41 protein-coding genes (1 of these 41 running past the window's edge) are annotated in these 57671 nt (G+C 50.1%); 26 read left to right on the top strand and 15 right to left on the bottom strand.

All coding sequences use genetic code 11. The features are described 5' to 3' along the window. From BMW71_RS09715 to BMW71_RS09690, 6 genes are all read left to right on the top strand, one after another. Positions 1-877, top strand: the 3' portion of a protein-coding gene (locus tag BMW71_RS09715; protein ID WP_092172959.1) for a PQQ-dependent sugar dehydrogenase. 893 nt of this gene lie to the left of the window's left edge; only the last 877 of its 1770 coding nucleotides appear in the window; the start codon falls outside the window, past its left edge; its stop codon occupies positions 875-877. 39 nt (positions 878-916) lie between these two features. Beyond that, a complete protein-coding gene (locus BMW71_RS09710) occupies positions 917-1666 on the top strand; it encodes a carbohydrate-binding family 9-like protein (RefSeq protein WP_244891138.1) in 750 nt (249 codons plus the stop codon). 3 nt (positions 1667-1669) lie between these two features. Next, positions 1670-2920 (top strand): amidohydrolase/deacetylase family metallohydrolase, encoded by a 1251-nt coding sequence (locus BMW71_RS09705; protein ID WP_092172956.1) that lies wholly within the window; start codon positions 1670-1672, stop codon positions 2918-2920. A gap of 99 nt (positions 2921-3019) precedes the next feature. Beyond that, the gene (locus tag BMW71_RS09700; RefSeq protein ID WP_394333693.1) at positions 3020-3511 is read left to right on the top strand and encodes a RidA family protein; all 492 of its coding nucleotides are present in this window, start codon (positions 3020-3022) and stop codon (positions 3509-3511) included. A 56-nt stretch (positions 3512-3567) separates the two neighbouring features. Next, positions 3568-4791 carry an aminotransferase class V-fold PLP-dependent enzyme gene (locus BMW71_RS09695; RefSeq protein ID WP_092172950.1) on the top strand — a complete coding sequence of 408 codons (1224 nt, stop codon included), beginning with the start codon at positions 3568-3570 and terminating at the stop codon, positions 4789-4791. A 3-nt stretch (positions 4792-4794) separates the two neighbouring features. Continuing rightward, positions 4795-6048: an amidohydrolase/deacetylase family metallohydrolase gene (locus BMW71_RS09690; protein WP_092172947.1), complete on the top strand. Its 1254-nt coding sequence runs from the start codon at positions 4795-4797 to the stop codon at positions 6046-6048. 220 nt (positions 6049-6268) lie between these two features. Here the strand turns inward: BMW71_RS09690 and BMW71_RS09685 are convergent, their stop codons facing one another. The 3 genes from BMW71_RS09685 to BMW71_RS09675 all read right to left on the bottom strand — a co-directional run bounded on the left by BMW71_RS09685 (position 6269) and on the right by BMW71_RS09675 (position 10752). Beyond that, the gene (locus BMW71_RS09685) at positions 6269-7294 is read right to left on the bottom strand and encodes a PAS domain-containing response regulator (RefSeq protein ID WP_092172944.1); all 1026 of its coding nucleotides are present in this window, start codon (positions 7292-7294) and stop codon (positions 6269-6271) included. A gap of 221 nt (positions 7295-7515) precedes the next feature. Next, positions 7516-9777: a PAS domain S-box protein gene (locus BMW71_RS09680; protein WP_092172941.1), complete on the bottom strand. Its 2262-nt coding sequence runs from the start codon at positions 9775-9777 to the stop codon at positions 7516-7518. A gap of 36 nt (positions 9778-9813) precedes the next feature. Next, entirely contained in the window at positions 9814-10752 is a 939-nt protein-coding gene (locus BMW71_RS09675) for an SMP-30/gluconolactonase/LRE family protein (RefSeq protein WP_092174763.1), read from the bottom strand. A 293-nt stretch (positions 10753-11045) separates the two neighbouring features. Between BMW71_RS09675 and BMW71_RS09670 the strand changes: the two genes are divergently transcribed. The 3 genes from BMW71_RS09670 to BMW71_RS09660 all read left to right on the top strand — a co-directional run bounded on the left by BMW71_RS09670 (position 11046) and on the right by BMW71_RS09660 (position 13776). Next, positions 11046-11507 carry a RidA family protein gene (locus BMW71_RS09670; RefSeq protein WP_092172938.1) on the top strand — a complete coding sequence of 154 codons (462 nt, stop codon included), beginning with the start codon at positions 11046-11048 and terminating at the stop codon, positions 11505-11507. 43 nt (positions 11508-11550) lie between these two features. Further along, positions 11551-12645, top strand: a complete 1095-nt coding sequence (locus BMW71_RS09665) for a bile acid:sodium symporter family protein (protein ID WP_092172935.1) — start codon at positions 11551-11553, stop codon at positions 12643-12645. 75 nt (positions 12646-12720) lie between these two features. Next, entirely contained in the window at positions 12721-13776 is a 1056-nt protein-coding gene (locus BMW71_RS09660; protein WP_092172932.1) for a bile acid:sodium symporter family protein, read from the top strand. Here the strand turns inward: BMW71_RS09660 and BMW71_RS09655 are convergent. The 3 genes from BMW71_RS09655 to BMW71_RS09645 all read right to left on the bottom strand — a co-directional run bounded on the left by BMW71_RS09655 (position 13742) and on the right by BMW71_RS09645 (position 21830). Then, entirely contained in the window at positions 13742-17041 is a 3300-nt protein-coding gene (locus tag BMW71_RS09655; RefSeq protein WP_092172929.1) for a VCBS repeat-containing protein, read from the bottom strand. The two genes, BMW71_RS09660 and BMW71_RS09655, sit on opposite strands and share 35 nt — an antisense overlap. Positions 17042-17125: 84 nt before the next feature. Beyond that, complete coding sequence (locus BMW71_RS09650) at positions 17126-18754, bottom strand: SusD/RagB family nutrient-binding outer membrane lipoprotein (RefSeq protein ID WP_092172926.1); 1629 nt, start codon at positions 18752-18754, stop codon at positions 17126-17128. Between the two features lie 19 nt (positions 18755-18773). Continuing rightward, a complete protein-coding gene (locus BMW71_RS09645; RefSeq protein WP_092172923.1) occupies positions 18774-21830 on the bottom strand; it encodes a SusC/RagA family TonB-linked outer membrane protein in 3057 nt (1018 codons plus the stop codon). 550 nt (positions 21831-22380) lie between these two features. Between BMW71_RS09645 and BMW71_RS09635 the strand changes: the two genes are divergently transcribed. Then, positions 22381-24126, top strand: a complete 1746-nt coding sequence (locus BMW71_RS09635) for a PQQ-dependent sugar dehydrogenase (RefSeq protein ID WP_092172918.1) — start codon at positions 22381-22383, stop codon at positions 24124-24126. Positions 24127-24136: 10 nt separating this feature from the next. Here the strand turns inward: BMW71_RS09635 and BMW71_RS09630 are convergent, their stop codons facing one another. Beyond that, positions 24137-25423 (bottom strand): Nramp family divalent metal transporter, encoded by a 1287-nt coding sequence (locus BMW71_RS09630; protein WP_092172915.1) that lies wholly within the window; start codon positions 25421-25423, stop codon positions 24137-24139. 194 nt (positions 25424-25617) lie between these two features. Here BMW71_RS09630 and BMW71_RS09625 point away from each other — a divergent pair, with 194 nt between their 5' ends. The 6 genes from BMW71_RS09625 to egtD all read left to right on the top strand — a co-directional run bounded on the left by BMW71_RS09625 (position 25618) and on the right by egtD (position 32660). Continuing rightward, entirely contained in the window at positions 25618-26907 is a 1290-nt protein-coding gene (locus tag BMW71_RS09625; RefSeq protein WP_244891137.1) for an amidohydrolase/deacetylase family metallohydrolase, read from the top strand. Between the two features lie 10 nt (positions 26908-26917). Beyond that, a complete protein-coding gene (locus tag BMW71_RS09620) occupies positions 26918-28165 on the top strand; it encodes an amidohydrolase/deacetylase family metallohydrolase (RefSeq protein WP_092172911.1) in 1248 nt (415 codons plus the stop codon). Continuing rightward, on the top strand, positions 28147-29760 hold the full coding sequence (locus BMW71_RS09615; RefSeq protein ID WP_092172909.1) for an aminotransferase class V-fold PLP-dependent enzyme: 1614 nt from the start codon (positions 28147-28149) through the stop codon (positions 29758-29760). Before BMW71_RS09620 ends, BMW71_RS09615 begins: the two co-directional genes overlap by 19 nt. A gap of 69 nt (positions 29761-29829) precedes the next feature. Next, positions 29830-30405, top strand: coding sequence for a RidA family protein (locus tag BMW71_RS09610; protein ID WP_092172906.1), 576 nt, complete (start codon positions 29830-29832; stop codon positions 30403-30405). A gap of 141 nt (positions 30406-30546) precedes the next feature. Further along, entirely contained in the window at positions 30547-31731 is a 1185-nt protein-coding gene (gene egtB, locus BMW71_RS09605; protein ID WP_092172903.1) for an ergothioneine biosynthesis protein EgtB, read from the top strand. Beyond that, positions 31728-32660: an L-histidine N(alpha)-methyltransferase gene (egtD, locus tag BMW71_RS09600; protein WP_092172900.1), complete on the top strand. Its 933-nt coding sequence runs from the start codon at positions 31728-31730 to the stop codon at positions 32658-32660. Before egtB ends, egtD begins: the two co-directional genes overlap by 4 nt. Positions 32661-32662: 2 nt before the next feature. Here the strand turns inward: egtD and BMW71_RS09595 are convergent, their stop codons facing one another. Next, positions 32663-33406 carry a hypothetical protein gene (locus tag BMW71_RS09595; RefSeq protein WP_092172897.1) on the bottom strand — a complete coding sequence of 248 codons (744 nt, stop codon included), beginning with the start codon at positions 33404-33406 and terminating at the stop codon, positions 32663-32665. A gap of 109 nt (positions 33407-33515) precedes the next feature. Between BMW71_RS09595 and phnW the strand changes: the two genes are divergently transcribed. Next, entirely contained in the window at positions 33516-34613 is a 1098-nt protein-coding gene (gene phnW, locus BMW71_RS09590) for a 2-aminoethylphosphonate--pyruvate transaminase (RefSeq protein WP_092172894.1), read from the top strand. 79 nt (positions 34614-34692) lie between these two features. On the opposite strand, the gene BMW71_RS09585 is transcribed toward phnW, so the two are convergent. The 4 genes from BMW71_RS09585 to cysS all read right to left on the bottom strand — a co-directional run bounded on the left by BMW71_RS09585 (position 34693) and on the right by cysS (position 39885). Then, complete coding sequence (locus BMW71_RS09585) at positions 34693-36144, bottom strand: sialate O-acetylesterase (RefSeq protein ID WP_092172891.1); 1452 nt, start codon at positions 36142-36144, stop codon at positions 34693-34695. A gap of 93 nt (positions 36145-36237) precedes the next feature. Beyond that, complete coding sequence (gene galK / locus BMW71_RS09580; RefSeq protein WP_092172888.1) at positions 36238-37395, bottom strand: galactokinase; 1158 nt, start codon at positions 37393-37395, stop codon at positions 36238-36240. 23 nt (positions 37396-37418) lie between these two features. Continuing rightward, positions 37419-38402, bottom strand: coding sequence for a M28 family peptidase (locus tag BMW71_RS09575; protein WP_092172885.1), 984 nt, complete (start codon positions 38400-38402; stop codon positions 37419-37421). After that, on the bottom strand, positions 38392-39885 hold the full coding sequence (gene cysS / locus BMW71_RS09570; protein WP_092172882.1) for a cysteine--tRNA ligase: 1494 nt from the start codon (positions 39883-39885) through the stop codon (positions 38392-38394). Before cysS ends, BMW71_RS09575 begins: the two co-directional genes overlap by 11 nt. A 157-nt stretch (positions 39886-40042) precedes the next feature. On the opposite strand from cysS, the gene BMW71_RS09565 reads away from it, so the two are divergent. From BMW71_RS09565 to BMW71_RS09550, 4 genes are all read left to right on the top strand, one after another. After that, the gene (locus BMW71_RS09565) at positions 40043-40513 is read left to right on the top strand and encodes a ribosome maturation factor RimP (RefSeq protein WP_092172879.1); all 471 of its coding nucleotides are present in this window, start codon (positions 40043-40045) and stop codon (positions 40511-40513) included. Positions 40514-40518: 5 nt separating this feature from the next. Continuing rightward, the gene (nusA, locus tag BMW71_RS09560) at positions 40519-41763 is read left to right on the top strand and encodes a transcription termination factor NusA (protein WP_092172876.1); all 1245 of its coding nucleotides are present in this window, start codon (positions 40519-40521) and stop codon (positions 41761-41763) included. A 71-nt stretch (positions 41764-41834) separates the two neighbouring features. Then, a complete protein-coding gene (infB, locus tag BMW71_RS09555; RefSeq protein WP_092172873.1) occupies positions 41835-44783 on the top strand; it encodes a translation initiation factor IF-2 in 2949 nt (982 codons plus the stop codon). Between the two features lie 95 nt (positions 44784-44878). Beyond that, the gene (locus tag BMW71_RS09550; RefSeq protein ID WP_092172870.1) at positions 44879-45073 is read left to right on the top strand and encodes a hypothetical protein; all 195 of its coding nucleotides are present in this window, start codon (positions 44879-44881) and stop codon (positions 45071-45073) included. Here the strand turns inward: BMW71_RS09550 and BMW71_RS09545 are convergent. The 3 genes from BMW71_RS09545 to BMW71_RS09535 form a co-directional block, all read right to left on the bottom strand. Further along, the gene (locus BMW71_RS09545; protein ID WP_092172868.1) at positions 45070-46002 is read right to left on the bottom strand and encodes a sugar phosphate isomerase/epimerase family protein; all 933 of its coding nucleotides are present in this window, start codon (positions 46000-46002) and stop codon (positions 45070-45072) included. The two genes, BMW71_RS09550 and BMW71_RS09545, sit on opposite strands and share 4 nt — an antisense overlap. Before the next feature lie 800 nt (positions 46003-46802). Further along, positions 46803-47990 carry a THUMP-like domain-containing protein gene (locus tag BMW71_RS09540; RefSeq protein WP_244891136.1) on the bottom strand — a complete coding sequence of 396 codons (1188 nt, stop codon included), beginning with the start codon at positions 47988-47990 and terminating at the stop codon, positions 46803-46805. Beyond that, positions 47991-48980 (bottom strand): aspartate-semialdehyde dehydrogenase, encoded by a 990-nt coding sequence (locus BMW71_RS09535; protein ID WP_092174757.1) that lies wholly within the window; start codon positions 48978-48980, stop codon positions 47991-47993. Between the two features lie 102 nt (positions 48981-49082). On the opposite strand from BMW71_RS09535, the gene BMW71_RS09530 reads away from it, so the two are divergent. From BMW71_RS09530 to BMW71_RS09510, 5 genes are all read left to right on the top strand, one after another. Beyond that, complete coding sequence (locus BMW71_RS09530; RefSeq protein ID WP_092172865.1) at positions 49083-54353, top strand: lamin tail domain-containing protein; 5271 nt, start codon at positions 49083-49085, stop codon at positions 54351-54353. A 73-nt stretch (positions 54354-54426) separates the two neighbouring features. Beyond that, positions 54427-55431 carry a TRAP transporter substrate-binding protein gene (locus BMW71_RS09525; RefSeq protein ID WP_244891135.1) on the top strand — a complete coding sequence of 335 codons (1005 nt, stop codon included), beginning with the start codon at positions 54427-54429 and terminating at the stop codon, positions 55429-55431. After that, complete coding sequence (locus BMW71_RS09520; RefSeq protein ID WP_092172859.1) at positions 55428-55889, top strand: TRAP transporter small permease; 462 nt, start codon at positions 55428-55430, stop codon at positions 55887-55889. The genes BMW71_RS09525 and BMW71_RS09520 overlap by 4 nt, the downstream gene beginning before the upstream one ends. Next, a complete protein-coding gene (locus BMW71_RS09515; RefSeq protein ID WP_092172856.1) occupies positions 55886-57160 on the top strand; it encodes a TRAP transporter large permease in 1275 nt (424 codons plus the stop codon). The genes BMW71_RS09520 and BMW71_RS09515 overlap by 4 nt, the downstream gene beginning before the upstream one ends. Positions 57161-57338: 178 nt before the next feature. After that, the coding region (locus BMW71_RS09510; RefSeq protein WP_218145578.1) for an Hsp20/alpha crystallin family protein at positions 57339-57671 on the top strand (333 nt) is incomplete at its 3' end.

The following is a 57671-nucleotide window of genomic DNA, read 5'->3' as shown; positions in this document are numbered from 1 at the left end:
CCACATGCGCGAAAAAAAATTACTGAATCCCGAATACGGTGGTGACAAAGAAAAAGACACGGGAGCCGAAAATGTGGAATGGCCCCTGGTGGGTTTCCCCGGCCATTTTGCGCCAAATGACCTGTACTTTTACCGGGGCGATCAGTTTCCGGAAAGGTACAAAAACGGCGCCTTTGTTGCCTTTCACGGCAGTACCATCCGCGGTCCCTACCCGCAGGGAGGGTATTTTGTGGGGTTTGTGCCCTTCGAAGATGGAAAACCCTCCGGGCCATGGGAGGTCTTTGCCGATGGGTTCGCCCAATTGGACACGATCGTCAATACCGGTGATGCAGCAGCCCGGCCAATGGGGATTTCCATGGGCCCCGACGGCTCTTTGTACGTTACCGAAAGCGTGCAGGGAAAGGTCTGGAGAATCGTCTATTCCGGAGACAAGTCGGAATTTGGAGACGCTGCGCTAGCGAAGCTGGAAGAGCGGAAAAAAACCAGAACCAATATCAAAGACCCCGACGAAGAATTGGACAATCTTGAAAAAGGGCTGTTGGAAACCGGTGCCCAAACGTATAATATCTACTGTGCTACCTGCCATCAGGCAAACGGGAAGGGTGATGGAACCCGCTTCCCACCCCTGTCCGAAACGGATTGGGTAACCGGAAACCGCGGTGATAATAAGCGAAAGTTAATCGAATTGCTTCTAAATGGTCTGGAAGGCCAAATCGAGGTAAATGGAGTGGCCTATAACGGCATTATGCCGGCCCATTCCTTTTTGAGTGATGCAGAAGTGGCAGGCGTACTAACCTATATTCGAAAAAGCTTTGGCAACAATGCCTCAAGTATTTCTGCCACTGAGGTAGCCCAGGTTCGCAGAGAATTAAAATAATTTGTGTTGGAAGCTTCTATTACTTAATTTCATGACACGATGAACCCGATATACTTCCTGTTTCTATTGGCTTTTGCTCCCATTCAAAATCCCAATCCAAAACCCATGTTCCAACCCGGACCCGCTCCTTCCGAATACCTCGTTAAACCTGTCAAAAAACCGATTCCCATTGACGGAAATTGGGAAAAAGAAGTTTGGCAAGAAGTACCGGCAGCGGAAATTGCCTTGCATATGGGTGAAAACCCGCCGTTCACTCCGACCACCCAGGTAAAATTACGCTACGACAAACGTCATATTTACGGGATATTTAAGGTGGAAGACCAGTACGTTCGCTGCCTGGTGGAGGAAATCAACGGTCCGGTTTCGACGGATTCCTGCGTAGAATTTTTCTTCGCGCCGGACAGCAATGCCCCCCTCGAGTACTTTAACCTGGAAATTAACTGCTCGGGCGTACCGCTGTTTCATTACGTGACTGCTCCCCGAAAGGAGTACGAGGTCGTGGATGCAGAGAAGATCGAAAAGATCGAAATCGCGCATTCGCTCTCGGGAAAGATCGACCCGGAAATCCAGGAACCTGTCACCTGGTACATCGAATTCAAACTGCCGCTAAAAATTCTCAAGTCCTACCGTGACATCACGCCGCCAGGGCCCGGTGTGCGCTGGAAAGCCAATTTTTACAAAACAGGCAGCAAAACCAGTAATCCGCACTACTTCACCTGGAACGAAGTCATCAATCACCGGCCGGATTTTCACCTGCCGCACTATTTTGGAAACCTTATCTTTGAATAAGCCATGAAGAGATTCCCACTATCTTTCGCGATTTTTCTCTGCAGCCTGTTGGTTCTCCAGGCGCAGGAGTTTGATATTTTGATCAGAAATGGCCATGTAATTGACCCGAAAAATCAGCGGGATGAAGTGTTAGACATCGCCATCAAAGACAAAAAAATCGCCCGAGTAGCAAAAGATATCGATGCCAGCGCAGCAAAGAAAACGATCGATGCCACAGGCATGATTGTCAGTCCGGGTTTGATAGACATTCATGGCCACCACTTCTTTGGAACGGTTCCTCACCGCTACCTGAGCAATAGTTATTCCGCACTTCCTCCCGACGGGTTTACCTTCCGGGCCGGAGTGACCACGGTGGCAGATGCAGGTGGAGCGGGATGGAAGAATTTCCGCACGTTTAAGGAACAGGTAATCGATCGATCCCGAACAAGAGTCCTCGCCTTTATCAATATCGTGGGAGATGGCATGAGCGGGGTGGTCCCCAACGAACAGGACCAAAGCGACATGGATCCAAAGATGACCGCGATGGTAGCCCGCCAATTTCCAGAAATAATCGGTGTGAAAATCGCCCACTTCAGGGGACACGAATGGGCTCCCTATCACAAAGCCGCAGAAGCCGGCAGGTCCGCAGGTATTCCAGTCATGGTAGACCTGGGCGGAGCCGACCCCGCACTGCCTTTATCCACGTTATTTCTGGAAATCCTCCAACCGGGCGATATACTCACACACATGTATGGGCGCAATTACTCCGGACATGGGCCGAAAGAAGCGGTTTTGGATGAAAATGGCACCGTCCGCCCGCATTGGAAAGAAGCTCGGGAAAAGGGATTGATCTTTGATGTAGGGCATGGTGGTGGCTCCTTTTACTACGACATCGCCGTGCCAGCGACGCAGCAGGGATTTTGGCCCAACACCATCAGCACAGATCTGCATACCGGAAGTATGAATGGCGGCATGAAAGATATGCTAAATGTGGTATCCAAAATGATGAACTTGGGAATGAGCCTCCAAGAGGCCATTGCTGCCTCTACCTGGAAACCTGCGCAGGTCATCCAACGGGAAGAACTGGGCCACCTCTCCGAAGGTGCTGAGGCCGATATTGCTGTCTTTTCCCTTCACACCGGAGCGTATGGATTCCTGGATTCCTCGGGAGCTGCTGCCACCGGGACGCAGAAGCTCGAAGCAGAACTGACCTTACGGGCAGGGGCCATTGTCTGGGACCTTAATGGGCTAGGGAGCAAAGCCTGGAACGACTGAGGTACTGAACTAAAGCTAACCACCCTTTTCACGAACGCCAACACTTAAATAACTAGTATCATGCAAAAACCACTACACTACATGCTATTACTGGGACTTATGACCCTCTCCGTGATGGGCTATTCCCAACAAGACCCGGAGCAAAAATTGAAAGCCATGGGCATCACCCTTAGGGAACCTGCCCCTCCAACGGCCAACTTTGTCCGAGCTGTCCGTACCGGCAATTTGGTGTTTCTCTCCGGACACGGTCCTAGCCGGGGCGATGGCACCAGCGTACAGGGAAAAGTAGGTACTGAGCTGACCATAACGGAAGGCCAGGAAGCGGCACGCCTCACGGGCATTGCCCTGCTTTCTACCTTGAAAGCCGAAATTGGGGATTTGAATAAAGTAAAACGCATTGTAAAAGTCCTCGGTATGGTAAATGCAAGTACGGATTTTACCCAACAGCCCCGCGTCATGAACGGGTTTTCGGACTTTATGGTGGAGGTTTTTGGAGAGAAAGGAAAACATGCCCGCTCCGCGGTTGGCATGGGTTCCCTACCCAATAATATTGCGGTGGAAATTGAAATGATTGTAGAAATAGAAGACTAAGGCCTTCAGCAGGGCCTGCCATTTACCGGCCCTGATCGTATAAAAAGACAAAGCAAATGTTAAGTAGAAGAAAATTATTAAAAAGACTGGGAACACTTCCCTTGATTGGAGGAGTAATGGGTAGTGGAATCCCGCTATCCGGTGCGCTGGCTGCGGAAACCTCTGCGGCCCCAAAACGAGATCTGGTCAAGGAACTCGGCCTCCGTAGCTTTATTAATGCAGCCGGGACCTATACCGCAATGACCGCTTCTCTGATGCCCAAAGAAGTCATGGAAGCGATTAATTTCTCTTCCGACCACTACATCATGCTGGACGAGGTTCAGGATAAAGTAGGAGAAAAGATCGCCGCCATCTGCCACGCAGAGGCTGCTACCGTCACGGCTGGCTGCTGGTCGGCCATGGTTTTGGGAACCGCCGGAGTTTTGACGGGAAAAGATCGGGATAAGATCCGACAGCTTCCCAACCTGGAGGGGATGAAGTCCGAAGTCATCGTTCAAAAATCCCATAACGTGGGGTACGTACATGCGATTACCAACACCGGAGTTTCGGTGGTAGAGGTAGAGACGGCCGCCGACGTGGACCGTGCAGTTAACGACAAAACGGCAATGCTGTGGTTTTTGAATTACCAGGCCCCGGCCGGTAAAATAACCCACGAAGAGTGGGTTGCACTCGGAAAAAAACACGGAATTCCGACCATGATTGACATGGCTGCCGATGTGCCTCCTGTCGAAAACCTCTGGAAGTACAACGACATGGGATTTGACCTGGTCTGTATTTCGGGTGGAAAGGCCATCAAGGGTCCCCAAAGCGCCGGCATACTGATGGGCAGAAAAGACCTCATTGAGGCCGCCCGGCTAAGTGCTCCCCCTCGTGGAGGCACCATCGGCCGTGGAATGAAAGTAAACAAAGAAGAAATTCTCGGGATGTACGTCGCACTGGACGAATACGTCAAAAAAGACCATGCGAAAGAGTGGAAGGAATGGGAAGACAAAGTGGCTTATGTAGCCGCGGAAGTAGAAAAAATCAGTGGCGTTACCACCGAAGTTTCTGTTCCTCCCATTGCCAACCATACGCCCTACCTAAAAATTTCCTGGGACCCCGCTACGATAAAGCTTACCCGGGAACAAATGCAGGAAAAACTTCGGATGGGGCAACCATCCATTGAAGTAATTAGTGGAGGCGATCATGCGATTAGCATGACCGTGTTTATGCTCCGACCCAAAGAGGAAAAAATTGTGGCAAAACGAATTGCCGAAGAATTACAAATCGCTAAAGTGTAACCCATGAAAGTAAGAATCCCTGGCATGCTGCTGATATTGATGCTTATCAGTAGCCTGGTTTCCGCCCAAACGTATGACCTTCTTATCAAAGGAGGCCGATTAATCGATCCGAAAAACAACGTTGATGGCCTGATGGACGTCGCCATCACGGATGGAAAAGTAGCCAAAGTGGCCGCGTCCATACCGGCAAAGGATGCCAAAAAAGTGATCCCGGCTGAAGGTTTGGTGGTTACCCCCGGACTGATCGACATGCATGGCCACGTTTTTCACGGCACCCAGCCCAACCACTACCTGAGTGATGGGCTGCTTGCGGTACCACCGGATGGATTTACCTTTCGCGTCGGCGTCACCACCATCGTCGATTGCGGAGGACCCGGATGGAAAAACTTCGACACCTTTAAAAAGAACATCATTGAACCCAGCAAAACCCGGGTGCTTGCTTTCATGAACATCGTGGGGGAAGGAATGCGGGGCGGCGCCTGGGAACAAAATACCGGGGACATGGATGCCAAGCTAAGTGCCATGGTAGCCCAACAAAACCGACAACACGTGGTTGGCTTTAAAGTCGCTCATTACGGAAGCCGGGATTGGATCCCTATTGACCGGGCCGTGGAAGCGGGAAGGATTGCCGACATACCCGTGATTGTGGACTTCGGCGGTTCTACCCAATTTGAACCGCTTTCCATTCGTGAACTCTTTTTCGAACGATTGAGACCGGGCGATATCTATACCCACACCTATGCCGAATTAAATGGCTCGCGGGAGACGGTAGTGAACCGGGAAACGCGCCAATTCGAACCCTTTGTACTGGAGGCACAGAAAAGAGGCATCGTTTTCGACGTAGGATACGGTGGAGCCAGCTTTGAGTTCAAACAAGCCATTCCTGCCCTTGCTGCCGGGCTCTATCCCAATACGATTAGTACGGATCTTCATACCGGCAGTATGAATGCCGCGATGAAAGATATGCTAAACGTCATGACCACATTTATGGCCATGGGCATGGAATTACCCCATGTAATTGAAGCAAGTACCTGGGAACCTGCCAAAGTAATCAAGCGGACCGAACTGGGTCACCTTTCGGAAGGCGCCATTGCGGACATTGCCTTGCTACACATTCGGGAAGGTGAATTTGGCGTCTGGGACCGTACCGGACAGAAATTGGCAACGAATCAGCGACTGGAATGCGAAATGACCATCAAAGGAGGCCAGGTGGTGTATGACTTTAATGGACGGGCTGCACAAGACCTGATCCAGTAGACGCGTTTTTGCTTGTCTTTTTAAAAAGCTTTCCCGGTAGATGGGAAAGCTTTTTTTATGGGAAAAAATGATTGGCGTGGGCAGATTACAACGCCGAAGTAACGAAAAAGTCTGCGAGCGGGGGCTACCATGGGGTATTGCCTAAGCCAGACGTTGCGATTATGTATGCTACTCCGGCTGCGTACAATCCGCCGTAGAACGCGCTCCCTTCCCGCAAAATTTACCCTTCGTTTTTTTCTTTGAGGCTTACCTTATCGGTCTTGTTTACGATATCACGGATGATCTCATCCAACTCTTCGGCCGAGTCCAGTATCATTTTACGAAAATTATCCCTGCCAAAATCATTTTCCAAACTTTCCATAGCCATCACCAAACTCATCAGTCTGGCAAGGGGAGCCCTGACCACATGGGATTGCATCCAGGCTATTTCCTGCAGGCGTTTGTTCTGATCCTCTATTGCGTGGATGTACTTCATCCGGTCAGTAATGTCATTGGCAAGCACCACTTCTGCCCGGATACCCTGGTAATCGATTACGTTACTCTTTATTTCTACGGTGATGATCTCTCCGTTCTTCTTCCGGTGCCTAAAAATCTTCGGTCCGGGAAAGGCCGGTTTGCCGTCCCGGATGCCGGCTATAACCCGTTCCAATCGGGAGACTTCCTCCTTTGGACGAATATCCCGCAGCGTCATGGTCAAAAACTCCTGCTTGGAATATCCATAATGATCAATTGCCGCCTTATTTACGTCCAAAAATTCCAGAGTATCGAGACTATACAAATACATCGGTTGCGGGCTTAAGTGAAAAAGCTCCTTATAACGCCTCTCAGAATCCTTTAACTGCCTGGAGATTTTATACCGTCCTATGCTGTAGATGATGCTTTTGTAGAGGGAAGCGGGCGACAACTCGTCCTTAAGTAAATAATCCGAGACACCGATAGCCAGGGATTTCATGCCGAATTCAATGTTTGAATACCCCGTCAACACCAAGAGACTTACATCACCTGCCAATTCCTTTATTTTTAGAATTAGCGCCTGTCCTTGCAGATCAGGCAGCGTAAGATCCAGAATGATCGCGTCCAGTGCAATGCCGGGCTCCTCCAATTTCGTCTTAGCTTCTTCAAACGTATTGGCTACCGTTAATTCCAGGTTGAGTATTTTTTCGTGAAGGTACTCCTCGATCAATAGTACGTCTCCCAGGTTATCTTCAACCAATAAAATATGATATCCTTCCTGATCCTTTACCATTCTATTCTGAAAAAAAAACGACGCAGGAGAGATGGCTATTTCCACGCTAATTGCCTGCCTTACTTATTGCTGTATGTGTAACGTAGTCCGTTTGTTGAACGGCTTTGTTAAAAACGATTTAATTAACTCAATATTAAAACTAAATCCTATAATTTAATAATTTTTCTAAGATTTATCTGGGGTATAATCAGCTGGTGTCGGAACTTTTTGCTTAAATCCATTCACTGAATGGTTTTTGGAACGGTGAAATAAAAGGTACTTCCCTTTCCAACCTCGGAGTGAAAACCGATCGTTCCTCCAATATTTTCAATGATCTTTTTACACATAGCCAGTCCAATCCCCGAACCAGAAAATTGATCCTTCGCATGCAGTCGGGTGAATAATTGAAAAACCCGATCCTGAACTCCACGCGGAATCCCAATTCCATTATCACGAACATAAAACTCCCAAAAATTCTCCCTTTCTTCCGCTCCCACCTGGATTTTAGGCACTTTTCCCGAATCCTGGTATTTGAGCGCATTGCTGATGAGGTTCTGAAATACTTGCTGAATGGGAGCAACGGGTACGCGAAGCACTGGAAATGTACCCACCGTCACCTCTGCCCGTTTCTGCTGAATAAGTTCCTTGTGAAGCCTCAAAATATTGGTGATCACTTCGGCTATCGCCAACTCTTTCACCTTTTCCTCGATACGACCTACCCTGGAATACGCCAAAAGGTCCATGATGATGTTTTTCATCCGGCTGGCCCCATCTACGGCATAAAAAATAAATTCCTTCCCCTTTTTGTCCAAAACGGATTCGTAGCGTTTTTCCAAAAGGCCCAAAAAACCAGTAATCATTCGAAGGGGCTCCTGCAAATCGTGCGAAGCGATGTAAGCAAATTGCTCTAGTTCCTGATTGGAGCGTTCCAGCGCCCGCGCTTTGCTCTCCAATTCCCCGTTTAAGCGATTGAGGTTTTCTTCCCTGATTTTTCTGTCGGTTACATCTCGGGACATGCCAACCAAACCCACCACCTTTCCTTTTGCATCTTTTAAGGGAACCTTGTTGGTAAGCAACCAGACCTGTTTTCCCTCCCGGTCGTAATAAAACTCTTCCACGTTCATTACCGGCACACCCTCTTCAACAATCTTTCGATCATACGCATCCATGCCTGCAGCAATTTCCTCGGGAAAATAATCGAAAACCGTCTTGCCTAGCGTCTCCCATTCGGATTTCGCACCCAAGAGATCTTCGTACTGGTACCTGTTGTTTATGATGTGCCTACCGGCGGTATCTTTTACATATATCTGAATGGGCAAATTGTCAATAATTGCCCGCAGCAAAGACCGCTCTTTTGCCAGGGCCTCGTCTCCACGCTTTTTCTGGGTGATGTCGTAGCCCACCCAAATGTATTGATACACCCGAGCTTGATTGTCACGAAACGGAATCACCACGGTATCCGCCCAAAAACTACCGCCCCTTCGCTTTCTCCCGCGAAGTTCCCCTCTCCAAATGTTTCCCGCCATCACGGTATCCCAGCAGCTGGCAATCAGTTCCCGATCACTTTCTTGATACAAAATCTTGAGCGAAGCCTGTTCGATGCTCTCCTTATCAAAGCCGGAAATCTTCTGAAATTTCTGGTTGAGGTAGACCACCTGCTTGTCCTTATCCAGGATCATCACCAGACAAGCGGCATCCAGGGCAAATCGGTAATCGGATAGCTCCTTCAGGCTCTCCAGCAGTTGCTCCTCCGCCTCCAGGCGTCCCGTAATGTCTTGAATCAAAACCATCGAGCATTTTTTTCCCGCGAGGTCTACCCGGTGACCGGTGACTTTCACCAACAGGTGATCGCCCGCTTTGTTTCGATGCCTCCAGACCTTTCGTTCCTGATCGCCAAGTGTATCAACACTCCCTGCATCCACTTTTAGTGCTAAAAAATCCTCAGGATATCCGATATCCCGCAGGTTCAGCTGCAAAAACTCTTCACGGCTATAACCGTACTTTAGCAAGGCTTGCCGATTGCAGTCGATCATGTTTAGGGTCTCATTTTCCCAAATAAACATGGGCATGGGGGCATCCCGAAATAAATACCGGTAAAGATCCCCCGAATCCGGTGAAAACTGAATGCAAGACTCTTGTGCAAAACGGCTTACCAATTCCAGGCTTCCGCAAAAACGATACAATTCCTGCTGCCCTTGCTGGCATACCGCCCTTCCCCTGATCTGCACCCAATTGCCAGAAAGTAAGGATAGCGTTTCTTCAAATTCTTGCTTGTTCTCCACCAACAATTCGACATTTCTAGCAAAAATCCGGTCGAATGGAGAAGCGAACAACTTTTTTGCCGCGTGCAATGGCACGGATCGAGCGCTGGAAATCTCAAGTATTTCGGCACAAATAGCGCTGATATGCAACAACTGCTGACTTGGATCAACTTCCCACGCGCCAATTCGGCAATCGTTTAGGACCTTCGACCACCGGTAGTTTTCATCGGCTTGAGCAGTCATTTGTGTCGGGTTAATTGAAAAAATGCGGGTAGCGTGCTACATACCAAATGACCTTCCGGGCTTTTCTACCCTGAACCAGTCAATATTTCCATTGTCTTGCAGGGTCACGTAAGCTGTCTTTCCATCGGGCCCACCAAATGCGATATTGGAGGGCTTTTTACCCGAAACAGTAATCTCCTCCAAGAAGTCTCCGTCGGGCGATAATTTAGCCACCGTTCCTTTCCCGTGTCGGGTAACGTACAGGTTTCCGTCGGTATCTACCCGCATGCCGTCCATACCAAAATCATCAAACTGATGAATCAGCCGCTTGTTTGAAAGCTCTCCCGCCTCGCTTAAATCGTATGCCCAAACCGTACGCTGAACGGATTCATTGACGTACAGGGTACGGTTATCCGGGCTTACCTCGATGCCATTGGTAGTCCCCATACCGGATTCCAGCAAGACAAATTTTCCATCCAGCCCTACCCGCCAGATTTGACCGGTGCTCTCTTTCCAATTGGGATCACTGGCGAATACAATGTCGTTGTCCATAATAGCCAGATCGTTGGGCTGATTTAATCCTTCATGGTGTGCATAGACGGATATCTCCTGCGTAGCCATATCCACCCGGAGCACGTTATGACCCGTGTAATCTGCTATGAGCATCTCACCTTTGGAGGTAAACCGGATACCGTTACCGGTGCTTCCCTCGGGAAGCGTCACAAATAAGGAAACCTTGCCCTCCGGAGTAACCTTACCTATGGTACCTCCCTTTTCAAAATTAACCACATACAGGTTTCCTTCCCTATCCACTGCCGGCCCTTCAATACCGGAAGTGAACTCATTTCCAGTGGTAAAAGGCTTGCTTTGGTAGACAACTTCTTTTTCTTCCATGACGGTCGTTTCTTCTACGTTTTTGTTTGGACTACAGGCCACTACGGCTATCGAAATTAAAAGGGAGTACCAGCGGACACTATTCGTAACTGATCGGAACATAACCATAAATAAATCAAACAATTTGGTTTGCAGGGAACATTCTGGCTGGCCAGCTCCTGGCGCCAACGAGTTCCAAACGAAAGTACACAAAAATTCAGGAAAAATGGTAGGAAACACGAGAATTTCATGTGAATACGGGGACCCTGTAAGGATCTGCAATTTTTTCAGCCGAAATAGCTTCCGCTTACAGGACTGCTTGAATTCTTGTCCGGGAAGCATTTGGAGAAAAAAATTAATTGGTATATATTCCAAGGTTTTATTGCGTACACAAAAATCAATCCCCATATTCAATCATGGAAAAACTGAAACGAAGAACTACCCTGAAAAAATTATTTGCCTCGCTTGCCGGACTTGCAGGCATCGGAAGCGTAGCTCACGCGAAGTCAGACGCCACTCCGGAAAAGGAAGCGTTTAGCATCACAGAGGAGCAGGATGTACCCTTGTTTTCAGGAGCAACCAAACTCGGCAATACGGTATATATCGCCGGAAAAGGCGCGCACTTTGAAGGCGATATCAAAGCGCATACCGACCATGTGCTCAAAGAATTAGAAAAGGAATTGGTCAAGGCTGGAAGTTCCATGGAAAAGGTGTTGAAAGTGAACGTTTACCTGCACGACCTGGCCGACTACAAGGGAATGAACGAGGTGTTTCGAGGAAGGTTTGGAAGCAAGCCACCGGTACGAACCACCGTTGCCACCTACGGAGGGGTTCCTGGAGATTCCCTGGTAGAAATGGACTGCATTGCCTATATCTAATACCAAAACGTTCTCCTGAAACAACCCAAAAACCCAGAGTCCCTTGAAAAAAGAACGCATTTTTACCTACCTGATTGGAGCGGGATTACTTTGCCTGCTCGTGGTTTTTATCCTTCTTTTGTCAGGAAAAATAGCGACCGCTGGACCGGTATTGATTCTATTCTTCGCCTTACTAGGCATTGGGTTTCGTGGGTTTTCACAACTTAAAGGGTTCACCTATACCACCATGATCTTTGCCGGTGTGACGGCGGCTATGTATTATCCGGACTATTTCGTGTCCTACAACGGGTATGCCTACAGCAATCTGATCACTCCTCTTATACAGATTATCATGTTTGGTATGGGGACCTCCATGTCGGTCAAGGATTTTGCCGGGGTGGTCAAAATGCCCAAGGGTGTATTTGTGGGATTGCTTTCGCAATTTACCATCATGCCCGTATTGGGCTTCATCCTCGCGACGCTCAGCAATTTCCCTCCAGAGATTGCTGCCGGCCTTATCCTCATTGGCTGCTCCCCAAGCGGACTGGCCTCGAACGTCATGAGTTACCTGGCAAAAGCAAATCTTGCCCTTTCCATCACCATTACAGCGATTTCTACCTTGTTGGCACCGTTTATGACGCCTTTGCTGATGAAGGTGCTGGCCGGGGAATTCGTTGAAATCGATGTGCTTGACATGATGTGGAGCATCATCAAAATGGTCATTATCCCCATAGGAGCTGGCCTTGTATTCAATCGCTTCCTAAGCGGCAAAGCAAAATGGCTGGACGATGCCATGCCCCTCGTATCCATGATCGGCATCGGCGTGATCATCGTGATCATTACTGCTGCCGGAAGAGACAGCCTGCTCGACATTGGCGGCCTTTTGATTGTCCTGGTATTTATCCACAACATCATGGGTTACAACCTGGGTTTCTGGTTTAGCAAGTGGCTTGGTCTCTCCGAAAGGGATGCACGTACAGTTGCCCTCGAGGTAGGGATGCAAAACGGGGGACTGGCCTCGGGCTTGGCGAAAGAAATGGGTAAAATCGCGACCATCGGGTTGGCACCGGCTGTTTTTGGACCGTTGATGAACATCACCGGATCGGTGCTCGCCTCCTACTGGCATCGAAAACCACCCAAAGAAGATTCGCCGAGCTGATCCGTGGAGCTTCCGTCATTGCCCCCCAAAAAAGTCGCTCACATCCTACTGGCGCTATCTAGTTTCGGGTTTGGAATGGCTGCTTACCTTTTTTCTATCGAAAACACAGGTGCTGCACAGGTATTGCTCTTGTCCTCCCTGGTACTGACCGGCCTGGGTTTTTACCTCCACCCCTTGCTAAAAGGATACCTCTACACATGGATGATCCTGACGGCAGCCGGGCTCGCCCTACTCTACCCGCAGCCTTTTGTATCCTATCGGGGTTACCCACTTAGCCAGCTAATCATTCCACTGCTTCAGTTTATCATGTTTGGTATGGGCAGCTCGATGACTGTGAAGGATTTTGCCGGGGTAATCAAGATGCCCAAAGGCGTATTTATCGGCTTGGGCTGCCAGCTTACCATCATGCCGCTGTCAGGGCTACTAATCGCCCAATGGAGCGGCTTACCGACAGAAATCGCCGCTGGAATAATTTTGGTCGGTTGTTCTCCAAGTGGGGTAGCGTCCAATGTTATCAGCTTTTTGGCCCGGGCAAATTTGGCATTGTCCATCACCATTACCGCGGTATCCACGCTATTGGCTCCACTCACCACCCCGCTGCTGATGAGTTGGCTGGCTGGCTCCTATATTGAAATCAACGTGTGGGATATGGTATGGAGCATCCTGAAACTGGTGCTATTCCCTATAGCTGGCGGCTTGCTCTTCAACCAGCTATTGCACGACAGGGCCCAGTGGCTTCAGCGCGTTATGCCTACCGCATCCATGCTCGTCATTGCCCTTGTAATAGTCCTCATCACCGCATCCGGAAGAGATAATTTGTTGGATATCGGCGGATGGTTGGTGATCGTCGTGCTTTTCCACAACCTGCTGGGGTACAGTTTAGGCTTTTGGGCGGCCCGATTATTTGGACTGGACGAGCGGGATAGCCGAACCATTGCCCTGGAAGTAGGCCTGCAGAACGGAGGAATGGCCGGAGGACTCGCCAAAGAAATGGGCAAATTGGCCAGCCTTGGTCTGGCACCAGCCGTGTTCAGCGTCTTGCAAAATATTACCGGGTCCATCCTCGCTTCATTTTGGCACAAAAACCCGCCCCCAGCTAAAAGGAATAGACCTGCACGTTTCCATTATTGAGCGAATACACTACGTAGGGATCACCCTGTATGCGCAGCAGCTGTATGTCGCGAACATCCCCGCGAATAAAAACACCGGTAACCGCAGGATCAGCAGTTTTGAAGCCACCCATTCCATCTCCCAGTAATACATACCCATTATTGGCGTCCTGTTGCCCAAAGCTCACCCGTGTTTTTGTCAGGTTACCTCCGGTCAGTAGGTCAAGGTACCCATCCCCATTGATATCCATCAGTTCCGTGGCGTACATGGGTGCAAACTGCGCTTCACGTGGAAAAGGAACAAAACGAAAAGCGGCGTTTCCATCATTTTCAAAATACCCTGATTGCAATGTAGTCGTGAGCAAGGTATCCGCTCCCTGAATTTGTTCACTCGTGAAAAACTCGCCAACTGGTGTTTTTGCGAAGCTTCGGTAATCCGAAAACACCCCCTTAAACGAGGGAAGTTGCCCCAGGAATTCGTCCCTGCTGAATGCAAAGGCGTTGGTGTCTGCCATGTAATAGGTAAAGAGGGGATCTACAGATCCGTTTCCATCAAAATCTTTGAAAACCAGCCGCATCGGCTGATCTTCGCTGCTACCAAAGGGATTGTTTTCACCCTGGTTTCCCACGATCAGATCCAGGTCCCCATCCGCATCCAGGTCAGCCACCGAAAGGTGCTTCCACCAGCCCGATAGGCCTTCGGGAATGGCGTCCTCTTTGCGCTCCATCGAGCTGCCTCCCTGATTCAGGTATACCTGCGGAGACATCCACTCCCCAACGAGCACGAGGTCAAGAAGGTTGTCCCCGTTTAGGTCCAATAATTGGGCATCGGATATCAGGCCCGGATGCAACAGGTCGGCGCAAAAACGCTCGGTCATATCAACAAAGGTTCCATCCGCCGCATTGCGGAGTACATAGCTCCTCGGAGCCCTCGGGAAACTCCCCGGGACGTAGCGACCCCCCACAAACAGATCTGCCAACCCATCATTATCCAGGTCGCCTACCTGCACGATACTCCCACTCACCCGCATATCTGGAAGGGCAGCGGTACTACGTACAAAATTACCCTTGCCGTCATTCAGGTAAAGGCGATCCAGATACCGTTCGTCTCCTGCCGGATAATCGTTACCTCCACTCACCACGTACAGGTCCAGGTGACCGTTGCCGGTGACATCGATAAAGGCTGCATCGGTATCCACCGGAGCCCGATCCTCTTCAAAAGCAGGCTGAGGAACGTTCCGAAAGGATCCATTCGGTAGCTGCACATAAAGCTGCCCCGGCTGATCCGTTCCTCCACCCACATACAGGTCCTCCAAACCGTCACCCGTAACATCGCCAACCGTTAGTTTAGGCCCGAGAGCGGACATGGTATTTGGCATTAGCCGATCTTGAATGAAATCGAGAAAGGGGCTTTCACGATGGGTAAAATCCAGACCCAATGCATCTTCCACGGGTACAAACAACGACTTTGTTTCCGACCCCACGGGCGGTTGATCTCCTACATTCCGTTGATCCAAATACAAGGTTTGGTTTATGGAAAGGTCCTGCAAGACCTGGTAGTCTCCACCGGGCCAAAACACTTCCAGACTGTCGATTCGTTCGATGCTACCCAGACCAAAAACCAACTCGTGGTCCACCGAGGACTGATAGCCCCGGGTAGGTATCAATTCCTGTTGCCAATGCTTTGCTTCTCCATAGACCCGTACCTTGGCTCCGATTCCACTGGTATTTTGCCCGCTGCCTTGCAACCTTACTTTTAAAAAGGCCCGGTCAAAAAGCCGCTCACTGTTGTTCCGGTAAATGCTCACGGGCTCATTCGTATGGCAGACAATGAGATCCAGGTCCCCGTCTCCATCCAGGTCGGCATACGCCGCTGCATTGGACACAGTCTCACGTTGCAGGCCCCACTCCGATGCTTTGTTGACAAAGCTCAGGTCACCCTGATTGTGGTACAGGTAATTCTGTACATATATGGGCGGCATCTTATCGATCAGATCAATCAAGGCTTCCTCCTTTTCGCTTTGATTGGACTTCATCCGTTCGCTTACCATGTAGTTCAAAAAGTCCATGTCCAGGTAATTTCTGGCGTACCCATTGCTAACAAAAATATCCTTCCAGCCGTCGTTATCGAAGTCTGCAGCCAAAACCGCCCAACTCCAGTCGGTATGAGCGATGCCGGCGTACTGCCCGATTTCCACGAACTTGCCGGCACCATGATTGAGATGAAACATGTTGCGCATGGTTTGGGCGTGAAAGCCCTTGGCTAGTAGCTCCCGGTATTTGTCGTAATTTTCCGGACCCAGTATGGATTTCTGGGTAAAATTAAATTCCGGCATCATGTCCATGGTCAGGAAATCCGGAAGCAGGTCATTGTTCATATCGGCGGCATCTGCTCCCATGGAAAAAAGCGACACATGCCCCATGTACTCCCGCACACTTTCCTTAAACGTGCCGTCCTGTTGATTCACATACAGGTAGTCTTCTTCGTTGTAATCGTTACTGACGTAGATATCCAGCCAGCCGTCATCGTTGAAATCAGTTACCGTTACCGCCAATCCGAATCCCAACACGTTACCAATGATGCCACTTTCCCGGCTTACATCGACAAATATTCCTGAATCGTTGCGATACAATTTGTCACCTAAAAAATTACCGGTTTTTCGTTTAAAAGAACCATCTATCCTGCTGAATCCAGCATATTCCTGCGTGGAATGATTCAGCAGGAACAAATCCAGATCGCCGTCATTATCGTAGTCAAAAAATGAGGCCTGGGTGGCATATCCGGGATCATCCAACCCGTAGGCAGCGCCTTGCTCCAGGAAAGTCAGGTCGCCTTGATTGATAAAAAGCAAATTTCTCCGGTTATTGGGATCATTTGCCGCCGACCGGCAAATATAAATATCCAGCAAACCGTCTCCGTTCACATCCGCCATCGTGGTTCCGGTATTCCAAAGACCTGCCGCAGCTACCCCTGCCGACTCGGTGATGTCCTCAAAAGAAAAATCCCCTTTGTTCAGGTACAGTTTACTGGCCATCATGTTGCCCGTAAAATAGATATCGGGCAAGCTATCCCCGTTGATATCCCCAACGGCTACTCCTCCTCCCTGGTAAAAATAACCGTAAGTCAACACGTTAAATGCATCCGACTCGCGTACCAGGTTTTTGAAAGTGATGCCAGTTTTGCTGGATGGCAGCTCCGTAAAAACGGCATTGGGATCCTCGTTGGTACAAGAAACACTTGCAAGTATTAGTAGTCCCCCATATAAAAACCGAAATCGCTTCGTCATAATCTGTCTCGTCGAATGGAAAGTAAAAAAGTGCCGCGAGTTGCGGCACTTTTTTTAACTAGTATACGTCTTTTATTCGCTCGATTACCAAGGCTTGTTCTGCTTCGCATCCCACCACAGTCGGGTGGCATTGGTATCGCCTCCTCTGGAAGTCAACTCAGGAATCTGCGTAGCTGCTTCAACTGCCTCGCGATTGGAGTTGTACTCGCCCTCTACGAAAATCAATCGCGCCATCACCTCGTCTCGAGGCACGTCTACGTTATCCGAGGCGACACGTGGATAGGGATCGGGGTAACCGGTTCTTCTAAGTTCGGTCCAAGCCTCCCAGCCATCCGGATAAATGGCTATCCATTTCTGGGTGATGATTTGCTCAAGCTGGCTTTCCATGTCGCCATTCTCAAGAAAAGCAACCGGAATGTCTGAAGATCCGGGCAGGTTCCAGGCAGAGTTTTCCGGATACACAACCGGAGCTGGCATGCTCATGCTCGCCGTATAGGCTGCGACTTGTTCCGGCGTAGCCGCAATGCGCTCTTCGGTCATGGACATTTCGATTCCTTTCTCGTAGAGTTCTTTTGCGGTACCGCCCATTGCCCAACCTTCCAGCGCACCTTCGGCACGTAGGAAGTACACTTCGGCCGCGCACATCATGCGGAATTCAGGACCGGCGGCGCTTCCACCTCTTACTTCATTTAGCCAGCGAACGCCCATATCGGAGAAGGCTCGGTTAAGTGCTCCCTGGTCCAGGTCTGCACGCGGTAGCCCATTTCTAAGCCCGCGGTAGGGCTTCCCTTCTCCAGAGGTAGTAAAGTCGTCCGTTTGACTGAAATAAATTTGCAGGCGGGGGTCTTCGTACCCGGAAAGGATACTCTCCATCAAGGCGCTCATTCGAAACTCACCCCAGTTGGTAATTGTCCAGTAGGGGTGTCGGGAAAACGGTGTGGTCAACACAGCGGCATTGTCAGCATTGCTCATCATCACCCCATCGGCTACGGCTTTTTCAGCCTCAGCTTTTGCCAGGGCAGGATCCACGTATTTCACCCGCATGGCCACGCGCAGGCGAAGGGAGTTCGCAAACGTTAGCCATTGGTCTGCATTGCCTGCGTAGACCTGATCGTGGCCTACAAAAGCCCTTGCTCCCGGATTTGCCTTCAGTGCATTTACTGCGATATCCAACTGGTTGAAAAAGTCGCGGTACACGGATTCCTGCGTATCGTAATTCACGCTGGTTTCTCCATTACCAAATTCGGAGTAGATGATCGGTCCCCAATAGTCGGTGTGACGTTGGTACGCATGCACCTTCAAAACGCGTCCAATGGCATTCTCAACCTCCATACCGTTCTCTTCGGTGAAGTCGACCACAAACTGCAGCAAAGGAGCTGCCTGCTGGTAGAAGTAATTCCACACACCATTTGACCATCCACCTACTTGAATGTGTCGATCGGAGTCAAAGTTTGTCGCCGTGTTGGCAAAATACTGGGAATAGATGTCTGCAAATAAGCTTTGTGCAAGCTGAAAACCACCTGCTCCTCCACCCGGCGCACCTCTCATGGACCTCATTTGGGCGTTGGCAAACGCTTGCCCCAACAGTCCTGCGTCTACATTCGACGCGATAATCGCATTAGGGGGCGTATTGATTTCCTCAAAATCTTCGGTACAGGACACAAAGACCGCTATAGAGAAAACAATCCCTAAAGATATTTTAAATATTTTCATAGTCTTGAAATTAATGTTTTTAGAGTCCAATATTCAGGTTGAAGCCATACGACCTTGCAGTGGGCGGACCAAAGGAATCAAATCCTTCCGCGGCAGCTCCGGTTCCAACGGTCACATCGGGATCAATGTTCCCAGCCTCGTTCAAGAAGAAAAACAAGTTTCGGGCAACAAAGTTAATACCCAGCGAACGAATGGGCAGATTACCCAGTTTGCTCGAAGGAATGGTATAACCGATTACGGCCTCTCTCATCCGTATGTTGGTCGCAGAATAAGAGAAAACCTCGCCGATAGGGGCATTTCTACCGCCCATGTTTACCCAGAACTGCTCTGCAGTGATAGGAATATTGTTGGGTTCTCCCGATTCAAGCACTGCAGTCTCGTGAGCCATGAAATTCTCGCCAAATATCAAACCTCCTTCTCTTCCTTCAAGCGTCTCCTCGGTTACACCATCTGCATAGATGATCGCATTGGTAAGAGAGGCGATGCTTCCACCTTCCCGGAAGTCTATGGTAAAGTTAGCCCGGAAGTTTTTGTAGGTGAATGAATTTTGAATTCCTCCCAACCATCTTGGATTGTAGTTGGCTACATTAACCGTAAATCCTGGGGTCGTTCTTGGAACGCCATTCGCACCAACAATAACCCTACCCTGGTCATCCCTGAGGTACCCTCTGGAATACACTTCACCAAAAGGTCGCCCTTCTTCTACACGATACCGACGAAGGAAATCACCTCCGATTTCAACGCTTGGACGGTCATCATTGATCTCTACCACCAACGGAATGTTTCTGGCAAAATTCATAGAGATATCCCAGTTAAAATCCGATTTTCGAACCGGAGTCAGTGTCAGAACAGTCTCTACACCGGTATTCTGTACGTTACCTCCGTTGGTGAAAAACTGGGAAGCGCCGGAACCTACGGGTAATGCAACCGTAAACAGCTGGTTGAAGGAATTCGTCCTATAGTAAGTAAAGTCCAGGCCGACTCGGTTGTCGAGAAAACGCATATCAGCGCCAATCTCTATGGATTGCGTGGTCTCTGGCAGTAGGTTTTCGTTGGGAAGCGTCGTGCTCAAGGACAAATATCCGCCCAATCCACCCGCAGCCAGGGAAGCTGTACGCTGCAATTGATAAGGGTTGGTATCGTTACCCACTTCGGCAAACGAGCCCCTTACTTTCGCAAAGGTAAACCATTCTGGGAATGCTACCAGATCCGAAAGGACCGCATTCAAGCCCACGGACGGATAGAAGAAGGACCAGTTGGCACGAGGCAGGGTGGAAGACCAGTCATTCCTGGCAGTTATATCCAGAAAGATGGAGTTTTTCCACGCCAGCTGTCCAAAACCATACAAGGAATTTACATTTCTAGGAGCCCCCACATTGTGCGTAGAAAGCACTTGTTGGGTATTGCTTAATGCAAAAAAGTTGGGAATGGTCAACTGAGGACCTGTATTGGAGTTCAGTCCTGAATTTCGGTTGATTCGTGCGTTTCCTCCCGCGTTGACGTTGAAATACCAATCGTCACTGAGTGACTTTTCATAAGTAATCAAAAAGTCTGTATTGATCTCCATGCTTTCGGAAAAACCTACGGAGTACCTACCACCCTGAGCAATGATGTACGAATCTGCCCATAACTTTTCCTCACTATCCCCAGTCGATCGGTCTAATGCTGCACGTGCCAATACATTTAGCCCCTCCGCCAATTCGTAGTTCAACGAAGTAAATGCAATGATTCGATCCAGCGTATTTGTTCGCAAGTTACGATTCGCTGCCCAGTAGGGGTTGGCACCACCGTTGGAACCTGGATTGAAATAGTTTTGTCGCAGTAGTCCCGCCTCGTTTACAAATTCGAAGTTGGAAATATCTTCCGTCCGAATATTTCGAGGGAGTCGTAGAATATGCCGGGTAGGGTTGGAATAGTTCTCACCCTGCGTTAACTGATTATCAATGTCCTGTTTGATGTAGTTTATCTTAGAATCCAAGGTCAACCTATCGGTCAACTTGTTTGTAAGTCGTAGATTTACACTATGCCTTCCAAGCGCATTGCCTGGTACAACTCCAGCAGCGTCATTAAAAGTGTAGGAAAAATACGTTTGATTCTTTTCATTTCCTCCACTGACAGTTAACGTAGTAGCAAAGTTGTGACCGGTCTGGTAGAAATCACTCACGTTATTGGGCTGGGGAGAAAATGGATAATTTTCGATTCCACTGTTGGGATCCGGCGACCAGAAAGGGACGGAAGAGCCATCCATTCTAGGCCCCCAGGAAAACTCCGACGCGCGCGAATAAACGCCTCCACTACCCTGTCCATAAACGTTTTGGAAATTTGTAAGCAGTATCGGTGTGTCGAACATGTAGGAGGTGTTTATGTTGACCTGAAATCCTCCTTCACGACCTCTTTTGGTGTTCACCACAATCGCACCGTTGTTGGCACGGCTACCGTACAGCGCCGCGGCGTTTGGGCCTTTCAGTACGTTGATGCTCTCAATATCGTCCGGGTTAAGGTTTTCGATCCCGGCGGCGGGCACACCGTCCACGATGTAGAGCGGCTGGCTGTTACCGGTTATCGACCGGTTTCCTCTCAGGATAACACGCGTAGGAGAACCTACACCACTACCAGATCGGTTGATGGACAAACCTGCTACCTTCCCGGAAAGGGAGTTCATCACGTTCAGTTCCCGAGCTTGAGACAGCTCCTCTGTTTTAACGTCCTGCACGGTATAGGTTAGCGCTTTCTTTTCTCGTTCCAAACCAAACGCCGTCACTACCACCTCGGATAGCGCTGACTCTTCTGCTGCCAGGGAAACATTGATCTCGCTGTTGTTTCCAACCGCTCGTTCCTGTTGCCCGTATCCCAAATAAGAAAAGACCAGCGTGGCCGATGAACCAGGTACACTGATGCTGTATTGCCCATCAATATCCGTGATGGTTCCTGTATTGGTCCCTTTGACCAATATGCTGACTCCCGGTAACGGGGCATCTGCATCCGCATCGATCACGGTTCCCGTGACCGTACGTTCCTGGGCCATGCCTTGAATGGCAAATAAGGCCAGGAATAAAACTAGTAAACTTTTTTTCATAAGTAAATAAACAATTGATTGAATTGGATCTTGGAATGTATTCCAATAGTTTAACTATAATCATCACTGTCGGAGATCAACAGTACCTTTCCGGAAACGTTCCGAAAACAACTTCGTAACAACTTGACGTTTTTTTGCATCATTCTTATTCCTACGAATCTGATTTTTACACAAATCTTCCGCAATAAGGTCTGATAGGATGGCTAGCTCGGGGTGATTTTGGTGCTAATATTAAGGAAAATTTGATTTACAAGCAACCCATTTACCTTTGAAATAATAATTTTCAATTTTCAGTCATATCCATTTTGAAGATATTCAAACCCACAAAAATACAAGCAGGAAATTTTCTCCAAGTCAAGCGTGTTTTGTCAAACAATATGCCTGCACTTTCCGGTAAAAAACAGTACTTATTTCGTTTTCGAAAGCATCTACCGGCTCCGAAACAACCTGTTTTCATTGTATAATTCCAATTTTTTTCGTTTCGCATAACCTTCTATTGTATTACTCCGCAATTTTTACTAAATACCGCTTAAAATTTGCTATACCTCTTATGAGTCACCGCACTTATTCATCCTCCTGCTGTTTTTTCTACCTGGTAAATTTGATTTTTTTTCTTTCCTCCTGCCATCCATCCCTTCCACCTGCCGATGCCAACAATGGCGGACTCACGCTGCCGGAAGGATTTGGAGCCCTGGTCGTGGTTGACAGCATCGGAAGGGGAAGGCATCTAGCCGTCAATGATAATGGGGATATTTATGTAAAATTGCGCTACGCCAAAGAGACCGGTAGCAACGTAGCCTTGCGGGATACCACGGGAGATGGCAAAGCAGATATCATTTCTTATTTCGGTGCGTACAAAGACGAGGGGAGCCTGGCAAACGGCATGCGCATTCACGAGGGTTACCTGTATTACAGTGCGGCACGCGTGGTGTACCGAAACCGCCTGGTGCCGGGAAAATTGGTGCCCGACAGCCCGATGGAGGTTGTGCTGACCGATGACCACGAACATGGGATTCACTGGCACATCACCAAACCGATGTCCTTTGACAACGAAGGCAACTTATACGTTCCCTTCGGCAGCCCCTCCAATGCCTGCCAGGACCTGGTGAATAAACCGGGGGGCATACCGGGCTCCGAGGGCTTGGACCCCTGCCCCGAACTAATCGAACACGGCGGGGTATGGAAGTTTCCGAAAGACAAACTGGGTATGACCCAAAAGGATGGTGAATTGTATGCGACCGGTATTCGCAGCGTAGTAGCCATGGATTACCATCCCGAAGACGAAGAACTGTACCTGCTCATGCATGGCCGGGACAACCTGCACCTGTTGTATCCCGAAACATTTACCCCCTGGGAGAGCGCGGTTTTGCCGTCGGAGGAATTTATCCGGGTACGAGAAGGGGGAGATTACGGCTGGCCCTATTGCTATTACGACCATATACAAGGGAAAAAAGTGCTGGCTCCCGAATACGGGGGGGATGGAAAAATAACCGGGAGGTGTGAAGGGATGGACGATCCGGTGATGGGTTTTCCGGGTCACTGGGCTCCCAACGATTTGCTGTTTTATAAAGGCGATCAGTTTCCGGAACGGTACAAGGGAGGGGCTTTTGTCGCCTTCCACGGGTCCACCAACAGAGCCCCCTATCCACAGTCCGGCTATTTTGTGGCCTTTGTCCCTTTTGAAAACGGACAAGCCACCGGGGAATGGGAAGTTTTCGCCAATGGATTTGCAGGAACCGACCCCATCGTCAACGTAAGTGATGCCGAATTTCGCCCCATGGGACTCGCCGAAGGCCCGGACGGCTCGCTCTACATTTCGGATTCCAACAAAGGACGAATCTGGCGCATTCTGTACACCGGAGATAAAACCAATTTTGGGGATGCACAACTCGCCGCCATGGAGGAGCAAAAACTACTGCCAAATGTACGCAGACCCGATCCGGAAAAAGACAACCTCGACCGAGGGCAACAGCCAACTGGAAATAAAGTCTATTCCACCTATTGCGCACCCTGTCACCAGCGGGATGGAAAAGGAGCCAGCGGAAGAATACCCGGACTCCACCAGACCGAATGGGTCTCGGGTGACAAAGAACGCCTGATTCGGATCGTACTTCAGGGATTGGATGGGGAAATAGAAGTGAACGGCGAACGATACGACAACGTCATGCCAGCCCATGGATTCCTCGACGATACACAAATTGCAAGTGTACTCACCTTTATCCGGGAGAATTTCGGCAATCAGGCCGGTGCAGTCCTGCCCGAAGAGGTAGCCACCCTGCGCTCCGATACTCCGTAGAAACTGGGAATTACCCCCTGACCAATTCCATCAACGCCAAATACCCCGTGTAGGAAATGATGCAGGCAAAAACCAAAGATGCTACCAGGCCCAGATTGAGCCAGATGCCTGCGCGATGGGTGCCCATCAGCTGTTTTTGATTGATAAGGTAAAGCATGCAGGCAATCACCAGCGGCAATACGAATACCGCCGCCACCTGTGTTACTATTTGGGCAAAAATTGGATTTGCTCCCAAGATAGGAACCGTTAGCCCAACCAGGCAGGCAAATCCCGTCAATATTTTGAATCGGCGGGAACGCGTATCCAGTTCTCCCTCTTTGTAATCGGCCACCAACAGCGGGGCCACCATCAGGATCGGAAAAACAGACGAGAGACCGGCACTCAGCGCTCCGGTCATAAAGAGGGCCACGGCAAATTTCCCTGCCACCGGCTCCAGGGTGTACACCATGTCCATAACTTTTTCGATGGTCTTACCTTCCGCATACAGCGCCCCGGTGGCAGCTGCCATGATCGACAAGTTAATAACCAGCATAAGCAATGCGCTTATCCAGGCATCTTTGGATTGTTCGGCCGTATGGCTAGGGCCCCAGCCTTTTCCCTTCATCAACAAGGGCCGTACAACGAAGGTAGGAGCTGCCATGGTAGTCCCCACGAAAGCCGCTACCAGGAGTTTTCCGCCCGCCACATCTGGAACAGAGGGGACAAGTCCAGCAAGCATTTGCCCCGGGTCCGGCAATACCACAAACATGGAAATGATGAACGAGATCCCCATTACCGTCACAAACACGATCAATACCTTTTCGAAAAACGAATACTGGCCCACCAACAGCAAGGCATACATTAAGACGATCAACCCAATGGCAATGCCCAGCACCGGCCAATAGGAATCTCCCGAAACGCCCGGAAAAAACAACACAACCATCTCGTAAATAGCGTTGGCACTCAAACCCAGGATACCGGAAAGGGAGTTCCACTGCGCCAAAATGATGCCTCCCACCACCAGGATAGAAATCCATTTCCCTCCCTTTAGTTTGGTTTTGAAGCTATAAATGGACGTTTGGCCGGTGATAACGGCGTACCTTCCATAGGCTTCCATCAGCACCCAGGAAAACACGCAGCTGAGCACCAATACCCAGAGCAACTGCATCCCAAATTGGCTGCCAGCCTTGGCCATGGATGTGACGCTACCGGTACCAATCGTGTAGCCAATGCAGAAAATTCCAGGCCCAATTCCAAGCATCCAAAGCCAAACTTTTTGCAGAAGGTTCTTTTTGGGTGTATTATTTGCTGTGTTCATAGCAGGACGGGATATAATTCGGTTTGCAAGCCGTTAATTTGACTATTTTTATCCTCAATAAAAAGCGAAAGTCCTTTTTGCCTGTCAATTTATAAAATAGGGCTTTGTTAAAACATTTTTTTTTGCAATATTTCCGTACTTCTCGTTAGAAATTCCACCGTTAATTGCTTGTTACACCCAAAATCCATTTCTCCTTGAACGCACTCCTCTTCTCTATCGATACCCTGCGCCGCAGCCTGCAAGTGCTTGTCGTATTGCTGCCGTTTTTATCGACGTCGGTCCTTGCACAGGACATTGACCTGCTGCTAAAAGGTGGTCACGTACTGGATCCCAAAAATGGGATTAACGAACCCATGGACCTGGGCATCACTGGCAAGACGATCGTAAAAGTCGAAAAAAACATTCCTGCCAGTGCAGCAAAAAAAGTCCTGGACATTAAAGGATTGTACCTTACGCCGGGGCTGGTAGACATGCATGTACACGTATTTCACGGGGCCGATACGGATTCTTACATTGCCAATGGTCTGACCAGCCTTCCGCCAGATGGGTTCACCTTCCGCTCCGGCGTTACCACCGTGGTCGATGCCGGGTCTTCCGGATGGCGAAATTTCCGCCAGTTCAAAAAACAAACCATCGACCGGGCGCAAACCCGGGTACTGGCTTTTTTAAACATCGTAGGCACCGGCATGTACGGAAGGTATGAAGAGCAAGATGTGATGGACATGAATCCGACCATGACGGCGAACATGATTCGCCGCTTGTATCCGGACATCCTGGTCGGTATTAAATCCGCTCATTACTGGGGAGATTTTACCCAGGTAGACATCGCCGTAGAAGCGGGAAAGCTGGCCCAGGTACCTGTGATGGTTGATTTTGGCGAGCACCAACCCCCTAATTCCATTGAATCCTTATTTATGGAACACCTGCGGCCGGGCGATATTTTTACCCATACCTTTTCCTACGGACCCGCCAACCGGGAGACCATAGTAGATGAGCAGCTGAAACTAAAACCCTTTATTCTTCAGGCGCAGGAGAAAGGAATTCGCTTCGATGTGGGCCATGGAGGCGGTGCCTTTTCTTTTCGGCAAGCCATTCCCGCCATCAAGCAGGGCTTTTTACCGGATGTGATCAGTTCAGACCTGCACAAAGACAGCATGAATGGAGGCTTTAAAGACATGGCCAACCTATTGTCCAAATTTATGAATATGGGACTGAGCCTGGAAGAGGTGATCGAACGAGCCACCTGGATGCCCGCCCAGGTAATCAATCGAAAGGATTTGGGAAACCTGGACGTAGGGTCAGAAGCAGACATTGCGGTATTTCGCCTGGTGGAAGGAAACTTTGGCTTTCAGGACATCCGGCGAACAAAAATCGATGGAGATAAGCGATTGGAAACCGAACTCACCTTGCGGGCAGGCAGAATTGTCTGGGATCTAAATGGTATGAGCGCACCCTACTGGGAATCCGAACTTAGCAACCGATAACCCACTACGAATGAAGCATTGCGTTCTGTTTTTCCTTGGGATGACCCTTGGTATCCCCCTTTTCGGTCAGGAATTTGACCTATTGATCCAGAACGCGTACCTGATCGATGCCAGAAATGCCCGGCAGGATACCTTGGATCTGGGAATGGCGAACGGAAAAATTGCGCAGGTCGCACCCTCCATCGATCCCAGCCGGGCAAAAAAAGTAATCGATGCTTCCGGGCTGATTCTATGTCCAGGCCTCATCGATACGCACACCCACGTATTTGTAGGCAGTAAGGCGCGTACCTTTGCGGATGGTTTTTCCAGCGTTTCGCCGGATGACTTTTCGTTTCGCTCGGGCGTCACCACGGTAGTGGATGCCGGTACTTCCGGGTGGAGAAACTTTGAGACCTTCAAAAAAAACGTCATTGACGCCTCCCAAACCCGGGTATTGGCCTTCTTAAACATTGCCGGTTCTGGCATGAGCGGCAATCCCAGCCAGGAAAACCTGGAAGACATGGATGCCGAAATGGCTGTGAAAATGATCCAGAAGTATCCGGATCATTTGGTTGGCATAAAAATAGGCCACTACACAGGTGAGGAATGGTTACCCTTTGACCGGGCGCTGCTGGCTGCAGAAACGGCCAAAAAACCGCTATTGGTGGAATGCCATTTACCGCAGTACACCCTCGCCGAACAGCTCGAAAAAATGCGGCCTGGAGATATCCTGACCCACAGTTTTGAGGAGATCGACGAGCGCATGCCCATCGTCGATGAAAAAGGCCGCTTGCGACCCTTCGTACAAACGGCCTACGAACGGGGAATCATCTTCGATGTGGGGCATGGCGGAGCCGGGTTCTGGTTTAGTCAGGCCATTCCTGCCCTGCGGCAAGGCCTTGTCCCCCATACTTTCGGCACAGACCTGCACCGGTTTAGCATGAACGCGGGAATGAAAAATATCCTGAATGTGATGTCCAAATTCATTGCCATGGGTATGGAAACGGAAGAAGTCATCAAACGGGCTTCCTGGCAGGCAGCCCAAGCCATACAACGACCAGACCTGGGGCATTTGAGCGAAGGAGCAGTAGCGGATTTGGCCCTACTGAAACTGCACGAAGGCGAATTCGGCTTCGTTGACGCTGCCGGAAACCGGATTGCCGGTAAATACAAATTGGAAGCAGAGCTGACCATGAAAGGTGGCAAGGTCGTGTACGACCTGAATGGTCTGACAGCAAAAACGTATAACGAAAACATGTTATGGATAGACGAGAAATGATTAAAAACCTGGCCATACTGCCCGTAGGTGGAAGCCTAATGGGCATGTCGCCCTTACTGGAAAAGCGAAAAAAGCCTACCGGTCCACTGGCCCTTGACGAAAACATTTACCGCTCCCTGGGTGTGGAGCCCATCATCAACTGCCGGGGCACCTTTACCATCATCGGTGGCTCCATCGAGCGACCCGAGGTGCATCAGGCCATGGCGGCGGCGGGAAAAAACTTTGTACAATACGATGAATTGGCCTTTGCAATCGGAGAAAGGCTGGCGGAAATCACCAAGGCGGAATTTGGCATCATCACCGCTGGCTGTGCAGCAGCCATGAAACACGCCACCGCAGCCTGCGTCACAGGAGGTAATCCGGAAAAACTCCTGCGTATCCCGGATCTCTCCGGAATGGAGAAAACCGAAGTGATCGTTCCCCGACACTCGCGTAACGTCTACGACCACGCGGTGCGAAACGTCGGAGTGACCATCGTGGAAGTCAATAGCCCCGAGGAATTGGAGCGTGCCATTAATCCCAAAACGGCAATGATCTACCTGATCTCGGGGAGAGGAGCGGCTACCGGACAGCCGCTGTCACTTGAGAACATTGCCCGAATCGCCAAAGACCAAGAGGTACCCATACTAATGGATGCCGCTGCCGAAAATCTGACGATTCCCTGTGTTCACTTTGAAAGAGGCGCTACCATGGTGGCATACAGCGGAGGAAAGGCCATTTGCGGACCGCAGTGTGCCGGACTGTTATTGGGAAGAAAAGACCTGATGCTTTCTGCCTGGCAGGCCAGCTCCCCTCATCATGGGCCAGGGCGAGACAATAAAGTGGGCAAGGAAGAAATGCTGGGCATGCTTGCCGCTGTGGAAGCCTGGACCACCCGTGACCACGAAAAAGAATGGGATACCTGGATGGAATGGCTCAATCAGATCGCCGACCGCGCAACCAAGGTCAAGGGGGTCAGCTTTCAGATCAACCAGCCCTTCGACCTAAACAACCGAGCTCCCATGCTGCAAATCTTGTGGGATCCGGAGCAGCTGCGGATAACGGGCGAAGAAGTGGCCGAGCGCTTTGGTCGCACCCCTCCACGCATAGCCGTGGGAAGTCGTAATCAGGACGGGCATACCTCCATCACCATCAGCCCCAACCAAATGCAGGCGGGCGAAGCCAAAGTAGTCGCCGACCGGATTCACCAAACACTATCGGAAAAACGAAAAGCTCCGGACAAGTCGCTGATCCCGCCGGTTGGAGATCTCAGTGGCAGTTGGGAAGTGGAAATGACTTTCTTTAGCAGCAAAAGTACCCATCAGTGGGTCTTGAGTCAGGACGAGAACTGGCTAAACGGCACACACATGAGTGATTTCGCCAAGCAAGACATCTACGGAAGTATCGAAGGAGACAAGGTTATCCTTCGAAGCAATTTCCGAAAACCGGGCGACTCGGTGGTCTACATGTTTACCGGCAAGCTTCAGGGAGAAAGCCTGGAGGGAGAAGTATTCATGGGAGAGTACCTAACCGCTCGTTTCAACGCCAAAAAGTCCGGAACGCAGCTAAGAAGAGAACGAATCATGGTTCCGTCTGGCCCTCCACTGGCCACGTAAGCAGCATGAAAGAAACGAACCATTCACCCAAAATGACCGGATTTCACCACCTTTAAAACCAGTAATTGTATGAAAAACTATGCATTATTCCTGTCATTGTCAATCCTGACACTCTTTTCCTGCACGCAACCGACCTCTGAGGTACAGGAAGACCCCGCTCCTACGCAACAGAAGAGTGACGGCCTGGACGCCGAGCAACGCCTTCGCGATCTGGGCATCGAGCTGATCCTGCCCAACCCGCCCACGGCCAATTACCTCAAGGCCAAAACCGTTGGGAATTTGGTGTACCTGGCCGGACATGGACCGGATCGACCCGATGGCAGTCAGGTAATCGGCAAATTGGGCTCGGAATTGGAATTGGAAGAAGGGATCGAAGCTGCGCGGTTTACCGGTATCTCCCTGCTTTCTTCTCTAAAGGCCGAAATAGGCGACCTCAACCGCGTGAAGAATATCGTACGCGCGCAAGGCATGGTCAATGCCGATCCGTCATTTAAGCAACACTCCCAGGTAATCAACGGTTTTTCAGACCTGATGGTAGAGGTTTTTGGCGAAAAGGGCAAGCATGCCCGGGCCGCAATCGGTATGAGTTCACTACCCAACAATATCGCGGTGGAAATCGACATGATCGTCGAACTTTATGAGTAATTGATTTCATATTCTAACGAAGGGTACTAAATTTAAGCCTTCCTAAAAACAAATCAGGCGGGGAGTACGCATACGTTCCCGCCTGGCTTTGGTTTGGGTAAATCCGTAACAGCTACCAAAAACCTCAGTCATTGTATGCCAATGAAACCCATCCAAACGGAATCCACCTTACAAACCCTCCTTCGGCAATTTCAAGACTGTCGGCACCAAACGGAGCAAATCTGCGCTCCCCTAACACCGGAAGACCATGTACCCCAGCCCATGGTCGATGTCTCTCCTCCAAAATGGCATCTGGCACACACCACCTGGTTTTTTGAGCAGTTTCTTCTGGGTCCCTTCAATCCGGATTACCGGGTTTACGATACCGATTTCGCGTACCTATTCAACAGCTACTACAACAATGCCGGGAAGCGCATCCTGCGGCCCAACAGGGGCCTGATGAGCCGTCCTCCCGTACAGGAAGTCTTGAACTACCGTTCGCACGTAACCCAGGCAGTCACGGACTTTATTTCCTCCAGAAGCACAGCTGCCAGGGCCCTGGAGATCCTTACGCTGGGCATTCACCACGAGCAACAACACCAGGAACTACTGGTCTACGACATCAAATACATACTGGGCCACCAACCCACCTTTCCGGTTTACGGGGAGGCCTTCGGCCTACAGGCGGAAAAACAGGAATTCAACTGGGTTCCCATGGAAGAAGGGATTTATTCGATTGGCTACCAGGGAGACGGCTTTTGCTACGACAACGAGTTGGCCCGGCACCGGGTCTTTCTGGAGCCCTACCGGATTGCCAACAAATTGGTAACCAATGGCGAATACATGGAGTTTATTGCATCCGGTGCCTATTCGGATTTTAATCTATGGCATGCCGATGGCTGGGATTTCTTGAAAGTCAATCAACTGACAGCGCCGCTGTACTGGCACCAGCAGGACGGACAATGGCTGCAATACACGTTGAACGGGCTGGTTCCCGTAGATCCTACGGCCCCCGTCCAACACATAAGTTTTTACGAAGCCTTTGCATTTGCGGAATGGCAGGGAAAAAGACTGCCTACCGAGTTTGAATGGGAAGCCGCTGCGGAGCAGTTTTCCTGGGGACAGGTCTGGGAATGGACCGGCAGTGCCTACCTCCCCTACCCCGGCTTTCATAAGGCTCCCGGCGCCTTGGGGGAATACAACGGCAAATTTATGGTAAACCAGCAGGTACTGAGGGGCGCATCCGTGGCCACCGCGGCGGACCATAGCCGGAACAGCTACCGAAACTTTTTTGCTCCTCCCTCCCGATGGATTTTTTCAGGTATCAGACTTGCCGATTCCCTATGAAGCCTACTGCATTCGAAAAAGACGTGGTCGAAGGACTCAACGCATCCCCGAAAAAACTGTTTTCCAAGTATTTCTACGATGAAAAAGGATCCGCGCTTTTTCAGCAAATCATGCAGCTACCCGAATATTACCTCCCGGCCTGCGAAACCGCTATTTTAAAGCAAAAGTCCAGCGAACTCCTCAAAGAGCTACCACTAGCGAACTACGAGGTGGTCGAGTTGGGGGCAGGAGATGGCACCAAAACCGCCCTCTTTCTGGAAGCCCTTATTCGGGCTGGAAAAACCATTCGCTACCTCCCATTGGACATTTCTCCTGACATTTTGGAATTCAACCGGGACTTTATGAAACAACGGATCCCGGAGCTGGCCGTAGAACCGATACCAGGGGACTACTTCCATACCCTGGAAAGCATAAAAACACGAAAAACTCCCAAAATCATTTTGTTTTTAGGCTCCAACATTGGAAATTTTGAAGGTGAAAAGGCCCTGGAATTTATTTCTTTTGTCAAAAAGTACCTAAACGAGGGAGACCACTTCCTGCTGGGTGTGGACCTGAAGAAAAACCCCCGAACCATTCTGGCCGCCTACGACGATGCAGCCGGCATTACCAAACAATTTAACCTAAACCTACTTGACCGGATCAACCGGGAACTGGGAGCAAACTTTACTCCCGCTAATTTTGACCACTATGCCAGCTACAATCCCGTCTCTGGAGCCACGACCAGTTACCTGATCAGCAAGCAGGCCCAACAGGTCCGGGTGGCGGGACACACCATCGATTTTAAGGCATTTGAACCCATTCACATGGAAGTGTCCCAGAAATACAGCTTGGATGACCTGGAAAACATCCGCGAGAACGCCGGCTTTCGTTCCGTGCAGCATTTTACCGATAGCCGTGATTATTTCAGCATCAGCCTTTTTGTGGTATAAGCCTACTCATCGAATCCGGGCCTCACAAAAAGGTCCATATTTGGAAATGTCTGTGCCAATTGCTCCTGTACTTGCTGGAGAGCTGCCATTACCCTGAACAGGGCACTTTCCTCTTCTTCAAAAAATCCCAGCAGCGTCGCCCAAGCCTGCAAGGAGCGTTCGATGGCTATCCGTGTTATTTTGGCAGTACCATTGTAACCCCGCTCCTTCTCAGGAAGCTGCTTGTCATAGTCTCCCTCTTTTCCCATCAATGCCCGATGGCTTTTTGCAACAATAAAATGTTGGTACCAGCGAATTACTTCCAGGCTTTCCCTTACCCGCAATATATCCCTTTCTCCTTCCTGCATCGTTCGTTTCCCCAGCTCCACCTCCTTAAAAATCATATCCATGCAGCTCTTTACCTGTCCTTGTTCCAGCCATTGCCGCGAAAGATCCAAATAAGCCAGGGACTTTTTTGTCAAGGGATGCTTTTCTACCGCCGTTTTCTGTTCCGCCCGCTCTTTCTCAAATCCCGCATCCGTTTTTGTCAGGTCAATGCCCTTTTCCCTGGCCATTTTATTTAGCAGTTTTATGGCCTCTTGCAGGGTCTTGGTAATAGGTTCCAGAGATGTTTCCCATTTCGGATCACTTTTGGCTACCTGCCGGTCTTCTCTATCCGTGGCAAAAACCCTGCACCTGTCGGTATAAACGCATCGTTCACACCAACGGTCACAATAATTGTGAATGCCTGAAATAAAATCATCCATGGTATTGTAAACTGTTCACCGAGGAAGGTACAAATTTAAGTCAGATTCCTGAAATTGTTGGGCGGAAAGCTTATCTTTCGCATCCGTATGTTTGCCTAATACCTTCAAGATGATACCAGAAAACCCCTATTTATTGCTTACTCCCGGACCCTTGAGTACCAGCAGGACCGTGCGTGCGGCCATGAACCGCGACTGGTGCACCTGGGACTCCGACTACAATAGTCTCGTACAGAAAATCCGAGCCAGATTAGTAGAATTGAGCCAGGGGGGATCCGCGTATACTTCCGTTTTAATGCAGGGGAGCGGGACGTTTTCGGTGGAGGCTGTTCTTTGGACCTGTCTGAAACCGGACAGTACGTTGTTGGTAATTTCAAATGGGGCTTACGGAAAGCGAATGGCTCGGATCGCGTCTCAAATGGGGGCCAATTTGCGTGTACTAACGTTTCCAGAAGGAAGCCAGCCGGACCCAAAGGTAGTGGAAAAAACCTTGCAGGAACATCCGGAAATCAGTCACCTGGGCATGGTGCATTGCGAAACCACCACCGGTATGCTCAACCGGTACGCGCCCATCGCGGATCTGGCAAGCAAATGGGAAAAGATCTTTATTCTGGATGCCATGAGCAGTTTTGGTGGCATTCCCCTGGATGTGCGTTCGCCAAAGATCGACTTTCTCATCAGCAGTGCCAATAAATGCATACAGGGCGTTCCGGGATTTGGTTTTGTGCTCGCCGACCGCACCCGTCTCCAAGGTTGCGAAGGAAACTCAAAAAGCCATTCACTGGACCTGGTCGATCAATGGAAAACCATGGAGGAAAACCAGGGCAAATGGCGGTTTACTTCCCCAACCCATACCGTTCGGGCGTTTTTGCAGGCTTTGCAAGAGCTGGAAGAGGAAGGTGGCGTAGCAGCGAGGTATCAACGGTACCGGTTGAATCACGAAATCCTGATTCGGGGAATGGAAAATGCGGGAATTCGGGCTTTCCTTTCTGCTGAGGACCAATCACCTATCATAACGGCCTTCCATGAGCCTGAAAATCCCGGTTTTTCCTTTGAAAAACTGTACCACTTATTGAAATCCGAGGGCTTTGTTATTTATCCGGGAAAGGTTTCGCAAGCACCTACCTTCAGAATCGGACATATCGGACATGTCTTTCCAGCGGACATTCACCGCCTGGTAGCGGCAGTAGAAAAAATAAAATTTTGGTAAATTAACATGGAGTGTCCGGGGATGAAATGCTTTGCTTTTGGAACTCCCCGGACACTATTTGGACTAAGATCTTTCGACTTTATTTTTTGCCGTAAGTAATCCCTTCCCAGTCGTCCGTTCGAAACGGATTGGCGGGTAGTCCTTCCTTGTTGTACAGATTGACATCATCCGGATTGTCCGCCCAGCCGTATCGTACTGCGACCGGTTGCGCGATATCTCCGGTTTCCAAAACGACTTGATTTCCATCCTGGTATCCTTTCACCCAGTGAAATTCCTTGTCATCGCCTGCGACAGCGAAGCCTTTTACGTACCCGTATTTATCTTTAACCCACAGCCCGGAACCCAGGTGATCAAAACTGACCCGGATCCGATCGCCCTGGATCTCCATGGATTTGAAGGTAGGGCCGCTATAGACCAGGTCCATGCCGAAGGCCACTTTTTTTGCCGCCAAGGCGAGCCTTTCGGCGACGGTCCATTTGTCCCTGGGATGGATATCGTCTGCTTCGCCCTTGTCAATAATGACCGCTTGTGCGGTATTGGGAAGGGAAAGAGTCATGCTCTGGGCCTCCCGCAACTCCGCCCAATCGCTGTCTTCGGGATTTTCTTTGGGCTGCTTGAAATTTGCCAATTGCACCCAGATAAAAGGGAAATCTCCCTGTCCCCATTGTTGCCGCCAGTCTTGGATCATCAGCGGAAAGATCTCCCGGTATTGGTAGGCCCTGCCGGCATTGGACTCGCCCTGGTACCAAAGGGCACCTTTGATGGCAAAGGGAATCACCGGCTCCAGCATGCCATAATACAGGCTCGTGGGCCAGTTGTTCGGTCTTCGGACTTCGGGATCGGAGAAATCGCTGGGACCTTCCGCCTGGTTCGTAGCGATTCGCTGGCTAAAATCTTCGTGGGAGGCCAGCGCTTCTGCGCTCGTCCAGGCTTCGGAAACGGTTCCCCCCCAATTGATATCCAACAAGCCGATAGGAACGTCCAAATCTACCTGCATTCGCCGCGCAAAATAATACCCGATTGCAGAAAAATTTTCGACGGAAGCCGGCGTGCAAATGGACCATTTGGCTTCTGCCACGTCGTCGAGGGGTTGCAGGCTCATGTTTCGCCCCACCTCAAACAACCGGATGTTTGGGTAATTGGCTACCTTGATGCTGTCTTCTCCGTTATTGGTGTTTTTTAAGGCCCACTCCATGTTGGATTGTCCTCCCAGCAACCACACGTCACCCATCATGACGTTTTCGTAGGCAAGGGATTCTTTGGGCGTGCTCACCGATAGTGTGTAGGGGCCGCCTTTGGGAAGTGCATCCATTTTGAGCTCCCAGGCGCCGGCTTTATCCGCCCTTACCCGGTATTCCTTCCCTTGAAAGCTGACAATCACCCGTTGCCTGGGGTCTGCCGTACCCCAAACGGGAATCTCCTGCCCTCGTTGCAAAACCATGTGATCGGCAAATACCCGCGGTAATTTCAGCTCGGCCTGTACCTGAAACATCCACAGGCAGAGCGCGATAAGCATCCCAATTTTTTTCATTGTTATCTGGATTTAGTTTAGTAGAAAAAACATCCGATAAGATACGTGTTTTTAATCAAAAAGTGCGTGTTATCCGGTAGGTAGCCAATTTTTTTAATGTAGGAAATGGCGTTTGGTGCCATCCACCACATTCACTTCGTAGGCTTTAAGCTGTATGCCAAATCGATTTTGGTAGGCTGCCGAAATTTTTTCAGTAAAAAATTGACTGGCGGATTTTTTCACCAGGTTCAAGGTGCAGCCACCAAAGCCGCCTCCCATCATGCGGGACCCGGCAACCTCTGACAAGTCCCGGGTGAAATCAACCAGGAAGTCAAGTTCCGGGCAACTCACCTCGTAGTCCTGGGAAAGCCCCTCGTGTGACCGATACAGGTAGGCGCCAAAACGATCCAGGTCATTTTGTTCCAATGCCTCGCAGCTTTGAATTACTCGCTCGTTTTCCTGGATTACGTAGGAACAACGTCGAAAAACGGTACCCGGCAGTTGATCTTTGAGTAGTTTCAACTGCTCGGCATCCACATCGCGAAGACTACTGACGTTGGGGTGGTGTGCTTGCACCAGCGCTACTCCCTGCCTGCATTCCTCGCGACGTTTGTTATACGCCGAATCGGCCAACGAATGGGAAACCCCGGAATCGCACAACAGCCACTGATAGTTTCCCAGGTCTACCGGAAAGTATGCAAAGTCCAACGAACGACAATCCAGCCGCAGGGCCTGCTCCTTTTTACCCATCATAGACGCGAACATGTCCATGATCCCGCACTTAACGCCCGCAAAATCGTGCTCCGCCTGTTGCGAATACCGGACCAGATCCAGCTTCTCGATGCGCAGCGCAAATAACTCCGACAATCCCAGTCCCACACCGTTTTCCAGCGCTGCGGAGGACGACAAGCCGGCACCGATCGGAATATCGCCTCCAAATACACAATCGAACCCCTCCAGTACATACCCCGCTCCCACAAACTGGGCAGCCACTCCCATGACAAAGTTGATCCAGCCATTCCGGGGCTTCAATTCCTCCAGCGTAAAGATTTGCTCTTCTTCGAAATCCAGGGAATAAATCCGGCAAGTCCCAGAAGCATTTTTTGCGAAACCCAGGTAAATGTATTTGTCAATGGCTGCCGGTAACACAAAGCCTTCGTTATAATCGGTATGTTCGCCGATGAGATTGATCCGTCCCGGAGATCGAATCAGCAAGGGCTCCGAACCGTATTTTTCAAGAAAGGTGCTGCGAATCAACTGGGGAAGGGACATAAAAATGGCGGTTTTCGGAGGGGTTAATCTTCCTGGTAAAGGGTAAACAAAACGGTTTGGCCTACCACCGAAAGGGTCTTTTTATCGATCAATTCCATGCTATCATCATGGGTGTGGTGGTAGTGGCTAAATCCAAAGTCCGGACTGTATTCGATGATATTGATCATGGGAATATTGGCATCCTGATTGACAAACAGGTGGTCATCCGTGATGGCTTCCGATCGCCGCATGGGGAAAAAATCACCATGGCCCAGGCGGTGCGCATAATTCCAAACGCGGTCCACCAGGTTTTTGGCATATTGCATGGAATAGCCTTCTTTGTAAAACCGCGCATTTCTTCCGCCTACCATGTCCAGCAATATTCCGTAATAGGCCGTGTATCCTTTTTGATGGGGATTTTTGGACCAATGCTGGGAGCCCAGACACCACCAGATCTGGCTGGTATCCCGAAAGTTTTGGTGTTCGGGCTCTCCGTCGTCTTCTCCGTCAAAAAACACGATATCCACCCCTACTGCTGGCTGTAGGCTATCGGTATGCAATACCCGGGCGATCTCCAGTAGCACGCCCACCCCGCTGCCGCCGTCATTTGCTCCATCGATGGGTTCATCAATCCGTTCGGTATCCTTGTCCGCAATCCGGCGGGTATCCCAATGAGCCGCCAACAAAATGCGCTTGGTCGCTTCGGGCCGGTAACTCCCGATGATGTTCGTCAGTTCCAGATTTTTGCCATCATAGGCCTGGGCAGTGAATTCCTGCTCCGTCACCGAAAAGCCATAACCCTCCAGTTTTTCAACCAACCAATCGCCGGTTTCCCGGTGGGCTGGGGTATTGGGAACCCGCGGCCCAAAGGCTACCTGCTGTTCAATAAACGCATAGGCGGAATCGGCATTAAAGGGTGGATAGGCTTTTGCCGTAAATTCCGTTGTTGATGTTTCTTCCGTGACTTGTCGATCTCCACAAGACCACAAAAGCAGTATCAGGAGCACCAGGCGCGTACTATTCTTCATATCCCCAATCGATTTTCTCTTTCATGTCTTTAATAATCAGGCCGGCGGCCTTTAGCCCAGCCCGGATTTGGTCCACTTTCTGGTAGTCACGGGCAGTTTTCGCACCGCCATACAAATCCAATATGACCTGCAATAATTGCTCCTGATGGTCTCCTTTTTCTTCCTGCAACCCCAGAATGTCAGAAACAAACGTACAAAATGTCTGGATGAGCTCCTCAAATACCTTTTCACCCAACTGAGCGGCCTGCAACTGTCCGGTATACAGGCTGTTTATTTTTTTCAACAAATTAAACAAATGGCCGGTCGCCTGGGCGGTGTTAAAATCATCATCCATGGAGGCAAAGGCTGCGTCGATACTTTGCCGAATCTGTCCAACCTGCTTTTCGTCAGTGCTCATTGTGGCATCTTCCTGATATACCAGGCTTCTGGCAATCCGGTACCCATTGATGAGTTTTTTATACCCTTTTTGCGCAGCCTGCAACGCTTGATTTGAAAAGTCCAGGGTGGACCGGTAATGGGCGGTCAGTATAAAATACCGGACGGTCATGGGGCTGTAGGGCTGTTCCAGGCGCTCGTGGTTTCCCTGAAACAGCTGCTGCAGGGTAATAAAATTGCCGAGGGACTTGCCCATTTTCTGGCCGTTGATGGTGATCATGTTGTTGTGCAACCAATACTTGGCCGGATCGGTATGGTTGCAGGCGTTACCCTGAGCGATTTCACATTCGTGGTGGGGAAACATCAGGTCCATCCCGCCACCATGGATGTCAAATTGGCTTCCCAGGTATTTTGAACTCATGGCGGTGCATTCCAGATGCCATCCGGGAAACCCCAGGCTCCAGGGGGATTCCCATTTCATGAGGTGTTCCGGGCTTGCCTTCTTCCAAAGGGCAAAATCCAGCGGGTTTCGCTTTTCGGATTGGCCGTCCAGCTCCCGACTGCCACTCATGAGCTCTTCGACCACCCTTCCAGACAGCCGGCCGTACTTTTTGATTTCGTTGTAAGCCAGTACATCGAAGTATACGCTCCCATTCACCTCATAGGCCAGGCCTTCGTCGAGAATCTGCTCCACTAGCCGAATTTGTTCCGGGATATGTCCGGTGGCCCGGGGTTCGATGCTTGGGCGGATGGTGTTAAGCAGTTCCATATCCCGGTGATAAGAGGTGGCGTATTGTTGGGCCACTTCCATGGGTTCGAGCTGCTCCAGTTTGGCTTTTTTTGCAATTTTATCCTCACCCTCGTCGGCATCCGCCTCCAGATGCCCCACATCGGTGATATTTCGTACATAGCGTACCTTATAGCCCAGATAGCTCAGGTACCGGTAGACCACATCGAAAGTGATCGCAGCCCGAGCATGCCCCAGGTGCGCATCGCCATATACCGTGGGACCGCAGACGTACATGCCCACATGCGGCGGTTTGAGTGGCTCAAAAAAGACTTTATTTCTGGATAGGGTATTGTATATTTTTAATTTTTTTGAATGCATGAGGCAAATTTATCAAACTTTCAATACTTTTTTTAGGAAAATAATTTTATTACATTTGTACTAGAATTCGTTAGTGATCACAGAGGGGACAGGCAGTCCCCTCTTTCATTATGAATCATTTTGGAGGGGAGCCCTTGGAGCAAGTAAGCAAAAAGATATGAATTTGAGGCAAACGATAGAGGAAATAGTGGAAAAACACCTTCCCGATGCCAGCCACTTTGTAGTGGACATCCAAATCGTGGAAAAAGGACCCAAAAAATCCTTGCATATCCTCATCGATGCGGATCAGGGTATCACGATTGAAACCTGCGCACTGGTCAGTAGAGCGGTAGGGGATGAAATCGAGGCCAAAGAGCTCATGGATTCAGCGTATGTCATGGAAGTCTCTTCTCCGGGAGTGGATTTTCCGTTGAGTTCGCGAAGGCAGTACCAAAAAAATATCGGGCGCACCTTGAAGATTACACGAGACAATGGCGAAACGCTTGAGGGGAAACTCAGCGAGGTAGACCAACGAGGTATTCAGCTCCTGGTAACGAAAAAAGAAAAAGGTAAAAAGGCGGTAGAAGAAGCGATTTTCCTCCCCTTTGACCAAATAAGGAAATCTATAGTAGTAGTCTCTTTCAAATAAAAACAATGGATGCTAAAGTTCTGATTGAATCATTTGCTGAGTTTGCAAGATCGAAAAATGTGGACCGACCAACAATGATCCGTATTCTGGAAGATGTTTTTCGGGCAATGATTCGCAAAAAGTACGAAACAGATGAAAATTTTGATGTGATCATCAATGCTGACAAAGGAGATCTGGAGATCGTTCGGATCAGAGAAATTGTAGACGATAACTCGGAAGACATCTGGGATTACGACAAAATTAGTTTGTCTGAGGCAAAGAAAATTGAACCCGATTTTGAAATCGGAGAAGAAACGTACGAAAAGGTGGAATTGGAGGATTTTGGAAGAAGAGCCGTCATGATGGCTCGCCAAACCCTCATCCAACGGATCAAGGATCTGGAAAAGGACTTGCTCTTTCAGCAGTACGAGGAATTGGTTGGGGAAATCATCAGTGCGGAAGTATACCAAATCCTGGGAAGAGAGATCCTATTAATGGATGGAGAGGGGAACGAGCTGATCATGCCCAAATCCGAGCAGATTCCGAAGGATCGCTTTCGGAAAGGAGACAGTGTACGGGCCATTGTACACAAGGTAGAAATGATCAATGGCAACCCACGGATCATTTTGTCCCGAACGTCTCCCATCTTTTTGGAGCGTCTGTTTGAAAACGAAGTGCCGGAAGTATACGACGGACTCATCACCATCAAGAAAATTGTTCGGGAGCCCGGCGAACGAGCAAAGGTGGCGGTGGAATCCTACGATGACCGAATTGATCCGGTTGGGGCTTGCGTGGGAATGAAAGGCAGCCGAATTCACGCCGTGGTACGGGAATTGCAGAATGAGAATATTGACGTCATTAACTACACGGATAACCTTGATCTGTACGTGTCCCGAGCCCTGAGCCCTGCAAAGGTGTCTTCCCTGCAAGTTAGCGAAGAGGACAAGCGGATATCGGTATACCTCAAACCCGATCAGGTGTCCCTGGCCATCGGCAAAGGCGGTTTCAACATTCGGCTTGCCAGCCGTCTGGTGGGCTATGAAATCGATGTTTTCAGAGAGTTATCCGATTACGAAGAAGAGGAAGATGTGGATTTGTCCGAATTTTCTGACGAAATTGAGGATTGGGTAATAGACGAATTGAAAAAAACAGGGCTTGATACGGCAAAAAGCGTATTGGCCTTGACCAAAGAAGACCTATTGCGGCGAACCGAACTGGAAGAAGAAACGATTGACGATGTATTTAAAATATTAAAACAGGAATTTGAATAGCGAATAACGATAGATTATACGTTATCCCCTTTATATTTGCATTAGAATAAAATACAGGAATAGGTATTAGTATGTCAGAAGAAAAAATGATGCGATTAGGCCAGGTAGCCAGAAAGCTCAACGTAGGTGTAGCGACCATCGTGGAGTCCATGGCGAAGAAGGGCTTTGAAGTAGAAAGCAACCCAAACTCTAAAATAAGTATGGAGCATTTCAACATGCTTGCCAAAGAGTTTCGGTCTTCTGCTCAAGAGAAGGAAGAGGCCTCCCATCTTTCCATTGGCAAAAGACACAACGAAAACTTTACCATAAAGGCTGAATCCGAATCCGAACCGGAGAAGGAAATCAAAAAGCCGGAACCGGAAAAGCCAACTCCTAGCCCGCGCGAAGAAAAACCTTCGACAGAAAAAGATACCGAAAAAATTTCCACGGAAGCACCCAAACTTCAAGGAATCAAAGTAGTGGGGAAAATTGATTTGGAAGGAAAGGCTGGCAAACCAGCCGAACCGAAGCCCGAAGCAGCCGCAAAAACACCCGAACCGAAAGCGGAAGTCCCCGCCAAAGAAACTCCAGAGACCAAAACGGAGAGAAAGGTAGAGAAGCCAGCGGCAGAAATAGAAAAACCCGCTGCCAGCAGTCCAGTAAAGGCAAAACCAGTGGAGCCGGAAAGCAAAACACCGGAAAGTACACCAAAAGCTTCGGATCCGAAAGAAGAAAAATCCACCCCTGAAACGCCCGCAAAAGCAGAAGAAAAACCAGCCGAACCGGAAAAACCGGCCGCTGAAACAATTAAACCAGCGGAAGTCTCCGACGAAAAGGACAAGGTGATTTCTGCAAAGGCAGACTCCCTGAAAGGACTGACCGTCCTGGGTAAGATCGAACTTCCAAAAGACAAGCCGAAAAAGAAAACCAAACCGGTGGCTTCTTCAGACGAACGAAACAAAGAGAAGAAAAAGCGGCCGAGAAAACGCATCGATAACCGACCCGCACGGGGCCCTGAGGGAGTCCGTCCAGCAGCGGGAGCTGCAGGAAAGGGTCCGGGAGCAGGTGCCCGAAAAGGCAATAACCGGGGACCAGCAGCAAGACCCGGTGCCAGAGGCACTGGAAATACCCGCTTCCAGAAAGAAGAACCTACGCAGAAAGAAATACAGGACCAGATCAAACAAACCCTGGCCCGTTTACAGGGCGGGGGAAAATCCGGCGGAAAGGGTAAAAACCGTAGAGACAAGCGGTCAGACCGATCCAAAGAAGTAAGTGATGCGCCGGAAGAAAGCCGAGTACTGAAGGTAACCGAATTTATTTCTGCCAACGACCTGGCTTCCCTGATGGACGTTTCCGTCAATGAGGTCATTTCCGTGTGTATGGGATTGGGGATGTTTGTCTCCATCAACCAACGACTGGATGCAGAGGCCATCACCATTATCGCAGATGAATTCAACTACGATGTGGAATTTACTAAATCCGACGAAGAAGAAGCGGAGATAAAAGTAGAAGAGGATCCGGAGGAGTTGGTGGAACGAGCACCGATTGTCACCATCATGGGACACGTAGACCACGGTAAAACCTCCTTGCTGGACTTTATCCGAAGGGCCAAGGTGACGCACGGAGAAGCTGGAGGAATTACCCAGCATATCGGTGCCTATGATGTAGAAACCGATGACGGGCATAAAATTGCCTTCCTGGATACACCGGGACACGAGGCATTTACTGCCATGCGGGCCCGGGGTGCCAAAATAACGGATGTGGCCATTATTGTGATCGCGGCAGATGATAACGTGATGCCTCAGACCAAGGAGGCGATTAATCACGCCCAGGTTGCGGGCGTACCGATGATTTTTGCTATCAACAAAGTGGACAAGCCCAATGCCAATCCGGATAAAATCAAAGAAGAACTTGCCAACATGAACTTGCTCGTGGAAGATTGGGGAGGTAAATACCAATCCCAGGAAATCTCCGCCAAGACCGGTCTGGGCATAGATGAGCTGCTCGAAAAGGTATTGCTCGAATCCGAAATCCTGGAACTCAAAGCCAATCCCAAAAAGAACGCAGTGGGTACGGTCGTGGAAGCGTCCCTGGACAAAGGAAGGGGTTACGTATCCACCGTCATGGTACAGGCTGGCACGCTGCGGATAGGGGACACCATCCTCGCCGGACAGCATTACGGCCGGGTCAAGGCCATGTTTGACCACCTCGGTAAAAAAGTGGACGAAGCAGGGCCCTCCACTCCTGTACAGGTACTGGGCCTTGGAGGTGCACCGCAAGCCGGAGACGTGTTTAAAGTCTACGATTCGGAAAGGGAAGCACGGGAAATTGCCAATTCACGCGAGCAAATCCAACGAGAGCAGAGTCTGCGAACCAAAAAACACATCACCCTGGACGAAATCGGCAGGCGACTGGCGATTGGCAGCTTCAAGGAGCTTAACATCATCATCAAAGGAGACGTGGATGGATCTGTGGAAGCCCTGTCCGATTCCCTACTCAAACTGTCAAAAGACGAAGTAAAAGTAACTATTATCCATCAAGGTGTGGGACAAATATCCGAGTCGGATGTATTGCTTGCTTCTGCCTCCGATGCGATTATTCTTGGTTTCCAGGTACGCCCCTCTGCCAATGCCAAACGGCTGGCGGAACAAGAAGAGATTGAAATCAGGCACTACTCCATCATTTACGATGCCATTAACCAAATCAAAGATGCCATTGAAGGAATGTTGGAACCTGAATTTGAAGAGGTGATTACGGGCAATATCGAAGTCCGGGAAGTATTCAAGATTTCCAAAGTCGGTACTGTCGCCGGTTCCTACGTGACTGATGGCTACATTCACCGCAAGAATAAGATCCGAATCATTAGGGATGGAATCGTTATCCATGAGGGAGAAATTAGCGCCTTGAAACGCTTCAAAGACGACGTAAGCGAAGTAAAAAACGGCTACGAATGTGGAGTTTCCATCAAAGGTTTCAACGATATCGAAGTGGGAGATACTTTTGAAGGGTATAAAATGGAGGAAATTAAAAGGAAAAAATAATCCGCATGCAGATGTAATCCGAAAAGAAAGGCTGTCCCGTATACGCGACAGCCTTTTTTGCTGGAAAAAAAGACGATCAACCTAGGATCCCGCTCATGGAAACGCTTTTCGCCAGTCTTACAATCCTTACCTTCCTGACAGGCCTTGCGGTAGTGCTGGGCTTTATCCGGCCGGTTTGGGTGCTGTGGTTTCTGCACCGTAGCAACCGCCTGCTGGTCCTGAAATACTACGGAATCGCCTTCCTCTTGCTGCTTTTTACCTGGCTTTTACTGGAGAACGTACGCTATTAGGCCGATACACCTACTTTTAGCCCTTCTGCGCGAATATACGCCGCAGCCAGGTCGTACTCTTCTTCGGAGCTCAGGTGCTCCATCATCAGGGGTATGTCCGCAAGCCGACTTACTTCCTGCAAAAACACCTGGTAATCCAGCTGGCCCAGACCCGGTCGCACTTCGGAAAATTGCGGCATGTAATAATCCTGCCGGAGATCGATGTCCTTGGCGTGACAACTTCGGATATGAGCTCCCAGTTTTTTAAAGCACTCCCGTATCAGGTTGGCGTTGTCGTAAAACAACCGGGGGCTTACGATCAGGTTCATGGGGTCCATGTGCACACCAAAGGCCTTGCGGTCAATGGCCCGGATCAGATCCAGGTAACTGTCTGCAGAGTCGGGAAAGGCCCAGGGCATGGGTTCCAGTGCAAAAAACGTTCGTTTCGGCTTCACTGCATCGATGATTTTTCGCGTTACTTCTACGATTTGATCGAAGGTATCCTGCGTGAGGTTATCGCGATGCGGCCCGGCCCAGTGAACCGCGTTTTTTGAACCACTGATGTTTACGCAACAATTGGCGCCAATACGTTCGGCCAGGTGCAGGGACTGGATGCACTTTTCCATGGCTTCCCGGGCCATGTTGGCGTCGGGGCTGATGGGATTGCTCCAGGCTCCCACTTCAGCGATAACAATGTCTGCTTTTTTAGCCGCACTTTCGTAGGCCTGAATCTCCACTGCACTTGCCGTGGTGGGAAGCGGGCAATAGGCAGCACGGAATCCTTTGGCCCTTACAGCCGCGGCCCATTCCTCCGGCCCCTGGGGTTTGGAAAAGATCGGTCCACCCAGGCGTACAGCGGCTTTGGGACGTATCCTGGCAAAAGCAGGGGCTGCTACCACCGCTAGTCCCAGGGCAGACAGGCTGTTCCGTGTAAAGGTTCTTCGGTTCATGGTTGGGTTATTTGGTTTGGAAAGGGAATATAACGAAAAAAAGGAATAGCTTTATACGCCTGGTGTTGAAAGTAAATGGTCATTGACGGCGAAGTTCCGAAATCGACGCGGGGCTTTCGGTAATCCTTAAAATAGATAATTCGCTATGTTATGAATAGTTGGACCCATTTGTAGAAATTCAACACAAGGCTTTCTACATCTTCCTGAAAACTAACCAACCGCATAACGTCTACTTAACGATTTCACCACCATCTTTAAAAAAAGTGATTTAAACGGGATGGCTCGCTCCCACCCAAATGAATTTGGAAATATTTTGAAAGAAACCATTAATCCCCTGTGTCAAATCAGAGAAAATAGGGTTTTTTCTATTGACTGTACGCTGTGGTTGACCATAGAAAATGTTCAATTGGTAGTGGATTAGGCGGCTTTCCAGATACCTCAAAAGCCAATCATTACAGCACCCGGGCTTTTGCCAAAATGGAAGAAATGCAAGGGCTTGTGCTTTTTGTTGGGTTCGGCAACCAACCCTATCAGATGGTCGATGCGTTGCTGATTTGCCCTCAATCATTAAAAAACCCACTTATTCCAGGGAGTTGTAAGAGTTTCCTGTGAAAGGTGAATTTGGGCGATCCGAGGGGGAATAATTTGGCTGAAGCCCGTTATCCCAAGAATACCCCTGCCTATCGCTAGTAGGCAATTGATCGAAAAAAACATGGCCGAGTACCGCCAACAAAGCTGCAGGGAATTCGCAAAAACACCTATCCGTCTTTTTCAAATCCCCCGATCAGATCCTCGCGCCATCAAACCATTCGGCACCGCCAAACCCCTGGTTTCCCATCTACTGCTGTGGCCGCAATTAAAAACTCCGTTCCCCCGTCCCGGAGACGGAATTTCTTTTTAAAGGCCTCCGCTTTAAGGGGATGGTTTTTGGAAATCACGTGCACCTTACCCTCCGGGTATCGCTTTTTCAGTACTTTCTTATCCAGACGAATTTGCTCCATCACCTCAAATACCCGTCCAGGCACTGCCTCCGGCAACTGATCCGTGGTATACACGTGGGTGTGTGGATGCAACTTGGCCAGTCCCTGCGCTACGGAAAAGCTTTTGAATGCCCCGGCTTTTAAAAGGGCGGCATACGGGATGATCAGGTATTTCCCAGGATAGGCAAATGTGGGACAAGCCAGGGCTTCCTCCTCCGGAGAAAACGAAAAGGAAAAGGTCTCTCCCTCCCGCATTTCCACAGCTACAATCCGCAGCGGTTTTCCGGAGCCGTCCGCCAGCAACAGCAGTTCCCTAACCTCGTTCTTTACTCCGAGTACGTGTACCTGGGTGATTCCCGGTAATTCCCTGCAGGCCTCGCTGATATCCAACATGGGGGAAGCCTTTACCAGAATGACCCTGGCTTTTTGCTGCAATACGTCCCAGTTACGCACCAGATCCGGCTCCAGGTCCCGAAGGCGATGTAATTTTTGATTGCCCATGCCCCTCCGCGCAGGATCTACGTAAAGCAGGTCGTACGTTTCCGGCGTTTCCCGCAGAAATTCAAGCGCATCCTGCGTCACAAAGGTACAGTGCTGGCTGTTCAAAAAGTAGGGAAGGTTTCGCCGGGCCAGGGCTACCAGCTCCTCCTGCCGCTCCACATAGGTCACCCGTTTGCTGTTTTCACCCAAATAGACGGTATCCACGCCAAAGCCCCCGGTCAGGTCCAGCAGGGTCGTTCCCTGCACCAAGCTGGCTTTGTACCTTGCCGTACGTTCCGACGAGCATTGCTCTACCGAAAGGGCAGGCGGAAAAATAAGTTGTGGATGGACAACCCAACTCGGCAACTTTTGCCTTGCCTTCTGCCGCAGGGCTATTTGGGCAGCGGCTGCCTTGAGGTCCAGTCCCGGAATTTCTTTTTGCTTTAAAAGCAATTGTGCAGGATCTTCATTCAGATGATCCTGCACAAATTGCATCAGTTCGGCGGTATAGGTCGCTTCCAGATTCACTTAAGCCATGCTGTGTGCCAACAGGTATTCGGCTATTTGCACGGCATTGGTGGCCGCCCCCTTTCGAAGGTTATCTGCCACAATCCACATGTTAAGCGTATTGGGCTGGGTTTCATCCCGACGCAGTCGGCCAACAAACACCTCGTCCTTTTTGTGGGCATGCAGGGGCATGGGGTAGGTATTGGTGGCCGGATCGTCCTGCACCACCACACCGGGGGTTTCTCCCAGCAGTTTCCGGACCTCTTCCAGGTCAAAATCTTTTTTGAATTCCACATTGACGGATTCGGAGTGGCCTCCCATCACCGGAATTCGGACCGCAGTAGCCGTTACCTGAATGGAATCGTCGTCGAAGATCTTTTTGGTCTCATTGATCATCTTCATTTCCTCCTTGGTGTAGCCGTTTTCCTGAAACACATCGATATGGGGCAATACATTCAGATCGATTTTATACGGGTAGACCATGGTGGCTTCTTCCCCTTTTCGCTCCGCCATCAGTTGATCGACCGCATCTTTCCCCGTTCCGGTAACCGATTGGTAAGTGGATACCACGATTCGCTTGATGCCGTATTTTTTCCGCAAAGGGGCCAGCGCAAGCACCATCTGAATGGTGGAGCAGTTGGGATTGGCAATGATACGGTCGTCGATGCGCAACGCTTTCCCGTTAATTTCGGGGACAATAAGTTTTTTCGTAGGGTCCATTCTCCAGGCCGAAGAATTATCGATCACGATGGTACCGGCTTCGGCAAACCGAGGCGCCCACTCCAGGGAAGTACCTCCCCCTGCTGAAAATATTGCAATATCCGGCTTCGCTTCCACTGCCTGTTTCAGGCCAATTACCGTATATTCCTTTCCCTTAAACGCAATCTTTTTTCCCGCAGAACGCTCAGAGGCGACCAGAAGGAGTTCGTCGAATGCAAAATTGTGCTCGTCCAGCACTTCCAAAATTTCGGAGCCTACCAATCCGGTGGCTCCCACTACGGCTAACTTCATCTTGACTATTTTTTGACCGGTTTTCCTTTCCTGAGAAATGCACAGGAAAATTTTTTTCATTGAATTACGCGTGCTTTATACGGTATTTGTTATATTCCATCTATGAAAGCCATCATTTTGATCGGATACTTCATTACTTTTTCCTTGCCAGGATTTGCTTTCCCTACCGTTTTAAACCCAACACGTACCCAGGATTTCGAAGAACGTTTTACGCTTGTCAACCATCCGGAGGAGTTTTTGCCTGGTTGGTCTGCCAACGAATTGCGTTCCGGACCTTCCCGGGTATTTCAAGCCAGCGGGCAGGGTGTAAACCAGTCCAATGCCCTGGGATTGCAACCCATTGCAAGTTTCAGTGCGCAAATTTACATAAAAATAGCGACTGTTGGCCTAAACGGTCCCAGAATTTCCTTTCAAGCCCGCACCGCAAAAAACGGCTCGGGTACCCGTCCGGCCCTGGTTTACCTGTCGTTTTCCAGCGATTTGGCGCAGGGATTTAGCGAACGTATTCCGCTGGGAGATATTGGGACGTTTCCGAACGAAGACCGTCCTTTTGCCGCGTACTCCCTCCCGGTTCCCGCAGAATTCGCACATACTGCCGCGGTAACCGTTCTCCTGGAAGTGGAATATGGGCCAGGTTCGGGTACAGCCGCACGACTTTTTCTGGACGATTTCTCCGTTGAAGGCGGGGCCGCGCAAGCGGGAGAACTGACCCTGACTGAGGCAAGCCTTGTGGCAGAAAACATCCTATCCCTGCAGTTCAACCAGCCGCTTCAACTGCTGAAAGAAGGCGTACTACTGAATAACCGCTACGGAACACCGCGGTCAATCCGTCAGCCCGAAGCCGGGGAAATGCACCTGGAATTCGATCGTCCCTTGTATACCAACGAATACCGCATCCAATTTGAGCAGCTTGAGGTAAGGGAAACGGGGCAGCTCCTGGATGACTGGGCGTTCACATTTTCCATCCACAGGCCCACCCCTGTCGGTGCCCTGATCATCAATGAAGTCATGGCAGACCCCAATCCAAAAGGTAGGGTCCCTCCCGAACCGTTATTGCCTACCGCTGCGAATGCCGAATACATTGAATTGTACAACCGCCTGGACAGACCCCTCCTGCTACGTGAGTTTACCTACAACGGGGTGCCCATCGAAGAGCGGGTCATCGCGCCACTTTCCTACCTGATTCTTTGCTCGCCAGCTACAAAACCGCTTCTGGAAGGCTTCGGGCAGGTAGCTGTGGTCGACCCTTTTCGTACCTTGCCCAATGCATCGGGAACCATCCGCATCCGGGACGGTTTCTCAAACCTGATCGACAGCCTGACCTATTCCGAAGCATTCTACCGGGACCCCGAAAAAATCAATGGAGGCTGGGCCCTGGAGCGGATCAATCCCTTCCAGGCCTGCAGCGATCAATTCAACTGGCTGGCATCTACCGCTCCGACAGGAGGGAGCCCCGGAACGCAAAATGCCGTCTTTCGTGAAGAACCGGATACCCGGCCGTTTGCCATGGTAGCGGTACAGCCGCTCTCAGCGGAACGAATTCGCGTCAGTTTTTCCAAAGCATTGCCCCCGGAACCGGCCGAACCTCCCTCGTTCTCCATCTCCGGACTTCCCCTTCAGGTGTTGCAGTACAGGGCCCACAGCCTGGAACTGGGCCTCCCGGAACCCCTGATTTCGGAAACTACCTATTTGCTCGAATCGGGACCGATGATCGATTGCTTTGGGCAGCCCCTGGAATCCGACACCTTATCCTTTGTATTTGATGCGACCGCTCCCCGGCTTTTATCGGTGTGGGGGGTCTCAGAAAACAGGCTTTTGCTGGTCTTTGACGAAGCCCTGGAGCCGGCCTCGGCTTCCGAACCGGAAAATTACGGACTGGAAAACAGTACGCTCACTATAACCGCAGCTCAAATCCACGAAAGCGAGCCAAATCAAGTGCGCTTGCAGGTCGACGGGACCTTTCAACCGGGATCGGAATACACCCTGCAGGTAAATGGTATTGCCGACGGGTACGGCAATAGTCAATCGGAATCGGTCGCTTCGTTTGCCTGGGAAAATTTTCTGGACAGCCTGTTTTTCGATTCTCCAACCAGCCTTGGCCTGCAGTTTGCCGGTGCCGTAGCAGAAGGAACCGTACGGAATCCGGACAATTATTTCTTACTTCCGGCCGCTATTCGGCCCAGTAGGGTATTGCCGGCCGCAGGTGAAGCCGCTGGATTGGTCTTGGTTTTCGACCGCGAGCTTCCTCAAAACCAAGACTTCCAGCTGGAAATCACCGGTATCAGCGATGAGCAAGGAAAGGAGCGCTTTACTTTTCATGCACCGCTGCGGTGGGATACCCGTCCGATACAGCTTAGCCGCCTCGAAATCCCCTCCTCGCGCAGCCTCTTGCTGGAATTCAACAAACCCCTGGATCCCAAATGGGCGGCCGTTCCCCAATTCTACGAAGTAAACGAGGGCATCGGATTGCCAGAAGAAATCTCGCTGCCCAGCCCCGACAGGGTACAGCTCGCCTTCGCTAACGATTTTATTCCTGGAAAAACCTACCGAATTCAACTACGCCATTTACGGGATCGGTTCGGAGAAGAAATGGCATCGAGCATCCACAGGTCCTTTACCTGGGACACGCTTGCCCCGCGGATTGACACCGCCTTTCTGCTGTCTCCCTATGAACTGAAACTAGAATGGAGCAAAGCCATCGAACTTCCGGATTCCGTCCTGGTAAACCAGCGGTTAGAAACAATCTTTTCCCTGGATGCAACGGGCAAATACCTCAGCCTGCTTACACAACGCCCGCTGACGGACGAAGTACTTCGCCTCCGGGTTCCGCTCGTCCAGGCTCGGTCCGGAGAAATCAGCCAGAACCTGGAATACGCGCTGAACCATTCCCTCTTTGCTGTTAGTAAAACCAGCATTTGGGATCAACAAACCCTGGAAATCACCTTTACCGATTTTCCCGATCCGGGTACGGTGCTATTTCCCGAGAATTACCGAATTGGTAGCCGCCCACCCAAGGAGGTACACCTATCGGAAAATGGATACCAGGTATCGTTATTATTGCAAGAAACGCTTAGCCTGGGGGATACGGTTTCGATCGCTGTTGCAGCGGTTAACACCTCCGAAGGAAAATCCAGCAGGCCGCACGAAGCATCCCTTGCCTACCACGACGGCATTCTGGATTTATGGATGGAACAGGGCCAATTGCTTCGCATCAGGCAGCAAGAGTCTCTGGACACTACCCAGCCCTGGATGGGTGATTTCCTGGTTTTGGAAGAGGAATTGCAGCCTGAGGCCCTTCTGAACCAAAGCAGGCCCGATCAAATTCAGGTAATTTTGGATGTACCCATACCGGCGGGAACCGTTTGGACACTTCAAATTCCTCCGAGATTGACTGAAAACGGTACGCTACTACCTGGGAGCCTGCGGAGCTTTTCCTGGAATCCATTACCCCCGGAGTTACTTGAGGTAGACCCGCTACCCGCCAACCAACTTCTCCTACATTTTGACAAAGAACTCAATCCGGTTCTAGCAGTGGTCCCCAGTTTTTATTCGGTAAATGGGGAATCCCCCTCCTGGGTCTCGGTGGAAGGTCAGGGAGACCGGGTGTTACTTACGTTTGAAGCGGGCTGGGAAGAGGGGCAGAATATCCGGCTGCGTATTGAGGCATTGGAGGACCTGGATGGGAACACAATTGCTCCCATAGAGCTGGCATTTCCCTACCAATCTCCACAAATTCCCAGGTTCAAGGAGCTAATCATTAACGAAGTGATGCCCGCTCCGCGTGCCGGAAACGTACTACCTGAAGCGGAATACCTGGAGTTATTCAATCCCACGGAGCTAACTTTTCCTTTAGGCGGCATGGTGCTTTCCAATAGCCGTGCCGAAACCACGCTTCCGCGTGCCAGTGTGGCTCCGGGACAATTCCTCATTCTTTGTCCGGAGAGCATGACGGAAGCCTTCTCTCGCTTTGGCCCTGTGCTTGGCCTCAAATCCTGGCCCACGCTCTTGAACAGCGGGGATGTGATCAGCCTGAAAAATACGCAGGGACTTCTGGTGGACCGCGTCTATTACAATCCCGGGATGCCCCTGGGCAGTGAAATCTCGACCAATGGCTTTAGTCTGGAAGTGATCAATCCATGGTATCCCTGCGAATCTGAAACCAACTATGCCCCATCGATTAGCGAAAACAAGGGTACTCCCGGTCAGCCAAATGCGGTTTTCGATGACAGTCCCGACCGGACGGCACCCCGCCTGCTTTCCGCCATTCCGGAAGACGATTACCGGATTCTGCTACGATTTTCAAAACCGGTAGGCCCCCATAACGAAGGAAGTTCCTTCCGATTGACTCCGGAGCGGGAAATACGGGCAACTTACAGCGATTCCTTGGATCAATTCCAATGGGTATTGGTGTTGAAGGAACCCTTGCAGCAGAACCAGGCCTATTTGTTGACGGCAGAAAATTGGCGAGACTGTTCGGGCAATTCCCTTGATCCGGCGGCTGCTGAATTGTGGCTGAAAATACCCGGTGTCGCCGAAGAGGGTGATTTGCTGTTGAACGAAATTCTTTTCAATCCGGATACGGGCGTTCCAAAATTTGTAGAGATTTACAATAATTCTGAAAAGTACCTGAACCTGAAAAACTGGAAACTGGCCAATGCTACCGACGGAGAAATTAGTAACCGTCGGGTTATCGCAGGAGGCAATCTGATACTGGATCCGTTTGACTACCTGGTAGTGACGACCGATGCACAGCGACTAGCGGAACGGTACCCCCTCAATGACCGGGAAAAATTTGTGGAAATGAGCTTGCCCAGCTATCCGATTCGATCCGGAACGGTCATTCTGCTGGACCCCGATGAAAACTGGGTGGAACGACTGGACTATGACGAAGATTTTCACCATGCCTTCCTGCGGGATGTCAAGGGAATTTCCCTGGAAAGGTATTCGGTAGCTGCTCCGACGAACGACCGGGAAAACTGGCATTCGGCCGGTGCGCATGTTGGCCATGCCAGTCCCGGCGCCAAAAATTCCCAGGTATTCGTGCCGGGCGGTTCCACAGTTGGCATTGCGGTTACTCCAGAGGTATTTGTTCCCATGGCTGCCGGTGAACAACCATTTACAACCATATCGTATACCATGCAAACGCCTGGATTTCAGGCCACCCTTCGTATCTTCACGCCTACCGGAGTTCCGGTGAAGGTGTTGTGTGAGAACGCCATCTGGGGAGCCGAAGGATTTTATACCTGGGATGGCAGTAACGAACGGGGAGAAAAGGTGAATGCAGGCTATTACATCCTTTCGGCAGAACTGGTTCATCCCAACGGGCAGGTACAGCATCTGAAAAAAACCGTGGTGGTGGGTGCTAAATTTTGAAAATAAAATGTCCTGGGCGAATAATTTTTGTACTTTGGGACGAATTACCATTGAATGAAACCCTTTTACCTGTTTGAGAGCCGTATCCATGAACCCAACATGCTGTTTTCAGGTATTTCTCCTCGCCTTTGCGCTCCAGCTGGCTGCCTGCCAGCCCAGGGAGGGAAAAAAGCCCGAGTTTGTTCTGCGTTTCGGTCACCTGGCCAATCGGGAACACGGCTGGCACAAAGCCAGTTTAAAATTTGCCGAAGAGGTAAAAACCCGATCCAACGGGAGAATCGAAGTAAACGTATATCCCAACGAACAGTTGGGGAAAGAGATGGATGTGCTTACGGGCCTTTTGGTAGGAAGTGCAGATATCATGATCACGGGAGAATCCCTGCAAAGCTGGAGCCTCCCCAAATCCATCTTGTGCGCCACCCCCTTCGCCATCCGGGATTCCGATCATCTCAAGAAAGTAGCCGGGGGACCCCTGGGAAAGGAGATCGAACAACACATTCTGGATATAGCCGGGTTTCGTCCCATCGCCTGGTTTGAGCGGGGAGCCCGAAACTTAACCGCTAACCGGCCGATCAGGCATCCGGATGAATTGCAGGGGATGATCCTTCGTGTCCCGGCGGTATCGCTGTATGTAGACACCTGGAGTGCACTGGGAGCAAAGCCTACTCCCATGGCCTTTTCAGAAGTATTTACCGCCTTGCAGCAATCCACCATCCATGGACAAGAAAACCCCTTCGCGCTGATCAAAGATGCCGGGCTATACGAGGTACAAAAATACTGCATGCTGACGGAGCACGTAAAAAGCTGGGCCTATGTGGTCATGAGCGATAAAAAGTACCGCATGTTGCCACCGGATCTCCAGGAAGTCATTGACACGGCTGCCGGGATCATGCAGGAATACGAGCACGAATTATTTCTAATACAGGAAAAAAAAGACTACCAATTTCTGGTGAATAAAGGAATGGAGTTCATAGAGGTGGACAAGCAGGCATTTCAGGAAGCCGCTACAAAGGCGGTGGTAAACTCTTTTAACGAGGATCAGATAGATTTGCTGAAACGAATTCAGGAGGTGCCATGAGAAAAACCGACTTTCCCCTACTCGACAAAATACTCGGGCATTTTGTGACTGCAAGCTTTTTTCTGATGATTGGGGTGGTATTGCTTCAGGTAGTGGCCAGATACGCCCTGCCCTGGTCTCCAAACTGGACGGAGGAGCTGGCGAGGTTTAGTTTTATTTACCTGATCAGCGTGGGTGCCGCACTTTCCATAAAAGATGAGGGATACGTGCGTGTGAACACCTTTTTGGACAGGCTGGCCCCAAAAGCAAAGGCCCGCATGGAAGCGGTCGTGTTGCTTTTCGTGCTGATTCTGATGGGAACCCAATTCATCTTTAGCATACCACTCATGGAGATTGTCAGTCTGCAAAAGTCACCGGCGATGAACCTCAACATGGCCTTTATGTATGCGTCCATGGCCCTCATGGGCCTTTTTACTGGTTTGTACGCATTGTTGGAATTACTAAAAAAGCTAAAATGACCGCCCTCCTTTTTATTGTTTTTCTGCTGCTACTGATTCTTGGCTTTCCGATTGCCTTTTCGTTGGGAATCGCTGCATTTAGCTACCTGCTTTTCAGTGATATTCCGCTGATGGTCATTCCCCAAAAAATGTATGCCGGCATTGACGTATTTGTGCTGTTGTCCATCCCCGGTTTTATTTTGGCAGGCAACCTGATGAATGCCGGAGGGATCACCCAACGAATCATCCATTTTTGCAATGCTTTACTAGGGCATATTCGTGGCGGGCTGGGATTGGCAAATGTGGGGGCATCCATGCTTTTTGGGGGCATATCCGGAACGGCCATAGCGGATACCGCCAGTATCGGCTCGGTCATGATCCCTGCAATGAAAAAGGAGGGCTACGATGCTCCCTTTTCCTGTGCAGTAACAGCTTCCTCTTCCACCATTGGCCCCATCATCCCTCCCAGCCTTCCCATGATTATTGCGGCCACCCTTACCGGCCTTTCCGTTGGTCGATTGTTTGTCGCAGGCATTGTGCCTGGCTTGCTACTTGGGCTGGGATTTTTGCTCACCGCTTATTTGATCGCTGTGAAAAAGAATTACCCAAAAAGCGATCGGAAATCGATGGTTCTCATCGTCAAAAGTTTCTTTCAGGCATTCTGGGCACTGATGATGACCCTGCTCATCCTTTTTGGCATTATCGGCGGTGTTTTCACTCCTACCGAGGCTTCCATCGTGGCCGTGATCTATGCCATGGGAATCGGACTGTGGGTTTACAAAGACCTGACCTTTAAACGCATACCGGAAATTCTACTGAACTCGGCCAAGACCACGGCCGCCCTGATGGTCCTCGTCGGCTTCGCAAACCTGTTTGCCTGGATCATGACGGTGGAAGAACTTCCCCAGCAAATTGCAAGTACCCTTCTGCAACTTACCGAGAATAAATGGCTACTCCTGCTATTGATCAACCTGCTGCTGATCGTGGTAGGGGCATTTATGGAAACCATTGCCGCACTGCTTATACTGTTTCCTGTCCTGTTAGGCGTTGCCGTTCAGGTTGGAGTAGACCCTGTCCAATTTGCCATTATCATGGTCTTTAATCTGGTAATCGGCCTTACCACTCCTCCCGTGGGGGTTTGCTTGTTTGTGGCCTCAAGTATTGGCGGTGTATCTCTTGAGAAAATTGCCCGTGCTGGCTTGCCCTTTTTGTTGGTCAGCCTGTTGGTGCTGGCACTGGTAACCTATGTTCCGGCCGTGAGCCTATGGCTTCCCGGACTTTTTTACGAATGAAACCGAGATAGACATGTTGTCATATAATGGCTATTTTTTTGTCATTTTGACGGACATCGCTTGCTACTAACTGCCGTATTGTCTTATTAATCAGTTATTTACCTAGTTTCCTGGAATGGCATCTGTTTTGAATTGGAGGGAATGTAATCGAAGTAGAAAACAAAAAACCAATAACGCCATGACATTAATGAAAGTAGCAAACAACGGAAAAAAATCTCAAGTACCTGCCTTTGACAATTTGTTTGACAGGCTATTTGACATGCCTTCGGCTTTTGATTTGGGTGCTCCCCTGAGCCGTTTCAAGGCCAGCGTACCGGCGGTAAATATCAAAGAAAATGAAAAGAATTACCTGCTTGAACTGGCCGTTCCCGGCTTGAAAAAAGAAGATTTCAACATCTCTTATGAAAATGAGCACCTGGTGATCGCTTCCGAAAGGAAAACCGAAGCGCAAGAAGAAAAAGATCAGGTAACCAGACGGGAATTCCACTACGCGTCCTTCCAAAGGTCATTT

Source organism: Cyclobacterium xiamenense, from assembly GCF_900109255.1.
Classification (GTDB): domain Bacteria; phylum Bacteroidota; class Bacteroidia; order Cytophagales; family Cyclobacteriaceae; genus Cyclobacterium; species Cyclobacterium xiamenense.
This window is presented reverse-complemented; position numbering and strand designations above follow the sequence as displayed.

What these genes read in the sequence shown, in the direction of transcription:
- BMW71_RS09545 (WP_092172868.1), bottom strand. Translation starts at nt 46,002, where the DNA reads ATGAACCGAAGAACCTTTACACGGAACAGCCTGTCTGCCCTGGGACTA.
- BMW71_RS09520 (WP_092172859.1), top strand. Translation starts at nt 55,428, where the DNA reads ATGAGAAAAACCGACTTTCCCCTACTCGACAAAATACTCGGGCATTTT.
- BMW71_RS09690 (WP_092172947.1), top strand. Translation starts at nt 4,795, where the DNA reads ATGAAAGTAAGAATCCCTGGCATGCTGCTGATATTGATGCTTATCAGT.
- BMW71_RS09650 (WP_092172926.1), bottom strand. Translation starts at nt 18,754, where the DNA reads ATGAAAATATTTAAAATATCTTTAGGGATTGTTTTCTCTATAGCGGTC.
- egtB (WP_092172903.1), top strand. Translation starts at nt 30,547, where the DNA reads ATGAAACCCATCCAAACGGAATCCACCTTACAAACCCTCCTTCGGCAA.
- BMW71_RS09565 (WP_092172879.1), top strand. Translation starts at nt 40,043, where the DNA reads ATGAATTTGAGGCAAACGATAGAGGAAATAGTGGAAAAACACCTTCCC.
- BMW71_RS09610 (WP_092172906.1), top strand. Translation starts at nt 29,830, where the DNA reads ATGAAAAACTATGCATTATTCCTGTCATTGTCAATCCTGACACTCTTT.
- BMW71_RS09660 (WP_092172932.1), top strand. Translation starts at nt 12,721, where the DNA reads ATGGCTGCTTACCTTTTTTCTATCGAAAACACAGGTGCTGCACAGGTA.
- BMW71_RS09635 (WP_092172918.1), top strand. Translation starts at nt 22,381, where the DNA reads ATGAGTCACCGCACTTATTCATCCTCCTGCTGTTTTTTCTACCTGGTA.
- cysS (WP_092172882.1), bottom strand. Translation starts at nt 39,885, where the DNA reads ATGCATTCAAAAAAATTAAAAATATACAATACCCTATCCAGAAATAAA.
- BMW71_RS09535 (WP_092174757.1), bottom strand. Translation starts at nt 48,980, where the DNA reads ATGAAGTTAGCCGTAGTGGGAGCCACCGGATTGGTAGGCTCCGAAATT.
- BMW71_RS09655 (WP_092172929.1), bottom strand. Translation starts at nt 17,041, where the DNA reads ATGACGAAGCGATTTCGGTTTTTATATGGGGGACTACTAATACTTGCA.
- BMW71_RS09595 (WP_092172897.1), bottom strand. Translation starts at nt 33,406, where the DNA reads ATGGATGATTTTATTTCAGGCATTCACAATTATTGTGACCGTTGGTGT.
- BMW71_RS09700 (WP_394333693.1), top strand. Translation starts at nt 3,020, where the DNA reads ATGACCCTCTCCGTGATGGGCTATTCCCAACAAGACCCGGAGCAAAAA.
- BMW71_RS09575 (WP_092172885.1), bottom strand. Translation starts at nt 38,402, where the DNA reads ATGAAGAATAGTACGCGCCTGGTGCTCCTGATACTGCTTTTGTGGTCT.
- BMW71_RS09705 (WP_092172956.1), top strand. Translation starts at nt 1,670, where the DNA reads ATGAAGAGATTCCCACTATCTTTCGCGATTTTTCTCTGCAGCCTGTTG.
- BMW71_RS09680 (WP_092172941.1), bottom strand. Translation starts at nt 9,777, where the DNA reads ATGACTGCTCAAGCCGATGAAAACTACCGGTGGTCGAAGGTCCTAAAC.
- BMW71_RS09585 (WP_092172891.1), bottom strand. Translation starts at nt 36,144, where the DNA reads ATGAAAAAAATTGGGATGCTTATCGCGCTCTGCCTGTGGATGTTTCAG.
- BMW71_RS09710 (WP_244891138.1), top strand. Translation starts at nt 917, where the DNA reads ATGAACCCGATATACTTCCTGTTTCTATTGGCTTTTGCTCCCATTCAA.
- egtD (WP_092172900.1), top strand. Translation starts at nt 31,728, where the DNA reads ATGAAGCCTACTGCATTCGAAAAAGACGTGGTCGAAGGACTCAACGCA.
- BMW71_RS09515 (WP_092172856.1), top strand. Translation starts at nt 55,886, where the DNA reads ATGACCGCCCTCCTTTTTATTGTTTTTCTGCTGCTACTGATTCTTGGC.
- BMW71_RS09615 (WP_092172909.1), top strand. Translation starts at nt 28,147, where the DNA reads ATGGATAGACGAGAAATGATTAAAAACCTGGCCATACTGCCCGTAGGT.
- infB (WP_092172873.1), top strand. Translation starts at nt 41,835, where the DNA reads ATGTCAGAAGAAAAAATGATGCGATTAGGCCAGGTAGCCAGAAAGCTC.
- BMW71_RS09550 (WP_092172870.1), top strand. Translation starts at nt 44,879, where the DNA reads ATGGAAACGCTTTTCGCCAGTCTTACAATCCTTACCTTCCTGACAGGC.
- BMW71_RS09645 (WP_092172923.1), bottom strand. Translation starts at nt 21,830, where the DNA reads ATGAAAAAAAGTTTACTAGTTTTATTCCTGGCCTTATTTGCCATTCAA.
- nusA (WP_092172876.1), top strand. Translation starts at nt 40,519, where the DNA reads ATGGATGCTAAAGTTCTGATTGAATCATTTGCTGAGTTTGCAAGATCG.
- BMW71_RS09620 (WP_092172911.1), top strand. Translation starts at nt 26,918, where the DNA reads ATGAAGCATTGCGTTCTGTTTTTCCTTGGGATGACCCTTGGTATCCCC.
- BMW71_RS09695 (WP_092172950.1), top strand. Translation starts at nt 3,568, where the DNA reads ATGTTAAGTAGAAGAAAATTATTAAAAAGACTGGGAACACTTCCCTTG.
- phnW (WP_092172894.1), top strand. Translation starts at nt 33,516, where the DNA reads ATGATACCAGAAAACCCCTATTTATTGCTTACTCCCGGACCCTTGAGT.
- galK (WP_092172888.1), bottom strand. Translation starts at nt 37,395, where the DNA reads ATGTCCCTTCCCCAGTTGATTCGCAGCACCTTTCTTGAAAAATACGGT.
- BMW71_RS09685 (WP_092172944.1), bottom strand. Translation starts at nt 7,294, where the DNA reads ATGGTAAAGGATCAGGAAGGATATCATATTTTATTGGTTGAAGATAAC.
- BMW71_RS09530 (WP_092172865.1), top strand. Translation starts at nt 49,083, where the DNA reads ATGAAAGCCATCATTTTGATCGGATACTTCATTACTTTTTCCTTGCCA.
- BMW71_RS09630 (WP_092172915.1), bottom strand. Translation starts at nt 25,423, where the DNA reads ATGAACACAGCAAATAATACACCCAAAAAGAACCTTCTGCAAAAAGTT.
- BMW71_RS09675 (WP_092174763.1), bottom strand. Translation starts at nt 10,752, where the DNA reads ATGTTCCGATCAGTTACGAATAGTGTCCGCTGGTACTCCCTTTTAATT.
- BMW71_RS09670 (WP_092172938.1), top strand. Translation starts at nt 11,046, where the DNA reads ATGGAAAAACTGAAACGAAGAACTACCCTGAAAAAATTATTTGCCTCG.